Origin of the sequence: Bernardetia sp. MNP-M8, from assembly GCF_037126285.1 — a bacterium.
GTDB lineage: Bacteria > Bacteroidota > Bacteroidia > Cytophagales > Bernardetiaceae > Bernardetia.
Map to the genome: position 1 here is coordinate 461,370 of NZ_CP147012.1, position 57,671 is coordinate 519,040.

49 protein-coding genes (1 of these 49 only partly in view) are annotated in these 57,671 nt (G+C 31.4%); 23 read left to right on the plus strand and 26 right to left on the minus strand.

The window, feature by feature from the left end; genetic code table 11:
* Positions 1 to 15: 15 nt before the first annotated feature.
* Entirely contained in the window at positions 16 to 978 is a 963-nt protein-coding gene (locus V9L04_RS02015; protein ID WP_338792390.1) for a hypothetical protein, read from the minus strand.
* Positions 979 to 1,141: 163 nt separating this feature from the next.
* A complete protein-coding gene (gene aroA, locus V9L04_RS02020) occupies positions 1,142 to 2,467 on the minus strand; it encodes a 3-phosphoshikimate 1-carboxyvinyltransferase (RefSeq protein WP_338792391.1) in 1,326 nt (441 codons plus the stop codon).
* 450 nt (positions 2,468 to 2,917) lie between these two features.
* On the opposite strand from aroA, the gene V9L04_RS02025 reads away from it, so the two are divergent.
* The 3 genes from V9L04_RS02025 (at position 2,918) to V9L04_RS02035 (ending at position 7,186) form a co-directional block, all read left to right on the plus strand.
* Positions 2,918 to 3,607: an OmpA family protein gene (locus tag V9L04_RS02025; RefSeq protein ID WP_338792392.1), complete on the plus strand. Its 690-nt coding sequence runs from the start codon at positions 2,918 to 2,920 to the stop codon at positions 3,605 to 3,607.
* A 259-nt stretch (positions 3,608 to 3,866) separates the two neighbouring features.
* On the plus strand, positions 3,867 to 4,415 hold the full coding sequence (locus V9L04_RS02030) for a hypothetical protein (protein ID WP_338792393.1): 549 nt from the start codon (positions 3,867 to 3,869) through the stop codon (positions 4,413 to 4,415).
* 344 nt (positions 4,416 to 4,759) lie between these two features.
* On the plus strand, positions 4,760 to 7,186 hold the full coding sequence (locus V9L04_RS02035) for a TonB-dependent receptor (protein WP_338792394.1): 2,427 nt from the start codon (positions 4,760 to 4,762) through the stop codon (positions 7,184 to 7,186).
* Between the two features lie 45 nt (positions 7,187 to 7,231).
* Here the strand turns inward: V9L04_RS02035 and V9L04_RS02040 are convergent, their stop codons facing one another.
* On the minus strand, positions 7,232 to 7,678 hold the full coding sequence (locus V9L04_RS02040; RefSeq protein ID WP_338792395.1) for a hypothetical protein: 447 nt from the start codon (positions 7,676 to 7,678) through the stop codon (positions 7,232 to 7,234).
* Positions 7,679 to 7,779: 101 nt separating this feature from the next.
* Here V9L04_RS02040 and V9L04_RS02045 point away from each other — a divergent pair, with 101 nt between their 5' ends.
* A complete protein-coding gene (locus V9L04_RS02045; RefSeq protein WP_338792396.1) occupies positions 7,780 to 8,559 on the plus strand; it encodes a thymidylate synthase in 780 nt (259 codons plus the stop codon).
* Positions 8,560 to 8,772: 213 nt separating this feature from the next.
* On the opposite strand, the gene V9L04_RS02050 is transcribed toward V9L04_RS02045, so the two are convergent.
* The 3 genes from V9L04_RS02050 to V9L04_RS02060 form a co-directional block, all read right to left on the minus strand.
* On the minus strand, positions 8,773 to 9,675 hold the full coding sequence (locus V9L04_RS02050; protein WP_338792397.1) for a hypothetical protein: 903 nt from the start codon (positions 9,673 to 9,675) through the stop codon (positions 8,773 to 8,775).
* 74 nt (positions 9,676 to 9,749) lie between these two features.
* Entirely contained in the window at positions 9,750 to 10,289 is a 540-nt protein-coding gene (locus tag V9L04_RS02055; RefSeq protein ID WP_338792398.1) for a hypothetical protein, read from the minus strand.
* A gap of 102 nt (positions 10,290 to 10,391) precedes the next feature.
* The gene (locus V9L04_RS02060) at positions 10,392 to 11,786 is read right to left on the minus strand and encodes a saccharopine dehydrogenase C-terminal domain-containing protein (protein WP_338792399.1); all 1,395 of its coding nucleotides are present in this window, start codon (positions 11,784 to 11,786) and stop codon (positions 10,392 to 10,394) included.
* A 223-nt stretch (positions 11,787 to 12,009) separates the two neighbouring features.
* Between V9L04_RS02060 and gldG the strand changes: the two genes are divergently transcribed.
* Complete coding sequence (gene gldG / locus V9L04_RS02065) at positions 12,010 to 13,773, plus strand: gliding motility-associated ABC transporter substrate-binding protein GldG (RefSeq protein ID WP_338792400.1); 1,764 nt, start codon at positions 12,010 to 12,012, stop codon at positions 13,771 to 13,773.
* Positions 13,774 to 13,796: 23 nt separating this feature from the next.
* Here the strand turns inward: gldG and V9L04_RS02070 are convergent, their stop codons facing one another.
* From V9L04_RS02070 to V9L04_RS02095, 6 genes are all read right to left on the minus strand, one after another.
* Positions 13,797 to 14,240: a hypothetical protein gene (locus tag V9L04_RS02070; RefSeq protein WP_338792401.1), complete on the minus strand. Its 444-nt coding sequence runs from the start codon at positions 14,238 to 14,240 to the stop codon at positions 13,797 to 13,799.
* Between the two features lie 7 nt (positions 14,241 to 14,247).
* A complete protein-coding gene (locus V9L04_RS02075) occupies positions 14,248 to 14,685 on the minus strand; it encodes a hypothetical protein (RefSeq protein ID WP_338792402.1) in 438 nt (145 codons plus the stop codon).
* A gap of 7 nt (positions 14,686 to 14,692) precedes the next feature.
* Complete coding sequence (locus V9L04_RS02080; protein ID WP_338792403.1) at positions 14,693 to 15,580, minus strand: HNH endonuclease; 888 nt, start codon at positions 15,578 to 15,580, stop codon at positions 14,693 to 14,695.
* Between the two features lie 8 nt (positions 15,581 to 15,588).
* The gene (locus tag V9L04_RS02085) at positions 15,589 to 17,166 is read right to left on the minus strand and encodes an AAA family ATPase (protein ID WP_338792404.1); all 1,578 of its coding nucleotides are present in this window, start codon (positions 17,164 to 17,166) and stop codon (positions 15,589 to 15,591) included.
* Positions 17,167 to 17,343: 177 nt separating this feature from the next.
* Positions 17,344 to 18,651, minus strand: a complete 1,308-nt coding sequence (locus V9L04_RS02090) for a glycerol acyltransferase (protein WP_338792405.1) — start codon at positions 18,649 to 18,651, stop codon at positions 17,344 to 17,346.
* A gap of 126 nt (positions 18,652 to 18,777) precedes the next feature.
* Positions 18,778 to 19,491, minus strand: a complete 714-nt coding sequence (locus tag V9L04_RS02095; RefSeq protein WP_338792406.1) for a hypothetical protein — start codon at positions 19,489 to 19,491, stop codon at positions 18,778 to 18,780.
* A 394-nt stretch (positions 19,492 to 19,885) separates the two neighbouring features.
* Here V9L04_RS02095 and V9L04_RS02100 point away from each other — a divergent pair, with 394 nt between their 5' ends.
* The 6 genes from V9L04_RS02100 (at position 19,886) to V9L04_RS02125 (ending at position 26,494) form a co-directional block, all read left to right on the plus strand.
* Positions 19,886 to 20,227 (plus strand): hypothetical protein, encoded by a 342-nt coding sequence (locus tag V9L04_RS02100; protein WP_338792407.1) that lies wholly within the window; start codon positions 19,886 to 19,888, stop codon positions 20,225 to 20,227.
* A gap of 68 nt (positions 20,228 to 20,295) precedes the next feature.
* Entirely contained in the window at positions 20,296 to 20,769 is a 474-nt protein-coding gene (locus tag V9L04_RS02105) for a hypothetical protein (RefSeq protein ID WP_338792408.1), read from the plus strand.
* 154 nt (positions 20,770 to 20,923) lie between these two features.
* Positions 20,924 to 22,198, plus strand: coding sequence for a serine--tRNA ligase (gene serS / locus V9L04_RS02110; protein WP_338792409.1), 1,275 nt, complete (start codon positions 20,924 to 20,926; stop codon positions 22,196 to 22,198).
* A 350-nt stretch (positions 22,199 to 22,548) separates the two neighbouring features.
* Positions 22,549 to 23,328, plus strand: coding sequence for a DUF4292 domain-containing protein (locus V9L04_RS02115; RefSeq protein ID WP_338792410.1), 780 nt, complete (start codon positions 22,549 to 22,551; stop codon positions 23,326 to 23,328).
* Positions 23,329 to 23,479: 151 nt separating this feature from the next.
* Complete coding sequence (gene ribH, locus V9L04_RS02120) at positions 23,480 to 23,998, plus strand: 6,7-dimethyl-8-ribityllumazine synthase (protein WP_338792411.1); 519 nt, start codon at positions 23,480 to 23,482, stop codon at positions 23,996 to 23,998.
* Between the two features lie 189 nt (positions 23,999 to 24,187).
* Complete coding sequence (locus V9L04_RS02125) at positions 24,188 to 26,494, plus strand: MMPL family transporter (protein ID WP_338792412.1); 2,307 nt, start codon at positions 24,188 to 24,190, stop codon at positions 26,492 to 26,494.
* A gap of 118 nt (positions 26,495 to 26,612) precedes the next feature.
* On the opposite strand, the gene V9L04_RS02130 is transcribed toward V9L04_RS02125, so the two are convergent.
* Both V9L04_RS02130 and V9L04_RS02135 read right to left on the minus strand, forming a co-directional pair.
* Positions 26,613 to 26,993 carry a hypothetical protein gene (locus V9L04_RS02130; RefSeq protein ID WP_338792413.1) on the minus strand — a complete coding sequence of 127 codons (381 nt, stop codon included), beginning with the start codon at positions 26,991 to 26,993 and terminating at the stop codon, positions 26,613 to 26,615.
* Between the two features lie 20 nt (positions 26,994 to 27,013).
* Positions 27,014 to 27,361, minus strand: a complete 348-nt coding sequence (locus V9L04_RS02135) for a YIP1 family protein (RefSeq protein ID WP_338792414.1) — start codon at positions 27,359 to 27,361, stop codon at positions 27,014 to 27,016.
* A gap of 540 nt (positions 27,362 to 27,901) precedes the next feature.
* Between V9L04_RS02135 and V9L04_RS02140 the strand changes: the two genes are divergently transcribed.
* Positions 27,902 to 33,247 (plus strand): AAA family ATPase, encoded by a 5,346-nt coding sequence (locus V9L04_RS02140; RefSeq protein ID WP_338792415.1) that lies wholly within the window; start codon positions 27,902 to 27,904, stop codon positions 33,245 to 33,247.
* 235 nt (positions 33,248 to 33,482) lie between these two features.
* Complete coding sequence (locus V9L04_RS02145) at positions 33,483 to 35,321, plus strand: sodium:proton antiporter (protein WP_338792416.1); 1,839 nt, start codon at positions 33,483 to 33,485, stop codon at positions 35,319 to 35,321.
* A gap of 373 nt (positions 35,322 to 35,694) precedes the next feature.
* Here the strand turns inward: V9L04_RS02145 and V9L04_RS02150 are convergent, their stop codons facing one another.
* The 3 genes from V9L04_RS02150 to rpiB all read right to left on the minus strand — a co-directional run bounded on the left by V9L04_RS02150 (position 35,695) and on the right by rpiB (position 38,178).
* On the minus strand, positions 35,695 to 36,171 hold the full coding sequence (locus tag V9L04_RS02150) for a hypothetical protein (RefSeq protein WP_338792417.1): 477 nt from the start codon (positions 36,169 to 36,171) through the stop codon (positions 35,695 to 35,697).
* A gap of 9 nt (positions 36,172 to 36,180) precedes the next feature.
* On the minus strand, positions 36,181 to 37,638 hold the full coding sequence (locus V9L04_RS02155) for a leucyl aminopeptidase family protein (RefSeq protein ID WP_338792418.1): 1,458 nt from the start codon (positions 37,636 to 37,638) through the stop codon (positions 36,181 to 36,183).
* 111 nt (positions 37,639 to 37,749) lie between these two features.
* The gene (rpiB, locus tag V9L04_RS02160) at positions 37,750 to 38,178 is read right to left on the minus strand and encodes a ribose 5-phosphate isomerase B (RefSeq protein WP_338792419.1); all 429 of its coding nucleotides are present in this window, start codon (positions 38,176 to 38,178) and stop codon (positions 37,750 to 37,752) included.
* Between the two features lie 220 nt (positions 38,179 to 38,398).
* On the opposite strand from rpiB, the gene V9L04_RS02165 reads away from it, so the two are divergent.
* The 3 genes from V9L04_RS02165 to V9L04_RS02175 all read left to right on the plus strand — a co-directional run bounded on the left by V9L04_RS02165 (position 38,399) and on the right by V9L04_RS02175 (position 41,480).
* The gene (locus V9L04_RS02165) at positions 38,399 to 39,631 is read left to right on the plus strand and encodes a M48 family metallopeptidase (RefSeq protein WP_338792420.1); all 1,233 of its coding nucleotides are present in this window, start codon (positions 38,399 to 38,401) and stop codon (positions 39,629 to 39,631) included.
* A gap of 364 nt (positions 39,632 to 39,995) precedes the next feature.
* Positions 39,996 to 40,541, plus strand: a complete 546-nt coding sequence (locus V9L04_RS02170; RefSeq protein WP_338792422.1) for a hypothetical protein — start codon at positions 39,996 to 39,998, stop codon at positions 40,539 to 40,541.
* A gap of 162 nt (positions 40,542 to 40,703) precedes the next feature.
* On the plus strand, positions 40,704 to 41,480 hold the full coding sequence (locus V9L04_RS02175; protein ID WP_338792423.1) for an enoyl-CoA hydratase-related protein: 777 nt from the start codon (positions 40,704 to 40,706) through the stop codon (positions 41,478 to 41,480).
* An 85-nt stretch (positions 41,481 to 41,565) separates the two neighbouring features.
* Here the strand turns inward: V9L04_RS02175 and V9L04_RS02180 are convergent, their stop codons facing one another.
* Positions 41,566 to 42,198, minus strand: a complete 633-nt coding sequence (locus tag V9L04_RS02180; protein ID WP_338792424.1) for a thioredoxin family protein — start codon at positions 42,196 to 42,198, stop codon at positions 41,566 to 41,568.
* 171 nt (positions 42,199 to 42,369) lie between these two features.
* Here V9L04_RS02180 and V9L04_RS02185 point away from each other — a divergent pair, with 171 nt between their 5' ends.
* The 5 genes from V9L04_RS02185 (at position 42,370) to V9L04_RS02205 (ending at position 48,604) form a co-directional block, all read left to right on the plus strand.
* Positions 42,370 to 42,843 (plus strand): winged helix-turn-helix domain-containing protein, encoded by a 474-nt coding sequence (locus V9L04_RS02185; protein ID WP_338792425.1) that lies wholly within the window; start codon positions 42,370 to 42,372, stop codon positions 42,841 to 42,843.
* Between the two features lie 57 nt (positions 42,844 to 42,900).
* Positions 42,901 to 43,254 (plus strand): WG repeat-containing protein, encoded by a 354-nt coding sequence (locus V9L04_RS02190; RefSeq protein ID WP_338792426.1) that lies wholly within the window; start codon positions 42,901 to 42,903, stop codon positions 43,252 to 43,254.
* Positions 43,255 to 43,644: 390 nt separating this feature from the next.
* Entirely contained in the window at positions 43,645 to 47,070 is a 3,426-nt protein-coding gene (gene porU / locus V9L04_RS02195) for a type IX secretion system sortase PorU (RefSeq protein ID WP_338792427.1), read from the plus strand.
* Between the two features lie 79 nt (positions 47,071 to 47,149).
* Positions 47,150 to 47,602 (plus strand): hypothetical protein, encoded by a 453-nt coding sequence (locus V9L04_RS02200; protein ID WP_338792428.1) that lies wholly within the window; start codon positions 47,150 to 47,152, stop codon positions 47,600 to 47,602.
* Positions 47,603 to 47,857: 255 nt separating this feature from the next.
* The gene (locus V9L04_RS02205) at positions 47,858 to 48,604 is read left to right on the plus strand and encodes a hypothetical protein (RefSeq protein ID WP_338792429.1); all 747 of its coding nucleotides are present in this window, start codon (positions 47,858 to 47,860) and stop codon (positions 48,602 to 48,604) included.
* A gap of 110 nt (positions 48,605 to 48,714) precedes the next feature.
* Here the strand turns inward: V9L04_RS02205 and V9L04_RS02210 are convergent, their stop codons facing one another.
* The 5 genes from V9L04_RS02210 to ruvB are packed head-to-tail and all read right to left on the minus strand — an operon-like array spanning position 48,715 to position 52,877.
* Positions 48,715 to 50,037, minus strand: coding sequence for a replication-associated recombination protein A (locus V9L04_RS02210; RefSeq protein WP_338792430.1), 1,323 nt, complete (start codon positions 50,035 to 50,037; stop codon positions 48,715 to 48,717).
* Positions 50,038 to 50,092: 55 nt separating this feature from the next.
* Positions 50,093 to 50,545 (minus strand): hypothetical protein, encoded by a 453-nt coding sequence (locus tag V9L04_RS02215; protein WP_338792432.1) that lies wholly within the window; start codon positions 50,543 to 50,545, stop codon positions 50,093 to 50,095.
* Positions 50,546 to 50,578: 33 nt separating this feature from the next.
* Positions 50,579 to 50,914, minus strand: coding sequence for a n-acetylglutamate synthase (locus V9L04_RS02220; protein WP_338792433.1), 336 nt, complete (start codon positions 50,912 to 50,914; stop codon positions 50,579 to 50,581).
* A 4-nt stretch (positions 50,915 to 50,918) separates the two neighbouring features.
* A complete protein-coding gene (locus tag V9L04_RS02225) occupies positions 50,919 to 51,827 on the minus strand; it encodes an Rpn family recombination-promoting nuclease/putative transposase (RefSeq protein ID WP_338792434.1) in 909 nt (302 codons plus the stop codon).
* A 21-nt stretch (positions 51,828 to 51,848) separates the two neighbouring features.
* The gene (gene ruvB, locus V9L04_RS02230) at positions 51,849 to 52,877 is read right to left on the minus strand and encodes a Holliday junction branch migration DNA helicase RuvB (protein ID WP_338792435.1); all 1,029 of its coding nucleotides are present in this window, start codon (positions 52,875 to 52,877) and stop codon (positions 51,849 to 51,851) included.
* A 356-nt stretch (positions 52,878 to 53,233) separates the two neighbouring features.
* Here ruvB and V9L04_RS02235 point away from each other — a divergent pair, with 356 nt between their 5' ends.
* Complete coding sequence (locus V9L04_RS02235; RefSeq protein ID WP_338792436.1) at positions 53,234 to 54,148, plus strand: universal stress protein; 915 nt, start codon at positions 53,234 to 53,236, stop codon at positions 54,146 to 54,148.
* Positions 54,149 to 54,159: 11 nt separating this feature from the next.
* Here V9L04_RS02235 and V9L04_RS02240 read toward each other — a convergent pair whose 3' ends face one another.
* The 3 genes from V9L04_RS02240 to V9L04_RS02250 form a co-directional block, all read right to left on the minus strand.
* Positions 54,160 to 54,996, minus strand: a complete 837-nt coding sequence (locus V9L04_RS02240) for an energy transducer TonB (protein WP_338792437.1) — start codon at positions 54,994 to 54,996, stop codon at positions 54,160 to 54,162.
* Between the two features lie 104 nt (positions 54,997 to 55,100).
* On the minus strand, positions 55,101 to 55,751 hold the full coding sequence (locus V9L04_RS02245; protein WP_338792438.1) for an energy transducer TonB: 651 nt from the start codon (positions 55,749 to 55,751) through the stop codon (positions 55,101 to 55,103).
* A 303-nt stretch (positions 55,752 to 56,054) separates the two neighbouring features.
* Positions 56,055 to 56,873 (minus strand): TonB family protein, encoded by an 819-nt coding sequence (locus V9L04_RS02250; protein WP_338792439.1) that lies wholly within the window; start codon positions 56,871 to 56,873, stop codon positions 56,055 to 56,057.
* Positions 56,874 to 57,210: 337 nt separating this feature from the next.
* Between V9L04_RS02250 and tgt the strand changes: the two genes are divergently transcribed.
* A protein-coding gene (gene tgt / locus V9L04_RS02255) for a tRNA guanosine(34) transglycosylase Tgt (protein ID WP_338792440.1) crosses the window boundary here: on the plus strand, positions 57,211 to 57,671 show its 5' end (the start). The gene runs 670 nt beyond the window's last position; only the first 461 of its 1,131 coding nucleotides appear in the window; it begins with the start codon at positions 57,211 to 57,213; the stop codon falls past the right edge of the window.

Genomic DNA, 57,671 nt, shown 5'->3' on the forward strand with positions numbered 1-57,671 from the left:
TTTTTGAAGATAATATTATTTGAGTTTAACTTCCAGTCCTCTAAGTCCCATATCAATAACTTGTTCAGTGACTTGACTCCCTACATTAATATCCCATTTGCCATTTGAGTTGGTATCTTTCCATTCAAAACTATCTTGGATAGAAAAAGAAAGTACAACTGTAATATCGTTTGTTTCTTTTCCAGTAATAGTCAAAGGAGTTGAAAAAGAACCTGTGATTACACACGAGCCAGCAGGAACAGGGGAAGTAGCAGCTAAAGGATTGACAACAGTAGTGCCAGCAGACTGTCCAGTAGTTACTTCATTTGCTGTATAATTATATTGAGGAATAGAAATGGTAGTTTCAAAAGCCCAAAACCCTTGTTTTTTGTCATCATTAACAGAGATAGTTTTGTTTTTGACTGTAAAATCTTCAATTCTTGTATTGTAGCCAATAAAACCTGCAATTGTTCCTTCTTGATTTGGTAAATTTATATTTTCACTTCCAACTTGAATATTATTCAAATCATACTTGATAGATAAATTTTGATACGCCACCGAAGCACGTATCCATTCATATTTTCCTACTGCAATGTCTTTTATTGGCACTTCTAAAAATACTGTACCTTTTGGACTTACAATAGCCTTCGAAAAATCAATAGCTGTATTGAATCCATTTTTGCTTGAATTTACTTCTTCATTCTTATATAAAATTTCTCCTTCTCCAAGCTGTGTAAATGCAGAAGGAGCAAACTCAATATAATGAACACTCATAGAGTTAAAAGTAGGTGTTTGGGCTGCATTTCCTGCTGCTATTCCTATAGGTTGAGCTAAATTATTAAGTCGTTGCTGATTGGGGTCAAAATCAAACTCAAAGCGAATTTTTGCTCTACTTTCAGATGGATTTGTCTCTTCTACTTTTGTTTGACAAGAGGAAAAAACACCTATTTTTACTAAAAATAAGAGAATAATTAATTTATTTTGTGATAGATAATTCATAGGAAAAAATTTGATTTGTATGTAGTTGGTGAAAAAACAACAAGATTTAAACAAAGTAGTTAATCACATTATCTAATACAAATTTCTAACCTAAGTTAATCTGGCTTATCAAATCACAACTTGAAAATTAATTAGCTTTAAAAATCTAATTTGCAATATTTTTTTATTTTACTCTAAACCCCATCTTTTGCATATCTTCCCAAAAGCTAGGATATGATTTTTGTACGACTTCTGGACTTTCAATCGTAATGGGAAAAAGTAACGCCAAAGGAGCAAATGCCATCGCCATACGGTGGTCATGGTAAGTTTTTAGAGACTCAGTAGGAGCATGAAGTTCACAAACAGGAATATGAAGTTCATTATCATTGATAATTTCTATTTCTGCACCAAATTTAGCAAGTTCTATCTTGAGAGCTGTAAGTCTGTCAGTTTCTTTTATTTTTAAGCTATGTAATCCTGTCATGTGTGCTTCTACTCCTAAAGCTGCACACAAAACAGCCATTGTTTGCGCCAAATCTGGACAAGGTGTAAAATCATATTTGAAAGGAGAACGCCTAGACGAAGTTTTTTGCAAACGAACACCATCTTTTTCGTAATGTGTTCTGATTCCTAAACCTTTCATCATCTTTACAATTCGGTTATCTCCCTGCCACGATTTTTCTCTAAGTCCTTTCAAAAACAATTCAGATTTAGAGCAAATAGCAGCCATACTGTACCAATAACTTGCAGCTGACCAATCTGATTCGATTTTATATTGGTTTGCGCTATATTGTTGATGAGGAATAATAATTCGGTTTTCTGTCCAAGAATGTAAAATACCAAAATGCTGCATCAACTCTAAAGTCATTTTGATATAGGGTTCAGAGGAAACAGGAGGAATAATTTCTAATAAAATTCCTTTAGGTAGAAGAGGGGCAATCATCAAGATAGCCGAAATATACTGACTACTTATATTTCCTTGAATAGAAATAGTTTGTTTTTGTGATTCAGGACTAAAACCGTGTATAAAAAGTGGCGGAAATCCATCTTCTTTTTCATAAGTGATTTGTGCGCCTAGTTCACGAAGTGCCAACACTAATTCTTTTATTGGACGCTGGTGCATTCTATCTGTTCCCTTCAAAAGTGTGGGATGATTTTTTATTGTACAAAAAGCTGTCAGAAATCGCATTGTTGTTCCTGCATCTTGAACATCTAACACCAAATCTAAAGAAACATCATCAGCACTTCTTCCCTTTGCACGGCTTCGAATATCTTCTTCTTGTTCTTCGATATCTCTAAATTGAGCTAATAAGCCTTGTAAAATTTTGGTATCTCTAGCTGCTGAAAGATTGACTAAATTACATTTTTTTTCACAAAGAGCCTCTATAATTAAGGCACGATTACTTTCACTTTTAGAAGAAGGCAAAAATATGTCTCCTTCAAGATTAATTTTGGGAGAAGAAATATGTAAAGAAGGCAAAACAAGAAAAGGAGAGGGAGAAACAGACATAGAAGTAATGATTGTTTTTGTATAAGCAAGTCAATTTATTTTGATGATAGTATAATTGTATTTTGGAGGAATGTGTTGCAAGAATTTGCTACAATAATTCATTCTCTTTTATACGAATATCAATTATAAAATCGTTTTTAGTGGTTTGGACTAGGATGTTTTTGTATTACTATACAAATAAAGTTCCTAAATTTTAGAGAAACAAGAACTCTTATTTTTTTACTTGATTTTAATGTAAAAATTAAACTAAGATTTGCCTTATGTTTTTTATTTTTAACAAAATTTTCATTCCCATTTCAATCTATTTTCAAACAACTTGGCTCGTTTTGTGTTTTGTAAGAATATGATTTTAATCAAAAAACGAATGACTATTTTTTAGTGTCATTGTTTTAGAACTTAGAAGTCATCACTTTTTTAAACTATTTTTTTCTAAACCTCATTTTTATTATTATGAAAAATATTCAAACAAAATTTCAAACTCTTTTAGTTTATACTCTCGTTTTAGCTATTGCTTCATTTGTACTTCCTTCTTGTGCTTCTTGGAGTAATGCAGGTAAAGGTGCAGCTATTGGTGGTGCAGCTGGTGGTACAATTGGTGGCGTAGCTTCTAAAAAGAATCCTGTAGCAGGTGGTATTATTGGCGCAGTAGTAGGTGGTGCAGCTGGTGCAGCTATTGGAGCATATATGGACAAGCAAGCAAAAGACATTGAAGAAGAAGTAGAAGACGCAAAAGTAGTACGTGTAGAAGAGGGCATTAATCTTACTTTTGATTCAGGTATTTTATTTGGTTTTGATAAATCGGATTTAAACAGCAGTTCAAGAGAAAGTATCGCTAAATTAGGCAGAATTTTAAATGAATATCCTGATACTCGCCTTACCATTCAAGGACATACAGACGATAAAGGTGATGATAACTATAACAGACAACTTTCTGCTAAAAGAGCTGATGCAGTACGTGATTACTTAATTGCTAATGGCGTAAAAGGTGGTAGATTAAACACAGTTGCTTATGGAGAAACTGCTCCTGTGGCAAGTAATAGTACTGAAGCGGGAAGAGCGCAGAACCGTCGTGTTGAAGTGATAATTGTAGCTAATGACGAGTTGAAACGCAAAGCAGAAAAAGGAGAATTGAAAAACTAATTTTAAAATCTTTTTTAAGATACAAAGACCATTCTATCAAAATAATATTGAATAGAATGGTTTTTTTATGATTTTTGATTTAATTTATGAGTATGGAATTTCATTGAAATAGAAGATGACTAATTTTTGAAATTTAAGATACAGATAGTTTGAATATCTTTTTTCACGTTAAAATCCATAAAAAGATTTCTAAATCCTGTTTTTTATAACGAAATTTGTGTTAAAATCAGTTCAAATCAAAAATCAGCACCACTAGCCTTTGAAAAAACTTCTACCTTTTTTTATTCTTGTCATGGTATCGCTTATATTTTTCAATCAATTAGGATATTGGTTGGCTTTTGAAGCTATGCACACACAAATAAAAAGAGAAGTCAGGCAACACTTAAAAGACAAAAGTAAATTAGAGGTTATAATTGTTCCTACAGAGTGGGTTTCGCCCAACAATAACACTGAAAATTTCATTTGGGTAAAACCTCAGAAAGAATTCAAATACAAAGGAAGTTTGTATGATGTTTCTTCTTCCTATCAAAAAGCTGATAGTACATATTTTAGGGTTTATAATGATAAAGATGAAAAACAGCTTTATCAAACTTTTGCCTTTCAACTCAAGGAAAATCAAAATCCGTTTCATCAGAGTAAAGCTTCTTATCCTCTCAAGAATTTTATAAAAGAAGCCCTTATCTTATCAGAGAATAAATTTTCTAGTAATTCTATAAGTAATTTTATTTCTATTTCTCCAAAAAGCAAATGGCATTTTTCTATTAAAGAATTTATTTTTGCACCAAACTCTCCTCCTCCAATAATTTAGTTTTCAATTAGTATAAAATCTATCACACATTTTTGGTCTTACCTATGGTACTGACCTTTCTTTAAGTGCATTGATAGTAAAATCAAAATATTCTTTCGCCGTTGTCGGTATGCCTACCATAGCCGTAAGGTTAAAAATTTATTTGTCTTTCTGTTCCGTTAGGAACTATATATTGGTAGTTTCTTAATACAAAATGCGACCAATATACAACTCCTATGGAGTAAATGAATTTTAATTTTTCTGTTTTTATCTACCAATAGGAAACTCCTAATGGAGTAAAAGGCAAAATTTCTCAATAGCCTTACGGACATGGTGTCCCTATCGACGACATTACTACATAAAAAATGAAAACAAATTATTTCAAAATCATATTTGTGCTATTTTTAGGTGCTTTTTATTTTACTCAAAATCACGCTTATTCTCAATTTATAGAAGTTTTAGATGCTTCTAATCTTCAACCTTTAGAAGGAGTTTCTATTTATAATAAAAAAGAACAATCTGTTATTACCAATTCTCGTGGTAAGGCAAATTTGGATATTTTTGCAGACAATGATACCCTTTATTTTCGTTATTATGGGTATGACAATAAAAAAATAGCCAAAGCTGAAGCTGCTGAAATGATTCTTTTATCTGAAAAGGTTTTCGAAACTGAGCAAGTTGTTGTTTCGGCAAATAAATGGGAACAAGATAAAAAAGAAATTCCTAACGAGATTGTCAAAATTTCTCAAAAGGAAATTGCTTTTAATAATCCTCAAAATTCAGCTGATTTGTTAGGACAAACAGGACAAGTTTATATACAAAAAAGCCAAATGGGTGGAGGAAGCCCCATGTTTAGAGGTTTTAATGCAAATTCGGTTTTAATTGTTGTTGATGGTGTTCGTATGAATAATGCCATTTATCGCTCTGGAAACCTTCAAAATGTAATCAATCTTGATGCAAGTGCAATGGAAGAAGTTGAAGTCATTTTTGGACCTGGTTCGGTGATGTATGGAAGTGATGCACTTGGTGGCGTAATGGATTTTCACACCAAAAAAGCACGTTTTGCAACTGAAGAAAATTTGCTTGTTGGTGGAAGTGGTTTTGTCCGTTACGGTTCTGCCAATCAAGAGAAAACAGCAAATTTAACACTAAATATTGCAGGAAAACGACTAGCAAGTTTGACTACTTTTACGTATTCAGACTTTGATGATTTGCGTGTTGGGGGAGTTCGCCCAAGTGGAGAAGCCTATCAAGATTGGGGCAAACGCAATGAATATGTAGAAAGAGTAAATAGAAAAGATAGTATTCTGACAAATTCAAATCCACTTATTCAGAAACAATCAGGCTATTCTCAATGGAACTTAATGCAAAAACTAACCTATCAAATTTCGGATAATCTACAGGCAGAATATGCACTTCATTATACTTCTTCGTCTGATATTCCTCGTTACGATCGTTTGATACAAAAACGTGATGGCAAATTACGCTATGCAGAGTGGTATTATGGTCGTCAGCTTTGGGCAATGAATTATGGAAAACTGACTTGGTATGCTAAAAACAAAGTATTTGATGCTATGCGTGTTATTGTCTCAAATCAGAAAGTAGAAGAATCTCGTCATAACAGAACAAGAGGCAAAGATTGGCGTGGTGACCGAACTGAAAATGTCAGTATGTCTTCTTTTAGTATTGATTTCGATAAAGATTTGAAAGATGACAAAAAACATCAAATTTTTTATGGTCTTGATTTTAATTATAATGTGGTACAATCAAGAGCTGTAGAAACAAATATAATTAATGATTTAGAGCGTCCTTTAGATACTCGCTATCCAGATGGAGGAAGTACGATGGCAATGGCAGCAGCATATTTCAATTATAAATGGAATATTTCTGAGAAAATGACGGCTACAGCAGGCGCACGTTATACACAAATTTGGACAGAAGCAAAATTTGATAGTAAAGAGTTTTTTGATTTTCCTTTTGATGAAGCTAAAGTCAATACAGGTGCATTTAATGGAAGTTTAGGGCTTACTTTCCGTCCTGCTGATTCTTGGCAGCTCAACGCAAATCTTTCATCAGGTTTCCGTGCGCCAAACGTAGATGATTTGGGAAAAGTATTTGATTCTCAACCAGGGAGTGTGGTTGTTCCTAACCCAAATCTTGCACCAGCTTATACATATAATGCCGAAATTGGAATCTCAAAAACATTTATAGATCGTGTTCGTGTTTCTGCTACAGGCTATTACACTATTTTGAATGATGCTATGGTATTGCGTAACTCTACATTTAACGGTCAAGATTCGATTGTTTATGATGGTGTTCTTAGTCAGGTTGTTTCATATCAAAATACAGATATTGGCTATATTTACGGAGTGAGTTCACAAATTGAAGCAGCCATTACAGACAAATTCAAATTTAAAACGACTTTTAATTATGTCTATGGATTTGATGATGTAGCAGAAATAAGACTTCCTGATACGCCTCCAGCTTTTGGTTTGGTTTCACTAAAATATCATAACAAACGTTTTAGAGTAGAAGGTTTTGTAAACTATCAGTTCAAAAGTGTTGATTTTGATAAAATGTCACCAGAAGACCAAGGAGATACTATTTTTTATCCTGAAAATTTTATTCCTTCTTGGTGGACTTTGAACCTTCGTTCTAGTTATCAAATCAATAAAACATTTAGTGCCAATCTAAGTGCAGAAAATATTTTAGACCATTATTATCAATCGTACGGTTCTGGAATTGGTGGAGCAGGACGTAATTTTATTTTAGCTTTGAGAGCTAATTTTTAATTGATTTTATATCTGTTACAAGCGTCGACGCTTGTAACAGATATTTCAATATCCACGAAAATAATTTTTGAAAAAATAGAAAATCTTATAAAGCACATTTTCATTAATTCGTTTTTGTTCTAGTTCTAATTTTCTATAAGACTCTTTTGCTTCTTCTCGTCTCTTTTCTTTTCTCTCTTTTTCGTTTGGAATAGAAATTCCGTATTTTAAATCCATATATCTATCTACTGTATTAATTCCTATAATAATATCTTCTACAGAAAGCGAAACTTCAACTAAACTACTATCATATTTATTAACTACTAAATTTCCTCCTCCTAAGAGTATATTTAATGACTCTTTATTAAGAAAAGATTCTTCTGTATTGTAGCCATATATCCAACCAAATTCTTTTTCCTCTATCAGTTTAGCTATTACTTTGGTTTTATGACTTTTACTTAACCTTTTCATGCGTTCTTCTATAATTTTGTTCGCTTCGTCAATATCAATCATTATATTTGCATATTTATTTCGTAAAAACTATTTAATCTAAAGATTGCTAAATTTGCTGAATAAGCTGAAATATAAAATAATTTTAATAAAAAATAGATATAATGCAAAATTACCATACACTCTTAAATACAATTTTAGAAGAAGGAGCAGACAAATCTGACCGAACAGGAACAGGAACACGTTCTATTTTTGGCTATCAAATGCGCTTTAATCTTCAAAAAGGATTTCCATTACTGACAACAAAAAAAGTACACTTCAAAAGTATTGTTCACGAACTAATTTGGTTTTTGAAAGGCGATACAAATATTAAATATTTGAAGGATAATGGCGTTTCGATTTGGGACGAATGGGCAGATGAAAATGGAAATTTAGGAAGAGTTTATGGCGCACAATGGAGAAATTTTGGTGGCATAGACCAAATAAATGACCTTCTAAATTCTCTAAAAAATAATCCAGATTCTCGTCGCATGATTGTTTCGGCTTGGAATCCTGTCGATGTGCCTTCTATGGCTTTACCTCCTTGTCATACACTTTGGCAATGTTATGTAGCTGATGGAAAACTGTCTTTACAACTCTATCAACGCAGCGCAGATGTATTTTTGGGTTTGCCGTTTAATATTGCTTCTTATGCACTTCTGACGCACATGTTGGCACAAGTAAGTGGTTTGGAAGTAGGCGATTTGATTATGACTTTGGGAGATGCACATTTGTATAAAAACCATTTCGAACAAGCAAATCTACAACTGACAAGAGAAGAACGAGAACTTCCAACTTTAGAACTAAATAAAGAAATCAACTCTATTTTTGATTTTAAATATGAAGATATTGTAGTCAAAAATTACAACCCTCATGCTGCTATAAAAGCTCCTGTGGCTGTTTAGAGTTCAGAACTAGCAATTTGACATTTAATCTGCTCTCAAAATTACCTTTGTAGTTTTTAGGGTGGATTTTTTATCAAAATTCATATTCAAAAGAAAATAAAAAGAAGTACTTTATTTAAAAAAAGTTTTTTTCTGAATTGCTTGATATGCAATTATCAGAAGTTCATTTGTGGGAAAATGAGAATAGATTTGAGTTTGTGCAAAAAATAAAATCTATCTACCTGAAATAAGAAAATTAGAATTTCCTTCTGCAATCATTTTATTTACATAATAAAGAGTATTTTCTTCACCACTTTCTATACGTATAGGTACATTATGAGAGATAGATAAAGTATTAAGAGCAGAAATAAGAGTGCTAGAATTATTAAAAAGGTTACTGTTTATCTTGAATTTTATTTTTTTTGGTCTTCCTTGCTCTTTATAATATACTTGACAATAACTATTTGATACAAGATTATCTCTTTCATGAAATATAATTTCTTCTATCTCTTTTGCTGATAGTACAAACTCTCTGATTCCATATTTACTAGCAAAACCAATCCCTTTTTTAGTGATGTAAAATGTATTGTTTTTGAAATGTTGATAGGTAGATTCTACTTTATTTCCATAGTACCAGTCATGTAACCAAATGATTCCTTCTAATATAAAAGGAATAGAAATTAATGGAAAAAAAGAATTATTTGATTCTATAACAACAAATATATAAAACGGTATAAAAGCTATAATTTTACCAAATCTCATAAAAGAATTGTGCAAGAAGTTTTGATAAGGAGATATATTCTGAGATTTCTTGAGCCAAGGTACTTTTTTTACTTGTCTTGGGATATTTCTTTGAGATCTTCCTTTTTTAGGTAGAGAAGTATAAAATAATATCTCATCTTCTAATTTTAAAAACATTGCTTTCTCAATAGGAAAATCTATCAACGTTTCAGATTGTTCACAATGTCTATTTCCTAGATACTCCCATGTATCACTTAAAAAAACCGATTTACAACCTGCACAGAAAACCACTTCATCACCTTCTGAAATAGAATCACCTGTAATGGGATCTTTTCGGTTTTGAGCTAGGAAGTTATGGTGTTTTTTTGAAGTGGAATCTATTCTATGAATGTGCATCTAATGATATAATTGCGTCGCTATTTTTAATAATTTATTATTTTTATTTGTGCAAAAAATAAAGTTTTAATTTTCTAATCAAAATTCCACTCTGAATCTAAGTTATTTGCACATACTTGACATTCAAAAATATCTTCTTTAATCAGATTGATAGCTTGACAGTTTGTGCAAAGTCTAAAATCAAAAGCTAACGTAAAATCATTTGGATATTCTATTCCTATTTTACTCAAAACTTTTTCTACATATTTCCAAGATTCAGGTTTTGGACAGTAACCTGTTGATTGATTACTTATTTCGTTTATTGAAATTTTATCTTTTTTCTCAATTAGAAATGAAATTTCGCCTGCTGAAATAACATTTTTTCCACCTGCACATTGGACATGTTCAGAATGTCTATCATTAATTACAAGCTGATGGTTTTCATTAATGATAAATGTTGCAATTACACTATCATTGATTAATTCTTGACTTGTTTTCTCAATCCAGCTTACTATATCATTAATTTTTAAGATTTTATAGCCAGTAAACTTTAAATCGATAGCATCAAATATTTCTTGAGAGCCTACGTAAGAATAAAGTTGAATATTTTCTTTTTGGTTTTCTAAATTAGTCATTTACCCTTTATTTTAACTCCATTTTCGCAAGGACAAGAGAAATCTTGCCCCTACAAATAAAACGGCAATTGCAATTAACTGGTTACTACTTACTGGTAACTGCTAACTATAAAGCTCACTTTTATCAATTTCAGTAGTTTCTTCTTTAAAGATAATTCCGTGGTTTTCTAGTTCTGCCAAAACAGGCTCATAAATTTCTCTATGAATTGGAATCTGAACGCCTTTTAAATGTAAATTTCCTGTCAAATATAATTTTGCTGCAATGGCTAAAGGAAGTCCTACAGTTTTCGCCATCGCTGTGTGCTGACTATCATCTCCAAAAACAACAAGCGAAGAAGTAAGTTCTTTTGCTTTTCCTTGATAGGTATATTTAATTCTGTGCTGCATCAAAATCATATCTTTATCCTGTGGATCTAATGTCCATTTTTCCTCTAAAAGATGTTGCAAGATTTGAGCAGGAGAAGCATTTTGAAGTGTTATTTTTTTGTCTTCAAAGAATCCTAAATATTCCCATTGTTTGAGCTTTGCATCAGAAAAATTATAGATTGTTTTTAGTTTTTCTTCCAAAGATAAAAAAGGGTCGTATTTGAAAAACATATTTGCAAACTGTCTGTAAGTCAGTTTGTCCGAATTTTCAATTTTATAAGAATCATCTGTCATTCCTAACTGTATAAATGTATCCCACGAGTTACAAAAACCATTTCTTCGGATTGTTCCTCTCAGCATTGTCGGAATGGTATCCAAACCATAAACAGAACGATATTGCAATGAATCTCTATTTGGATAACCTTCAAATCTATAGTCATCATCATACTCATTTATTTGAGCAAATTCTTTTGATTCAATCGGCTCACAATACGAAAATAAGCGATGATAAGGTGCATATTTATATTGATGATTCTGAATAAACTTTGCTGTTCCTTGTCCTGCCAAAACTACATTTCTAGGATTCCATGTAAATTTATAATTCCAAGGATTATTGTCAGATTCGGGAGCTAAAAGACCTCCAGTAAACGAACGAAAAGCTGTAATTTCTGCTTTTTCATTATCTGAACTATTATGCTCACGTATTTTGTCCAACACTTGCATTGCTGAAAGATGGTCAATTCCAGGGTCAAGACCAATTTCATTGAGTAGTAAAAGTCCTTTTTGTTTTGCTTCTTTGTCTAGCTTTTCCATTTGAGGAGAAACATAGGACGCTGTAAAAATAGAGGTAGATTCTTGAACACAAATTTCTGCCACAGGAGCGTGTAAAAATGCAGGTAAAAGCGAAATTACTAAATCAGCACGTTGTGCAATCTTTCTGCAATCTTCCAAATTGGAAACATCAAATTGAAAAGCTTTAGCTCTTTCGTGGTGTTTTGTTTTATTTTGAGCCAGCGAAATATCCAAATCTCCTACTTCAATTTGCCAGTCGTTTTCTTTGCTATGTTCTAATAAATAATCGATAAGTGCATAGGAAGAGCGTCCTGCACCAAGTACCACCACGTTTTTCATTATTTTTTTGTTTATTGTGTGTTATTGATTTTTGAAACGAATTTCAGAAAGACAAAGTAAACATAGTTTGAATTCTCTTGCAAAAAAAGTCTGAAAATGTTTTGATAGTTTTTGTATAAAAAAGCAAGCCACCAAACCAAAGAAATAACTAAATTTGTAATTCGTTAGATAAAATATACTTTAGCCTATTCAAAAAAGCATACAGAAATTTTTATTATAAAAAATGCCTAATACAAATAATTCAACGTCTTCTTCAAAATTTCAAATCAACACTAGAAAGTGGGAAAATATTATGCAATTAGTTGTCCTTTTTTTGGGACTAATCTTGATTAATATTTTGGCTCAAAACTATTTTTTTCGTCTTGATTTGACTGCTGAAAAGCGTTATACCATTACAGAATCTTCAAAAACCATTTTGAAAAACTTAGAAGAGCCTGTTTATATAGAAATTTATTTGGAAGGCGAACTCAATTCTTCTTTCAAAAGATTGCAAAAATCAGTCAAAGAAACACTAGAAGAATTTTCGATGTATGCAGGAAAAAATATTCAGTTTACGTTTATTAATCCAGAACAAGTTTCAAGCAATCCAGAAGAACAAAATCGTTATTACAAGCAGCTTTCTGACCGTGGAGTTCAGCCTACAACTGTTTTTGAAACTGTACAAGGTAAAAAAGTACAGAAATTAATTTTTCCTTCGGCGATTGTTTCCTATAAAAATAAAGAAAAACCAGTTTTACTTTTGAAAGGAAACCGTACAGCTTCGCCACAAGAACAGCTCAATCAATCTATTGAAAATATTGAATACGAGCTAATTTCTGCCATTCAAAAACTGAGTAAAAAACAAAAAAGTAGTGTTGCTTTCATTGAAGGACATGGCGAGCTTTCTAATGATAGACTTATTTCTCTGACACAGACTTTAAGTGAAAATTATATTGTAGAAAGATTAAATCTAAATGAAAATCTGAGTAACTCTTTTAAATCAGATAATAAAGGAAATAAAAATCCTATTCAGAATTTGCTGCAATATGATGCCATTGTGATTGCAAAACCAACACTTTCTTATACCGATAATGACCGTTATCAGCTTGACCAATATTTGATGAATGGAGGAAAATTATTATTTTTTATTGACCAAGTTCAGATGAATTTGGATAGTATTGCACAAGGTGGAACGTATGCTTTTGCCTATAATTTGGGTTTGAATGAAATGATTTTTCGTTATGGTGTTCGTGTCAATCAAGATCTTTTACAAGACACACAATCAGGACAAATTTTGGTAAATGTGGGTCAGATGGGAGATAAAGCCAATGTTCAGCCGATTCCATTTCCGTATTATGCCACAACAGCCAGTTTTTCGACACATCCAATCACTAAAAATATGGATGCTCTGATGTTTAAATTTGTCAGTACATTGGATTCTGTGAAAGCTGATGGAATTATTCAAACGCCTTTAGTTTTTTCTTCTCAATATTCACGTGTCAAGAAAGTGCCTACACTTATTTCACTAGATGAGTTAAAATTAGACCTAAATCCAAAACTTTATCAGACTTCAAATCTTCCTGTTGCTTATCTTTTGGAAGGAGAATTTAGTTCTGCTTTTAAAGGGCGTTTTCCTCCGAGTGGTTTTTCGGAAAATGATTTTATCCAAAAAGGAAAAGATTCGAAAGTTTTAGTGGTGGGAGATGGCGATTTGCTTTCCAATGATTTTGACAGACGAACTCGCCAGCCTTTGCCGATTGGTTATGATGAAATAAGTAAAAATACCTATTCCAATCAAGAATTTCTCCTCAATACACTTTCTTATATGCTTGATGAAGGTGGAATTATTACTTCCAGAACAAAAGAATTTGAAATCCGTCCATTAGATACTTTCAAGATACAAGAAGAAAAAAGCTATTGGCAGTTTCTAAATTTAGTTGTTCCGAATGTTATTATTTTGGTTTTTGGCTTGGGTTGGTATTTTTGGAGGAAGAAGAAGTATTCTTAAAATCAAATCTTAGTAGTTAGATTTTATAATGGTAAAACTCTAATTGTTTGTTTCAAAACAGATGATACTTCAATCCTTACTCTCTGCCCTCTTTTATATTTTTCATAATTTTCTTTTGATACTGTAAATTTTTCCTCTTTCATGAAAAAGTGGTAGCTTGTTGCATTATCCTGACTTTCTACTACTTTTTTAGATGTGATATGACCTACAAAAACCAATTTATATCCTGAGTAAAATTCAGTTTTTGAAGAAATGAACATTCCAGCACCTACAATTCCTACAAGAACCAACACAGATAAATCAATAAGATAAGACCTTCCATAATTATCAAAGTGACTTTCTCTAAAATAATAAATATAATAACCCAAAAGTTGTAAGCCAACCAAAAAGATGAGAAAGTGAGAGGAATTAATGCCTTTTTGCTTCAAAATAATTTTATCCTCTTTAGTTAGTGCTTCTTTTTTCATTTTTAGGCTATTTTGAGTTCTTTATTTCTGTAATTCTAATTGTACTTTTAGTAATTGCAGTTTGTTCTACTTTTACTTTCTGACCTACTTTATATGTATCAAAATCTTCTTTAGAAACTATAATAGCTCTTTCATTTACTTTGAAATACAAATATTTATTCTCCATATCTTTATATTCATCTTTTTCCTGTATTATGCCTTCCATAACCCATTTATAGTGTTGCCATTCTTCCAAAGAATGAATTACCCAAGCTACAAACATAATTAAACTAGAAATTACTAGATAAAAAATACTACCAGTCGTATATTTTTCATCAGCATAATATTGGTAAATTCCCCAACCAATAAAACCTAATATAAAAACAGTCAAGTACATAGCACCCATATCTTTACTCTTCGCTCTCATTTCCTTTCTATCTTGAAGAGTTAGGTATTCTTTTTTCATTTTTTTCTTAGGAATTATTTTTACTAATTTCTTCTAAAAACAGACTATAAGCATACTTTATCAAATCTTGTACACTAGATTCATATTCATCTAAAAAGAAGTCTTCAAAATTTTCATTCATATAATAACCAACTAGAGAAAATTCTTGTTCTTTATCTCCTAAAGTAAAAAGCATTTTAAAAAAAGAGAAGAAGGAAAGTTTTATTTGTGTATTGTCTTGGCTATTTGAACTATACTCTATAAAATTTCTTATCTCTCTCTCTAATTGTTCTTTTGCTTTATCAATTACTTTTTTTCTTGCATGTTCTAATCTTTCTGTTTCTAAAAGTTTATCTAACATATGTTTACCTCTACGTTGTTCAAATTTATCCAAGTCATTTTTTAGGTAGAGAATACCATCTTTATTAACCTCAAAAAAATGTAAAGGCTCATCTATTTCTGGATGTAGATATAAAGGTTTTTCACTCAAAAGCTCATCACTATCTACTAAACACTTCGAAAAAATAAGACTTCCGTTTGAGTCAAATGGAGCATACTCTTTCTTTATTCTACTATACTCAAGCTGTAAAGAAAACTCATCACCTTTATTATTATTACACTTACTACAGACTGGAAATAAATTTGTCCATTCTGCTCCTAGCCAATAATAATGTTTCTTTGGTCTAAAATGTTCAATAGTGAACTCTTCATCGCACTTGTATTCTACTAATTTTATCTCACAGTAGCCACATTTTTTATAATAAATTTTATCTCTTAGTTCTTCTTTTATAGGAGTATTATAATGTTCATCTCTCCAATCGAATTTATCTTTTTTGACATACAATTCTTCAGCTATCAAATTATGAACTTTTAAAAGTTTGGTGGGTATTTCACTGGGTTTATTTACTTTTCTCATAGCAACTTTTAAGATTTAGGAGGAGTAAAAACAAACTTTTTACTTAGCTCTTTTAATCGTTTTTTATTCTCTTCCTTCTTAATTATTTCTTCAAAATCATCTTCTACATTCAATTCTTCAATTCCCTTATTTTCTGTAGAACGTATGCTTTCCATATCAAACAAAGGCGATGTATAAATGGCATTTGGCAATAAATTTTTGACATCAATATCAATTCTTTCAATATAAGTTCCTTTTTCTTCGCTTCTCTGAACTCTAAAAAACACCGTATTTTCTGGCATTCCTAACAAAGAAATTGCGCTATGTGTTGTAACAATAAACTGAACTTTAGGAAAAGTCGTAGAAAGAATATGAGGAAATTCTTTTTGCCATTTTGGGTGTAAATGTGCTTCTATTTCATCAATCAAAACAATTCCTGTAAAATCACTTGGATTTTTTTCTTTAGGTTGCGCTTCCGAAAGTCGCATAATCATGTCGCCTATCATCAAAACAATGCTTTTATGTCCTGCTGATAAATGCTTAAATTCTACTTCAATTCCTTTTTCAATAAACAAGAAATCACTAATTACTTTTGTTTCATCTTTCTTTTTAATTTCTGATACATTTGGAAGAATCTCAAGAATAATTGATTTGATTTTTTCAAAAAGCTCCTTATCATTTACAGAAACATCACGCAACCACGAATCAAAAATATTAGTCAGTTTTGCTCGCTCTGGGTCAAGATTTAATAACGGATTTTGCATTTCCTTTTTATCCGAAACACGCAAACGAGAAGTTCCATACGCTGCAAAACTTTTAAGTTCTTTCATGTGGTGGCGTACTGCATACATGGTAGGATAGTCAGGATTATTATATATTTCATTTGTATAGTATTTATCTCCTTCTTGATATTGAACAGATATACAAACTTTTTCACTTCCTCTATCTTCATCAGACAAATCGTCAGAGTTATAAAGTCCTAGTCCAATGGCTTGTAAAATAGAAGTTTTACCATCTCCATTTTCTCCTGTAAATGCTATAAATTGTGCATCTATTGGAACTGAAAAAAGGATTTTTTTTATAGCTTGAAAAATGCGTATATCTACACTTTTCAAAGATTCGCTTAATAACTGATAATTATCAAAAACTTTAAACGGAATATTCTTTCTGCTCCAAATTTTACCCAAATCTACAACATCATCAATAGATTGTTTTATATCAGTTGTTATATCTAATAAAAGACTATAACTTATTGGTGTAATTTTATTTTTCTCTATTTTTGTTATAGTTTTATCTAGCTCACGTCCCTCATAACTATTAAATTCTTGAAACCACCTTACAAAATACAACTTTTCTCTATTATAAAAATGGTTGTATGGATTCTTACTCATAAGCTCTGCGAAAGCCACAATTTCTACATTCATATACAGAAGCAACTCGTAATCAAATTGGCTTTCATTTAGTTTATTGTGAATAAAAACTACTTCTTCATATATATCATTAAATGATAAATTCTTAGTTTCTTCTAAAATTTGTTCACATTTTTCCACAATCAATCTATAATCATTTAGCTTCTCTTCTAAAATTTTAGGCAATTCACTTTCCATATTTGTCTATTTTTTTTGGGTGTTTTAATGATTTCAAATATACTATTTTTTTGAAGGATTTGTTTAATAATACAGTATTTTAATCCTCAACGACGCTTTTAAGCTCGTTGACGGTTGGAAAGTGCATAAACCGTCGTTGAGGCTCAAATGAAGCCGTCAAACGAGGATTTTGAAAATCTAATCTCTAAATTTATTAATTTCCCTCCAAATCGTAGGCAACCAACCCACCACAGGCACATACATCAATAAAACTTCTGGATTATCTACAACTAATTCTACAGTTTCTTTTACCATATCCATTATATCTTTGTCTTCTTCTAGCTGCTCTTCTACTTCATTTGTTCGTGCAATTTGTTGGGCTTGAATTACTTTTTGTTCTAAAGAAGGAGCAATATTTGAAAAATTATTAAGCTCAAATAATCGATTTTGAAACTGTTTTTCGTGGTCGATAAAACGAAATGCCCACGTAAAAGGAAGGTATTCAGGTAATTTTTTCCACTTCCAAAGTGCTGTCAATAAAAACTCTTGCCAGTTGTACGGACTTTCGCCATATTTTTCTACAGCTTCATTGAGTTCTCGCTGCATAATGGCGTGAATAGCATCACGAAGTGCAAAAATTTCTTCTTCAGTAGCTTCTTCCACTGGTTTTCCTAAAATTTTGTAGGGTTTTATGCGTCTTCCACGCACAAAAATCAATTTTGCAGGAAGCGCAAAATAAAATAACCAAGGTTGCAAAGGAATCAAAACAGTCATAAATCCCACAGGCAAAAATGGAATACCTAACTTCTGAACCAAATTATCCAAAATTTCTATGCTATAACTAAACGGATTTATATATTCTGCATTAACAGTTGCAAAAGGAATAATATCAGCTTTGTGTTTCAAACTCATTCGCAGAGTTGAAGTAGAAAGACGTTGCAATTCATATTTTTTATCAAACCCTTTTCCAATTCCTCCCACGCCTTCAGGATAAATCAAAACATTGAATTTTCCTTGTTCCATCATCGTTTCAAAATTGAGGGAAGTGGCATCTACTCCACCTGCACGTTTCCAAAAATTCTCTATCGCAAACGGACTCATCAAATTACTCTGTGAAAGCATTGGCGCAGTCAGTGGACGAGCAACTTTTGTCATGTCGTAATTATGCAACTTTAAAAGCATCGAAGAGAAAATAATTGCATCCCACGGAAAAGCCATTCCAGAGTGATTACTTGCAAAAATTAAAGGTGCATTAGTTTTACGTTCAGGATAATCTTCTCCCTCAAAACCTATAAATTCGGTTCTGAAATAATACAAACTAAGTGGCTCTAAAATCTTTTTAATCAAACTTGCTGCATAACGTGGGTCAAAAGGTGCATTAATTTTTATTCCGTTGGCTTCAATTATTTTTTTATACGTTTCTAATTTTTGTGCTAGAGTTTGATTTTTAGTAGGTATGTTATTAGTTGGGACACCAACAACAGCAGAAGAATTGTGATTTTCCATAATTGCAGTATATTTTTTTAGTTTTGATTCTTTATAGAATGGAGAAACTATATTTGACTACAAAATACGTAAAAATTCAGATTCTTTTAAATTATTTGATTTGGTTTTTGCCATTTATCAAAAATGCTAATGTATCTTATCAAATAGGTTTCTCCAAAATCCTTTTTTCTTAAACTCTCCTTCGTAAAATTGATTTCTCAAATAATGATTTTTATATTTTGTTTTTACCAACTCAGCAATAAGAGACTTTGCAGGCTCATAAGTATGAAAAACACCTACTAACCAAGCTGCTTGGTCAGCAATATTATAATTCTTATCCTTCAAAAAATCTAGTAGTGTTTCTAATTTTGAAGGAGGAGTTAAATACAATATAGTTTGAAAAATAAGTTCTCTATGTGATTCTGATATAAATTTATTTTGATGAATCAATTGCCACAACTCAGACAAGATAATTTCCTCTATGTGAGATTCATTTTTAATAGGATAATCAAAAGCATAATCAGGCAAATTATGCCAATCTCCATTTACTGAATTAATTTTTGATATAAAGGATTTTAGGTTTTTAAATCTTGGCATAAAATAGCCTTCGCCATGATTGAGAATAAAAACTTTACCTTTCAAAACTCCGTCAGCAAAAACACAAATAGCATCACTTTCATTGTTTGTAAAGACAGGAATAATAGTAAAACCTAAAGAATAATTTTGTAGCCATTCTTTAATTCCTCTATATTCTTCTTCAGATAATATCTCCACTTCTCTTCCTTCCTTGGGCTTAAATTGAGATAAAACAGAATAATCTAATTTATTTTGCTTGAATATTTCTTTTAAATACATTTTCATTGAATATATTGATAGAGTTAATCACATAAATATAACTTTCATAAATTACTTTTTAATAAAAATATGACAAATTCAATTACAATTCTTTCAAATAGCCCTATTTTACAAGAAAACCGTCTAGACCCAATTACTGGAGATTTGATAAAAGAAAGAGACCAATATTTGTGCAAGTTGTAAGTCTGCTTTTTTAGAAGGAAGTTGGAAGTATTTAGGAGAAAAACACTGTAATCAAACTGAAACATTAAGTCAAATTCCTGCTAAACAGGATTTTAAGTTTATCAAAAGATTAAAGAAACTAGAACAAGTTATTTTTTCAGTTGAAAGTTATGGAGGAAATACAGCTTTAATTGTAGCCGTTCCGACAGGAATTATCAGTTTTATTATTTCTATTTTATTGATTCTTAATGTTACAGATTTAGTATGGTTTTGGGGAGTTGTGGCAGGACTTACTAGTATTCCTTTTATTTTTAATGCTTTCCAAACAAAGGGAATTGAAGTAAAAGAAACAGCTATTTATATCAAAAAGGGGGTTAAGAAAAAATTTTTAAAGAAAAAAATGAGCAAAACAAGTATTTTGGTTCAGATATTTGTTTTTGTTCTAGCTATTTTAATTTTTGTTGTTTTATCTTTTCTAAACTTAGAGGAAGAAACAATGGATAAATGGATGACTTATTCACTTATAGGTTTGACTGCAATAGAAGCAGGTATATTTTTTTATGAAAGGAATCATAGATAATTGTCTTTAAAGTCGATATTCTAAAATCAAATTTCAGGTTTAATAAACCTTCCTAAAATAATAACTAAATGTTAAAAACAATTTTCAACAACCGAAAAAATCAAAAGTGGATATTTGCTTCCTTACTTTTAATTTCAATCGGATTTTATTTTTTTGGTGTTTTAGATCATAATCAAATTGTTTTATTTATTGCATCCGAAAACACTCCTCCTACAAGGTTTGATATTGCTTTTTGTGAAACTTTCAAAGTCAATCGGAAAATGCCCGATTCATTAAAATCTATTGATTATAATGATCGTTGTGTAGATGCAATCAATGAAGGTGATTTTTTTGAGGGAGGTGATTTTGCTTCTGATAATATTTATATTGTTACTTTTGATGTTATAGGGCTTAAAAAAGCTGGAAATTTTTATTATCCTCTTCTAAAAGTAAAAAACCATAGAAAAATAAACATATTTCTTGTACAGCTTTATTTCATTCTGCTTCTTATTATTATTGGAAATACGGTTTATAATGCTATAAATTGCTTGAAGGAAGAGTAATGAATTCTTTTAAAAATCAAATCTCAATTTGAACTTGATTTTTAACTGAATTTATCGGACTTTTGTGAGTATTTTATTTTTCAAAAAGAAATTCAAAACTGATTACTGGTAACTGATTACTGGTAACTGAAAAAAACTGATAACTGATTAATTAATGTTACAAATTGCACACATACAGGCGCACAAAGAAGAAGTCATTGCAGCACTTCAAAAACGCCATTTTAGCAGAGCTACTGAGCTTGTCGAAAAAGCTATTTCTATCGATAATGAAAGAAGAACGACACAGTCCTCACTCAACGAATTACAAGCTGGTGCAAATGAAGTAGCAAAATCTATCGGTGCTTTGATGCAACAAGGCAAAAAAGAAGAAGCTAATCAAGCAAAAGAAAAAGCTGCTCAAAACAAACAATCTATAAAAGATTTAGAAGACAAATTAAAGGAATTGGAAAATGATTTGACAAACTGTTTGTATGAAATTCCGAATACACCTTATAAAGATGTTGTTGCAGGAAAGTCTTCTGAAGACAATCAAACTATCGAAGAATGGGGAACTATTCCAACACTTGCAGATGATGCCGTTCCACATTGGGAGCTTATCAAAAAATATGATATTATTGATTTTGAATTGGGAAATAAAATCACAGGTGCAGGTTTTCCAGTTTATAAAGGCAAAGGTGCAAGATTGCAACGTGCTTTAATCAATTATTTTTTAGATGAAGCCATTGCAGCAGGTTACAAAGAAGTTCAGCCTCCAATTTTGATAAATGAAGCATCAGGATATGGCACAGGACAACTTCCAGACAAAGAGGGACAAATGTATGAAGCAACTGCTGACAATCTTTTCTTGATTCCGACAGCAGAAGTTCCGATTACCAATTTATACCGAGATGAAATTGTAAAAGAAAGCGATTTTCCTATCAAAATGACAGGTCATACGCCTTGTTTTCGTCGTGAAGCAGGTTCTTGGGGCGCAGATGTGCGTGGTCTGAATCGTTTGCATCAATTTGATAAAGTAGAGTTGGTAGTGATAGAACACCCAGAAAAATCATATCAACGACTTGAAAATATGCTTTCTCATGTAAAAGGACTTTTGGAAGCATTAGAATTGCCGTACAGAGTTTTACGTTTGTGTGGTGGCGATATGGGTTTCACTTCTGCTATGACATATGATTTAGAAGTTTATTCGGCTGCACAAGGTCGTTGGTTGGAAGTAAGCTCAGTTAGTAACTTTGAAACTTTCCAGTCTAATCGTTTAAAACTTAGGTTTGAAGATAAAGATAAAAAGAAACATTTAGCTCACACATTAAATGGTAGCGCACTTGCTTTGCCACGTATTGTAGCTACTCTTTTAGAAAACAATCAGACAGCAGAGGGAATCAAAATCCCTAAAGTATTGCAAGATTATTGTAGGTTTGAAAAGATTGATTAGTTGTTTTTGTAGCTTATCTTTTAAAGCAATACACTATTCAGCTAAAAAATTCTGTTCTGTAGGAACTCTATATTGATAGAAAAAATCAAATAAAAAGTCGTTTGTTCCGTTAGGAACTTCATATTGGTAGCATTTTGAGCGTAAATCATAGAAAAATCTACCAATATGCAATTCCTATGGAGTAGAATTACAAATCCTTAGCTTAACAGCATTGACCTAAAGGGTATGCTACAATTTAAAATTAAACAATCATTTAAAAATAGAGTTTATCAACTGTATTTTATTATTTCATTACTGATTAAACTACTAATTGTTCTTTGGTCATTAATCACATTTTTTTCAACTTTTTTATGAAAGAAACTTCATTTTTTCGCCTTTCTTTAGTATTTATTTGTTCTATTTTTCTTCTTTCAGCTTGTAAAAAAGGAGTTTCTACTCCTGCTGAACTTACCAAAAAATATGGTGTTGAGGCTTTTGATTTTACTTTTTTAAGTACAAAATCTCATCTTTCTTTTCAAAATCAAAAACAAGAATTAGGTAGTGCTGTTGATATTCGTATTGCAAAAGATAGTCTGATTTGGCTTTCTGCTCGTCCTGTTTTCGGAATTGAAGCTGCTCGTATGCTTATCCGTACTGATTCAGCTTTTTTGGTCAATCGCTTAGAAAAAAGTTATTCGGCTGTAGATATTCGTTCGCTTAGTAAGCAAGTAAACTTTGATGGAGATTTCAAAACTCTTCAAGCTCTATTTTTAGGAAATGTTCCTCCATTAGACCAAAGTATTACGCCAGAAAAAAAAGATAACTATTTTGTTTTAGAGCAAATCTATGAACTTTTCAAAACATCTATGTATGTAAGTAGAGAAAATAAAAAACTTTCTAAAGTTGCTGTTCAAGAGAATGATGGAATGAATAGTCTTTTTATAGATTATAGTAACTTCCAAAATTTAGACGGACAAAAAATCCCTTTTAAAGTAAATGCTGTAGCCAACTTTTTTAATAAAAAAGAAAATAAAACGGATCAAACCAAAATTGAAATCGAACATAAAAGAGTCAATTTTGAAAAATCAGATCTTTCTTTTCCTTTTTCTATTCCCGATAGCTATGATAAAAAGGAATTAGGAAAAAAATAAATTTATGTCGTTGGTGGGGACACCAACAACGGCGAGGAAAAAATAATCAATTCAATTACGAATTACGAATTATGAATTACGGTTGAAATGAAGAAATACATCGTAACTAAATTTTCGTAATTCGTAATTTTTAATTCGTAATTTAAAAATTATGTCATCAAAAGATAAAAATCTAAGCTTACATTCTGAAAAATCTATTCAAGAAATAGGAAAAAAACGATTTGCTATTGTGGTAGCAGAGTGGAATGAAGAAGTAACAGAAGCATTGTATAAAGGTGCTTATGAAAAATTAATGGAATATGGTGCAAAGGAAGAAAATATCTATCGCTATGATGTCCCAGGGAGTTTTGAGCTTACTTTAGCAGCACAATGGGCAGCTCAAAAACCAGAAATTGATGCAATTATTTGTTTAGGCTGTGTAATTCAAGGCGAAACTCGTCATTTTGACTTTATTTGTGATGCTGTAGCACACGGAATTACGAACGTAAACTTAAGACATAACAAACCTGTCATTTTTGGAGTTCTGACACCTGAAAATCAACAACAAGCTCTTGACCGTGCAGGAGGAAAACACGGAAATAAAGGCGATGAAGCAGCTATTACAGCAATAAAAATGCTTGGTGTTCATACGGCTATAATGAAAAAATCAAAAAGTGGTATAGGTTTTTAAAACCAATTTAGATTTTAGAAGGTAGAAGGTAGAATTCAATATAAATTATAATATTTTTATTTTACCATTTACCATTCATAATTCACAATTCATAATTCTAAATTCGTATTTATGTGGCTAAACATAGCTAATTTTATTTTAAAAAACAGACTGTGGCTTTTGCTTGTTGTTTTTGCTTTGACAATTTTCATGGCTTTTCAAGGTCAGAAAGCAGAACTTTCTTATACTTTTTCTAAAGTTGTTCCTGACTCTGATGAAGATATTATCTTTTTCAATAAGTTTAAAGAACTTTTTGGGCAAGATGATAATGTAGTCGTTTTGGGAGTTGAAGATGAGAAACTATTTGAGTTAGAAAATTTCCAGAAGTGGCAAAAACTATTATACGATTTAGAAAAAATAAAATTCGAAAATAAGGAAAATTTAAAAGGATTAGGAGATAGTGTAAATGCTGTTAGTGGCGTAGTAGGGCTTGGAAAACTACCTTATATTTATAAAAACGAAGAAATTAAAAAATTTGAGCCAAAATCAATTTTCCCAAAACAAGTACAGACACAACTAGAGTTAGACAGTCTTTTAGATTTTACCTACAAAATAAAATTCTACGAAAATCAACTCATTAATCCAAAAAACAAGGCTTCTTTAGTTCTTGTTACGCTTCCTCCAAAAATTACTAGTACAATTTATAACCACGAAACGGTTATGCGAATTAGTGAACTGGGTAACAAATTTTCAGAAGAAACAGGCATCGAAATCCATTATGTAGGTCTTCCATTTCTACGTGTAGCTATTTCGAACAAGGTCAAAAGTGAAATGATTATTTTTCTATCCTTGTCCATTGCTATTACAGCCATTTTTATATTTTTATTTTTCCGTTCTTTCACCCCTGTTTTCGTTTCGCTAAGTCTGATTACGATTGTTATTATTTGGACTATCGGAATTTTAGGAACTTTAGGCTACAAAATAACTATTCTTACAGCTCTTCTTCCTCCTATTTTAGTAGTTATTGGTATTCCAAACTGTGTTTATTTTATTACAAAATACCATCAAGAATGCAATAACAAAAAGAATAAATTGGATGCCATAATATATGTAGTCAAAAAAATTGGTATTGTTACCCTTATTACAAATACTACTACTGCTATTGGTTTTTTAGTTTTGGTAAGCACAGGAATAGGCATTTTGAGTGAATTTGGACTGGCAGCAGGTATTACTATTTTTGCAACTTTCTTTATTTCGCTACTCCTTTTACCAATTGTTTTTTCTTATCTACCAATGCCCGAAGGAAGACGAACTAAACATTTGAATAGAGGATTGATAAATAAAATATTAGTTAGATTTGACTTTCTAATAGAAAATTATAGACCCATAATCTATTTATTTACCGTTTTGATTGTAGTTTGCTCTGCAGTTGGACTTAGTAAGATAAAAGCAAATTCCTATATGGTAGACGATTTGCCAAATGATACGAAAGAGAAAAAAGATATTGCTTTTATCGAAGCTAACTTTAAAGGAACAATGCCTTTAGAAATAGTAATTGATACAGGAAAACCAAAGTCTTATCGTAGACCTCAAACATTGGAAAGAATAGAGCAAATTGAAAACTATGTAGATAGTTCTGCACATCTTTCTACTCCTATTTCTCTAGTTACTTTTATAAAAGCTGCAAATCAAGCCTATTTTAATCAAAGCGAACAATCTTATAACTTGCCTGATAAGCGTACAGGAGCATACGTATTACGTTATTTGAAAGGACAAAACGATCCCACAGCTATTTCTGCATCTTTCGTAGATAGCACCGAACAGATTTTGAGAGTATCTTTGAAAGTAGCTGATATTGGTTCTTTACGTTTGGACTCTTTAGTCAGAATGAGCTTACAACCCAAACTAGATAGTATTTTTGCTGACTCAGTTGGTTCTACCAAAATGAGCGCACGAGTAACAGGAACAACCCCTATTTTCTTGAAGGGAAATAGTTATTTAATAAATAACCTCAAATGGAGTTTGCTTTTAGCTTGTATTTTGGTAGCTATAATAATTGGTGCGCTCTTCCAAAATGTCAGAGTAATGCTTATTGCCATTATTCCAAACCTTATTCCTCTTTTAGTTACAGCAGGAATTATGGGATTTTTTAATATTGCTCTCAAACCAAGTACAGCTCTTGTCTTCAGTATCGCTTTCGGTATTGCTGTTGATGACTCACTTCACTTTTTGGCTCGTTTCCGTCAAGAACTTTTAGCTTTTGATTTTGATAGACACAAAGCCATTGATATTTCGCTTCGTGAAACAGGAAAAAGTATGATTTATACTTCTATTATTCTATTTGCAGGATTTATCATTTTTGCTTTTTCTTCTTTCGGAGGAACAGTTGCTTTAGGACTTTTGACTTCAATTACGCTGTTAGTTGCAATGTTTACAAATTTGATTTTGCTTCCTTCTTTGCTTCTTACATTTAATGCAAATATTCGTCGTTCAAATCATCCTCCTATTGAGGAATAAAAACGAATATAATAAATCATACTATTCAATTAAAAACTGCTAAGATATATTTTTATCTTAGCTTTTTTCTTTTAATTGCATAGCTCGCTTTTAAGTAATTGAGCAAAATAAAACATATCTAAGAAAAAAATAGAAAGTAGACGTTTAAACGATCAAGATTATAGATTGAGTATAGAGCAATACTAATTCCATACAAAACTAAACCTATTAATACCATTACAAGCCATTTTTTCCAGTAGGTGGTTGATAAAAACAACGAGATAAACAATAAAACGAGATTGCAAATCAACATCAAAGAAGAAAGACAATCAATAAAAAAACTAATTTTCATCAAAAAATTAAAATCAGTTAATATTAATGAAGAGGAAGAAAAAAAGGAATAAACTCTTTGAATGCTCATCAATACAAGAATTCCATTAGCAGCCAAAACGATACGCCAAGAGTTTTTCCAAACATTTGTTTGTTTTTTCTTTTCTTCTCGGTCTAATATTTTATCCATGCTTAATTTTATAATTTTGTCTAGTTTATTATTTTATCAAAATCAAGTATAAATTGTATAATCAATGCACAAATAAATAAAATCAGACAATAAGCTACCATTATCAACCATTTTTTCCAATAGGTTTTAGATATAAATAAAGAAACGAGTATACATAAAATATTTATGCCTGCTGTAAAAATGGAAACTATACTAAATGTACTAACAATGATATTTTCTACTGGAAAAGTAGCATCTTCCATTTCTATAAAAAACATATAATAACTCCATAAAAGAAGAAGAAATACACTTATTCCATTTGTAATTAAAACAGGTTTCCAAGAATTCTTTGCTTGAGGGTTGTTTTGTCTATCTAATATGCGTTCCATCGAATTTGCAAGGTGTAAAATTGAATAAATGAATAATAAAGCAATTTTTTAAATTATTCTACCGTTGTAGTATAAAATTGCGAAATATTTTGTATCTTATTATACGTATAATATAGAATAATTCTTTTTAGGTAAATCCATATTAATGTAATAATGTAATTTTTTCTTTGAATTTTAACAAAAAAATCTTTCTTAGCCTAAAAGAAAATTAAGATTTGTTTTTTCAGAGTTTGCACACTGTTTAATACTTATTTAGTCAGAATAAATTGATATATTGCTTATCACTCACAATAAGTAACTAAAAACACTTACAACTTATATTTTTATTGGTCTTTTACTGTAAAAGAATACCTCTCAAGAATTCAAATATATCAACATATTGTTTGGAATTGTTAGCAACAATTCCTTAATTTAGAAAAAATTAGAATTAATTACACGAGTATAAAAACTTGTAAAAACTAAAATAAAGACAAAAGTCAGAAAAAGCTAAAAAATACTATCCAAAACACGCATCAACTCACACAAATACACTAAAAATCTATGTCTGTGGCTACGTCGCTTCCAAAAATTTTGTTTGAGGGAGTAAATTCAATCATTTATTACCGAGATACTAGCGAGTGGAATACACCCGTCATTATCAAGGTTATCAAAAATGATTTCCCGACTCCTACGCAGCTTATTCAGTTTAATAATGAGTATGAATTTACGAAAGACCTCAAAATTGAGGGAATCAGAAAAGCATACAAAAAAGATAAACTAGAGGGTAAGCCTGCACTTGTATTGGAATATTTTCCTGGAATTACATTCAAAAAAAGCTTTTTTGAAAATTCTTGGACGTACAAAGATTTTTTGAAAGTAGCTATAAATGTTGCTGAAGCACTCGGACAGATTCATCAAAATCATATTATCCATAAAGATATTAATAGTAATAACGTTTTGGTCGATTTGGCAACACATCGCATCAAAATTATTGATTTTGGTATTTCTTCACGTATAGATACTCGTGTGCAAGACCTTCGTAATCCTGATGCATTGGAAGGTACACTCGCTTATATTTCGCCTGAACAGACAGGTAGAATGAATCGTGCTGTTGATTATCGTTCCGATTTGTATTCCTTAGGTGTTGCTTTTTATGAAATTCTGACTAATAAACTACCTTTTACGGCTGCTGATTCTATTGAGCTAGTTCATTGTCATTTAGCACAAAAACCTCAACCTCCTCACCAAGTAAATCCAACTGTTCCTCGTGTTTTGTCCGAAATTGTGATGAAACTTTTGGAAAAAAATGCAGAAGATCGTTATCAATCAGCCTTTGGTCTCAAGAATGATTTAGAACTTTGTTTGAAGGGATTTATTGCAAATGGAAATGGTAAAATTGATTACTTTAATCTAGGACAAGAAGATTATTCAGACCGTTTTTCTATTCCTCAAAAACTCTATGGAAGAGAAGATGAAGTAAAATTATTACTCAATTCTTTTGAAAGAGTTTCGAATGGTGCAACCGAACTTGTTTTGGTAGAAGGGTATTCTGGAGTTGGAAAAACATCATTAGTAAGTGAAACTCATCGTTCCATTACTGAAAAACGAGGTTATTTTATAAAAGGAAAATTTGATCAATATCAAAAAAATGTTCCTTATTCTGCTATCATTCAAGCTCTTAATGAATTTATAGAGTATTTACTTACTGAAAATAAAGATTCTTTAGCAGACTGGAAACGAAAAATAAATAAAGTATTAGGTGAAAATGGTCAAATATTATTAGATGTTTTACCAAACCTAGAAATGATTATTGGAGAGCAAGAGCATGTCCAAGATCTTCCTCCTAACGAAGCCAAAAATCGCTTCAATTATGTATTTAAGTCTTTTATTCGTGTAATTAGTCAGAAAAAACATCCTATTGTTCTCTTTATCGATGATATGCAATGGGCAGATGGAGCTTCTTTAAATTTACTTAAAGTTTTAATGACAGATAGCGAAAACCGTTATTTACTTGTCATTGGGGCGTATCGTGATAATGAAGTTACCTCAGCACATCCTCTGATGATAATGGTAAAGAGCTTACAGGAACAAAATGCACCAATCAGTTCGATAGTATTAGACAATTTGGGCTATGAAGATATTGAAAAACTAATTACAGAATCTCTCAAAGCTCAGATACTTCAGGTAAAACAGCTTTCTTATCTAATTTATAGAAAAACACATGGTAACGCTTTCTTTGCAACTCAATTTTTAGAATCGCTATACGAAGAAGGTTTATTACATTTTGATTTACAGTCTAAACAATGGCAATGGGATATTGTCAAGATTGAAGAGAAGAAAACTACAGATAATGTAGTAGAACTCATGACTGCTAAAATCGAAAAATTGCCAGTAGAAACACAAGAAATACTAAAGTTTGCTGCCTGTGTTGGTGATAAGTTTGATTTGCAGATGCTTCGTAGTGTTAGTGATTTTTCATTAAAAGATATTTTTGATAGAGTATGGGTCGCAATTGAAGAAGGAATGATACTTCCTTTAGATGATAATTACAAACGTATTGCAATCCTTAGTGAAGACCCTGCCTTGGAGCAGCGATTAAATGCTCGTTTTAAGTTCTTACATGATAGAGTTCAGCAAGCTGTTTATTCTCTTATTCCTGATAGTCGTCGTTTTGAAATGCACTATAAGGTTGGCAAAATAATCAAAGAAAACACACCTGATGGACAGTTAGAAAGCAAAATATTTGATATTGTCAATCAACTCAATGTTGGAGTGGCTCTTTTAGAAGACCAACAAGAACGTTATGAATTGGCTCGTCTGAACCTGATTGCAGGAAGAAAAGCAAAAGCCTCAGCAGCTTACGAACCTGCTTATGATTATTTTTATGCTGGAGTTGCTCTTTTAGATATTATTGGTTGGAAAGATGAATACATCCTTGCTTTACGTCTTCACAATGAGGCTGCTGAAGCTGCATATTTAAGTGGAAACGGAAGTGGAATGGAACAGTTTGTAAATGGTGTACTTACCAATGCAAATGGTTTTTTAGATAAAGTAGCTGTTTTTGATACCAAAATTCAATTTCTTATTTCTAAAGGAAAAATGAATGAGGCAATCAGCCTAGCTGTTAGTACACTTAAAAAGTTAAAAGTAGGTTTTCCAAGAAATGTAACTAAACTTCATTTACTTCGTGAAATATTCCGTATTAAAGGAATGATGACAGGGAAAAAAGTATTTGACTTGGCAAATCTTCCACAGATGGAAAACAAGAAAAAACTAGCTGCCATGAAAATTTTATCAGGCATTAGTTTGGCTGCTTATGTAAGTGGTTCGCCATTGTATCCAATGATTATTTTCAGACAAGTTCAGTTATCTATCAAATATGGGAATGCCCTTGTTTCTACATACGCTTATTCTTCCTACGGAATCATTTTGTGTGGAGTGCTTGGAAACTTAAATTCTGGATATCGTTTTGGAGAATTGGCTATCAAACTTTTAGACAAACATGACTCTGAACGTTTTAAGGCAAGAACCTATATGGTTGCAAATGTCATGATTCGTCATTGGAAAGAACCTTTAGAAAATTCCTTAAAACCACTTGTAAAATCATATAGAAAAGGAATTGATACTGGATTTTTTGAGTATGCAGCTTTTTCCATTTTTATGTATATCTATTACCGTTTTGCTACAGGTAAAGAACTCAATGAAGTAGAAAAAGAAGCCAATATGTATATTGGTGCAGTCTATGATTTAAAACAAATCAATCCATATCATAATCTTAAATTGCTTCGTCAGACTTTGCTTAATTATTTGGGGAAAGCTGATAATCCTGCTGTTTTGGAGGGTGAAGAATATAATTTGGATTTGCAAAAAGAAATTATAGAAGGAGGAAACAAGGCTTCTATATGCTTACATTTCTTTATGAAAGCCTGTTTGAGTTACGATTTTGGAGAAATAGAAAAAGCATATAGTTATATTATTCTTACAGAAAAATATTTAAAAGGAATTACAGCAACAGCAGGCGTACCTGTTTATCACATGTATGATTCACTTATTCATATTGCTATTTATCCAAGTTCATCATTATGGGATAGACAACGAATTTTAAGACGTATTGCAAAAAATCAAGCTAAGCTTTATAAATTTGCTAAATTTTCACCTTCTACTAATCTACACAAATATTATTTGGTAGAGGCAGAACTTGCACGAGCAAAAAATGACTATATAGAAACAGAAAAGAACTTTAGATTAGCTTTAGAAGCTGTTTCAAAGACTAATTTTATTCAAGAAGAGGCACTAATTAAGGAACGTTTTGGATACTATTGGTTACAAAGAAAACAAGAAGATATTGCTATGATGTTTTTGCGTAAAGCCTATTATGATTATCGTATTTGGGGTGCAAAAGGCAAATTAGAACAAATGCATGAAGTATATTCGCATTATGTTAAGCAAGATGCCATAACTGAAATAGGGCAAACGACAACTTCGCCTTCTCATACGTTGCATACACACAATACAAATGAAAATGCAGCTTCAACAACTATGATGACTACTAGCAAAATATCTTCTAGTGGCTCAAAAAGTGGTACAAGTTTCTTGGATTTCGAAACGCTCATTAAGTCTACCCAAACACTTTCACAAGAAGTCAATTTTGAGGAACTAATGCCTAAGATGATGCGTGTAGTAATGGAAAATGCAGGTGCAGAAAAAGCATTTTTGATTCAAAATTATGATGGAGAATTTTTTATAGAAGCAAAAGGAGATTTGACACAAACACAATCGACACAGTTTTTGCATCAATCTGTTGAAGAAGATAGTGATTTAGTTCCTAGAACAATTATTAATTATGTAGTCCGAACGATGCAACCTCTTGTTTTGGATAATGCTTCAGAAGATGAAAAATATGCCAATGACACATACATGAAAGCATACAAGCCGAAATCGGTACTTTGTTTTCCTGTGATGCGTAAAAATGAATTGTTGTGTATATTTTACTTAGAAAATAATCTAACAACAGGAGCATTTACACCAGATAGATTACAAACTCTACAAATGCTTTCTACACAAGTGAGTATTTCTTTAGAAAATGCTCAACTTTACCAAAACTTGGAAGGAAAAGTAGAAGAACGAACAATAGAGCTGCATGAAAAAAACAAACGTATAACAGATTCAATTCGTTATGCTCAAACTATTCAGGATGCTATTCTACCAGCCAAAAAGACTTTAAGAGAATTATTTACAGAGCATTTTGTTATTTATCGTCCTAAAGATATTGTTTCAGGAGATTTTTATTGGGTAACTCATGTAGAAAATTACACATTTGCTGCTGCTGTAGATTGCACAGGTCATGGTGTTCCAGGGGCATTTATGTCAATGGTAGGAAATACCCTTCTAACAGATATTGTAGGCGTAAAACGAGTTTTTGACCCTGCAAAAATATTGGAAATGCTCCATGAAGGAGTTCGGGCAGCTTTACATCAAAAAGATTCTGATAATACAGATGGAATGGATGTAGCACTTTGTAGGATAGAAAGACAAGAAAACTGGGTTGAAGTCACTTATGCAGGAGCAAAACGTCCTCTTTACTATACTTCGAATGGAGAAATAGAAAAATTAAAAGGAGATAATCTAAGTATTGGTGGAGTAGTGAAGAAAAAAGAGTATGTGTTTACAAATCAAAAAGCTGTTTTATTGGCTGAAGATGTTATTTACTTGACTTCTGATGGTCTTATAGACCAAGCAAATCCAGATAAGAAAAAATTTGGCTCTACAAAATTTGAATCTTTGCTCAAGCAATTTCATGAAAGACCTTTTAAAGAACAAAAAGAAATTTTATCTAACCAATTAGATCAACACCAACTTGATGCAGAGCAAAGAGATGATATTACAGTTTTGGCGTTGCGATTATAGAATAATTCGAAATTATATTCCTACAAAAAACTATTAAATCTTAGGGTTTAACAGTTTTTTTTTGTCCTAATTTTTTAAAGTTTTTTTTGTATTGTTTTTAGTTTAGGCTAACAAAATTCAACTAAAAATAGAATTTTTAATAAAAAAAAAGTATCAATAGATAATTTCTCTTTATCCTTCATATATTTTTAGTATTTTTATTCTTTATTCGAATCTAACACTATTAAAATAATATATGCTTGAACTTGCAGGGCTTCTCGTGCTTGGTTTTTTTGCTCAATGGTTGTCATGGCGTATCAAAGTACCAGCTATTCTTCCACTTATTATTATCGGACTTTTAGTAGGTCCTGTTTCTACACTTTTTACAGGTGATGAAGGATATTTAGTTTCAAAAGGTCCTAAACTTATTGATGGAGATTCTATTTTTCAAGGACAAGTTCTCTTTGATGTAGTTTCTTTAGCTGTTGGACTCATTCTTTTTGAAGGAGGATTAACACTTAAGCTATCTGAAGTAAAAGTATTAGGAAAGGCTGTTCGCAATATAATTGTCATTGGCTCAGTCATTACGATGGCTGGTGGAACAGTTGCTGCAATGCTAATTATGGACTTTTCTGTTCAAACGGCACTGCTTTTTGGCTCTCTTATTATCGTTACTGGTCCTACTGTTATTGGACCTATTCTTAGAAATGTCAAACCCAACTTTAATATTACTACCATTTTGAAGTGGGAAGGTATCTTGATTGACCCTGTGGGAGCATTAATAGCTATCTTAACCTATGAATTTATCATTTCAGGAACAGCAGGCTCACAAATTGGCTTTATTGCCCTTAAAACATTTGCCATTACTATTGCTGTCGGAATTGCGATAGGTTGGGTCTCAGCTTGGTTAGGTAATATATTAATTAGTAAAGAATTAGTCCCTAAATACCTTCAGAATATTGTTATGTTGGGCTTAGTTATTTCTTCTTTTGCCTTGTCTAACTCTATTCAGCACGAATCAGGCTTACTTGCAGTTACAATTATGGGAATGGCTTTAGTTAATATGAAAACTTCAAACTTAAAAGAAATAATCTCTTTTAATGAAGATTTAGTGATTATTCTAATTTCATTTTTGTTTGTTTTACTTTCTTCAAGAATTGATATTGTAGATATAGAATTAGTCTTGACAACCAACAGCTTTATTCTATTTGCTGTTGTCGTCTTTATTTTACGTCCATTATCTGTATTTTTAAGCACTTGGGGAACAAACTTAACTTTAAACGAAAAAATATTTCTATCCTATATTTGTCCTCGTGGAATTGTTACGGCTGCTGTGGCTTCTATTTTTTCTATTTCCCTATTTCAAAGCAAAGACTACATTATTCCTTTAGATGAAGCGGCAATGCTTTTACCGTTGGTATTTTTAGTTATTGTAGGAACAGTTGTTTTGCAAGGTCTTACTGCCAAACCAATAGCCAAGCTACTAGGAGTTACACGTAAAGAACCAAATGGAGTAGCCTTTTTGAGTGCTGATGAATCTGCTCGTTTTATTGCCAAAATTCTTCAAAAATACAATATTCCTGTCTTGCTTGCAGATACTTCTAAAGCAAATACAAGAGAGGCATCTATGCAACAAATTCCTATTTATGAAGGAAGTATTTTGAATGAAGAAGCATGGGAAGAATTAGATTTTGCTCAGTATGGACAGCTTTGGGCAATGACTCCTAATGCAGAAATAAATGCTTTAGCCTGTAGAATTTTAGGTGAAGAATTGGTCAAAGACAAAGTATTTCGTTTTATATCAAATCGTGAACAAGAAACTCTCAATAAAGAAGACTATCCAAAAAATATACTTTTTGATGGAAGAGCAGATTTTATTTCTTTTTCTCATTTTATTCGTAAAGACCCAGAAATAAAAGAAATAAAAGTAAATAGTCGTGAAGATGTATTGAATACATTAGAGACAAAAGAAAATAAAGGAAAAGTAATTCCTCTATTTGTAATCAACGATAAAAATTTTGTAGAACCTGCTTTAGCTCTTACACCCTTAGAAATAGGAAAAGAAACTAAATTTATATATCTAAAAATCAAATAAGTTTAGATAAATATAACAACAAAAAATCTTTTTACTCATTAAAGCTACTATTTTTTATTTTTTCAGTAAAAAATAAAAATAGTTTATCAGCTCAAAAAAAAATAAAAAACACTTGTTAAACTATTTTTTTTTTGCACCTTTGTAGTAGTTATGAAAAACAAATTAAATTTGTTTTTCTGCTTTGCTTAGAATCAAATGGAAAGCAAAAGATATTTAATTAGAAGATTCGGTTTAATCACTCAATTTACAATTTTTCTTTGTTAATTGTTTTATCAATTTTAGCGCACGCCAATCATTTAATTTTTATCTAAGCCTCCAAAGCTGATAAAACAGAAAAGGCTATCTTCTTACGAAGAATAGCCTTTTTTTATGCTTATAATTGTTTTATATCTTCTAAATATGACTTTATTTGGTAATCTTCATTTATGACATATCTTTTTTGAAAATCTTTAAATTCTAATTCATTACAAATACATAAACCTATAGGAATGCCAATAGGACGATAGTTAATTTCTGTAAGATAGATTCCATTACTTAATTTTAAAACTAATGATTTATCATCATCTATCTCATCCATATAGTAACAAAGATAAATATCTTCTATCTTTTGTCTTAGTAATTTTTTCTTCTCCTGCTCTTCTATTTCTTTTCCTTTATCAAATTGTTCATTGCAATATGCTATGTTAGATTCATTTAAGTAGTAAAAAATCTCATCACAATTAGATAAAGAAAATATTGTATTATCTTCTAGTTTAACATAAGAATGAAACGTTTGTAATTCATTTTTATGAGAATAGTTATAACATATTTGGAATATAGTTTTACCAATAAGAGTCGAAAGCGATAACATATAAAAGATTTAAGAAAATTGCTCTATTAAGAAATGATACAGGAGGCGTACACCTGTTCCTGTTCCATTTTTACCTCTATAACTAGACGATTTCATAAGATAAGCTGGCGCAGCTATATCCATGTGAATCCAATCGTAATCTACAAAGTGTTCTAAAAACTTTCCTGCAACGATTGCTCCTGCAAAACTTCCTCCCACATTTTTAATATCAGCTACATCAGATTTTAAATAATCTTTGTACTCGTTCCATAAAGGAAATTCTACCAAACGCTCATAAGTTTCTCTTCCACTTTTTTCTAAAGCTCTTTTCAATACTTCATCTGTATTACCCATAAAAACAGTACCTTCTTCACCTATAGCACGCACTGCACTTCCTGTAAGAGTTGCTAAATCAATAACTAACTCTGGAGCTAATTCTTTTGCATAATCTAAAGCGTCAGCCATAATGAGTCTTCCTTCTCCGTCTGTGTTGGTGATTTCTACAGTTGCGCCACTTCGCATCGTAATTACATCTCCTGGAACTAATCCTTGATTACTAATTGAATTATCTGTAATAGGCAAAAGTCCGACAACATATAATGGAATATTATTTTTAGCAAGTGCATAAATAAGTCCTACCACACTGGCAGAACCTCCCATGTCTGACTTCATAATTTCTAAGGCAGCCGTTGAAGTTTTAATATTTGCACCTCCAATATCAAAAGTTACTCCTTTTCCCACCAAAACAATAGGCGTATCATTAGTAGCATCTTTTGGAGAATAAATGAGTTTGGCAAAAATGGCATCTTCATGACTAGCTTGTGAAACACCCAAAATACCTCCCATTTTTTCAGCTTCTATACGCTCTTTATTCCAAATTTCGGTTTCAAAACCTGCTTCTTTTCCTAATTCTTCTATTTTTTGTCCGTATATAGATGGTTTCTTAAAATTTGGAGGGTCGTTTACCAAATCTCTTGTTAGCCAAACAGCGTCACAAAGTGTGGTCATTTTTTCTAACTCTTCTTGTTCGATAGTTTCTGTTTCACTTGAGAAAACTACTTCTACCTGCAAAGTATCTCTAAAATAGTCCTCTGAATTTCCTTTTTTCTCATAATTATAACTTCCTAAATTCAAACCTTCTAAAAAGCAGAGAATACTTTCTTTACTCAAAATAGCATCAGCCAAAACTTGTAACTTATTAATAGAATGAGTTTTGATAAGCTGTGCCACTAAATGCCCTTGATTACGCATTTTTTCTTTATGAACATAATTTTCCTGTATTGGGGCAAGATAAGGAACTGCAAAAACTACTTGATTATCTAAGAAAACAGTAGTGGGGATTTGCTCCTTTTCAAAATAATTTACTAATGAAGAAATAGGAAAATTATCTGAAAATGTAGAAGGAAGATTGTCAAAATTTTCTCCTAGCAAATAAATACAAGGAGTAGATTCTGAAAGATGCTCACGAACAGTAAAAAAAATTTGCATAAAATAAAGTAATGAAAAAATGTGTGTTGCTTAAGACAAATGAAAACAACTTACAATTAAAAGTTTTTTTAAGTTGCACAGACTTTGTAGCCTATATGATTATACTAGAAATTAACAAGAAATTTTTTCTACTCTTGTTTGATGTCTTCCTCCTTCAAATTCTGTTTTTAAGAAGATTTCAACCATTTTTTGAGCTAACTCTTGTGTTACAAAACGAGCAGGAATACAAATTACATTTGCATTATTATGCTGACGAGCAAGAGCTGCTAATTCTTCATTCCAACAAATGGCAGCACGAATATCAGCATGTTTATTGGCACTCATAGCAATTCCGTTTCCACTTCCACAAATCAAAATCCCCAATTCAGTTTCGTTACTAGTTACAGAATTTGCTAATGGATGTGCAAAATCGGGATAATCTACTGAATCTGAACTATCTGTTCCAAAATTTTTAACCTCGTGACCTAAATTAGTCAGATAGTTTTGTAAGAATTTTTTGTATTCAGTTCCTGCGTGGTCGTTGGCAATTGAAATTTTCATTGAAAAAGGGTAATCTTTTATAAGAGTTTTTAGTATAAAGCACAAATAAATATATAATTCTCAAAAATACGGATTTTTAAATAAGTAGAAACTATCCAAAATTATATTTTTCTATAAAAAGATAAAAAATTATTTATTTTAAACCATAAAATCGTTTTGAAGTTATAATAAATAGAATGAATCAGTAAAACATTTTAAGAATAATAAAAACGATAATTTAATGAACGCATCTCAAATCTTAATTCTTATCATTGCTATTTTAGTAGGCGATTTTTTATTAGAAAATTTTTTAGAATGGCTTAATTCTCAAAAACAACCTGCTCATTTGCCCAATCAGTTTGCAGATATTTACACGGAAGATGAATATCAAAAATCAAAAGCCTATAAGAAAGCAAATACAGCCTTTTCTTTGATTAGTAACTCTGTGAGCTTTATTCTTACACTTATATTTTTAATTACTGGTTCTTTTGGGTGGTTGAGCGAACTTTTAGAAGTTTATTTTCAAAATCCTATTTGGCACGCTCTTGCTTTTTTTGCAGTGGTTACGATAGCTTCTTCTCTTTTAGGATTGCCTTTTTCATTGTATCAAACTTTTGTTATTGAGGAGAAATTTGGATTTAACAAAACGACCAAAAAATTATTTATTACAGATAAATTAAAAGGACTTTTGCTTGGTGCAATAGTAGGAGGAATTATAGGTTATGTTCTTTTATATCTTGTTTTAGAAATTGGCAAAAACTTTTGGATTTACTTTTGGGTAATAATTACCGTTTTTTCTATTGGAATGCAGTTTTTTTATGCTTCCTTAATAATGCCACTCTTCAACAAACTAACCCCTTTAGAAGATGGACAACTTAGAGAATCTATTGAAGAATATGCAGGGAGTGTTTATTTTCCTCTTCAAAATATTTTCGTAATTGATGGCTCAAAACGCTCTACAAAAGCAAATGCCTTTTTTATGGGATTTGGAAAGCAGAAAAAAGTTGTTTTTTATGATACCATTTTAGAAAAACACAGTACAGAAGAACTAGTAGCTATTTTTGCTCACGAAGTAGGACATTATAAAAAGAATCATATTCCTCAAACTATGGCAATATCTATTGCACAAACAGGACTTACGCTTTTTATCTTGGCACAAATTATTTTTAGTAAGGAAATTTCTCTTGCCTTAGGTGCAAACGAATGGCAAATTCACTTAAATATGATTGCATTTGGTTTTCTTTATTCGCCTATTTCTACGATTACAAGTGTTTTATTTAATATTTTCTCTCGTAAAAACGAATATGAAGCTGATAATTATGCCAAAGAAACGTATGGTAGCAAACCTCTTGCAACAGCACTCAAAAAACTTTCTGCTGACTCACTTTCCAATCTTACGCCACACCCTTGGTACGTATTTTTTAAATATTCACATCCACCACTTAGTGAGCGTTTGAAGGCAATGGGAGAGTAAAGTAAAGTCAGAAATCAGATTCAGATTCAGATTTTAGAAGGAGGTATGAGTTCAGTTCCCCAAAACTGAATAGGCGTATTTGATAGCACTAAATATACTGTTTCAAAAATTTTACAATGTTTTTTGTGTATTCAACTCCCCAGAGTTGAACGAAACGCTTCCTCAGAAGCGTGATTCAAGCAAATAAATCACGCTTCTGAGGAAGCTAAACATTCAGTTCTGAGGAACTGAATGCACAACAAAATGCAATAAAACTTTTGAAACAGTGTACTAAATCAACACAAAATTATAATTGGTCTAAAAATCAGTTTGCAAAAGCCCTAACACTCTAAAATCATAATAAATTTATTTTAAAAATTCTATAATGAAAAAATACGTTTTACTTTTTCTCTTTTTGATATTTAGCTATTCACTTCTAAAAGCACAAGTTCCACAAAACAATACTTTCAAAACAAAGGAAGATTATTATGAGCATCAACTTCAAGTAAAAAAAGGATTACAAGATTGGTTTAATTACAATCCTTTGGAAGAAGATAATACCACTTTACAACTAAAACTTTTGTTAGAATCCTATTTAATGGCGTGGATAAATGGCGCACCTCATATTAATTTAGTTATAGATGGTAAAATAGAAGGAGAAATGCTCTCAGATAAAAAATTTGAATATTCAAAAGAATTATTATTGTCTATGATGTTTTCAAAAGTTACTTATTTATTGGAAAATAAAGAAGCAGAAAGTACAGATTTTGAGACAAATTTAGCTGGTGTAAAAGCAATGATTTTGACTTATAAAAAAATAAAATCTCAAACAAAAAACAAGAAAAAATACAGAACTGATTCTATGGAAGAGTATTTAGACTGGGAAAAAGACGGAAAACTAGAAGAAGAAATAGAAAAAATTCTAAATTAAATAATTGATAAACTATAAATATAAAGTCAAAAAACAAAATCGATTAAACTAATTAATTGTGAATCCGTGTCAAACTTCTTACCTTTGACCCTAACTAATCTCACTAGAAATCACAATAAAATTGAATAGTTGAATTTATAAAACTATTTGAAAAATAATTATATGGAATACAAAAACTTACTTTTGACGCTCTCTGATGGAATTTTGAAAATTACTATAAATAGAGAAAGTAAATTAAATGCTCTCAACATCGAAACGATGGAGGAAATTGATAAAGCATTTACTCGTGCCTACGATGACAAAGAAGTAAAATCAGTTTTGATAACAGGAGCAGGCAATAAAGCATTTGTAGCAGGAGCTGATATTTCAGAAATTGCTGAAATCAATGAAATGAATGCTCGTAAATTTGCTGAGCGTGGACAAGAAATATTCTTAAAAATAGAAAACTGTCCTAAGCCTGTTGTAGCAGCCGTTAATGGTTTTGCTCTTGGTGGAGGTTGTGAACTTGCTATGGCTTGTCATATCCGTATCGCTTCAGAAAATGCTAAGTTTGGACAACCTGAAATCAACTTAGGAATTATCCCTGGTTATGGAGGAACGCAGCGTTTGCCTATCTACATTGGTCGTTCTAAAGCAATGGAACTTCTCATGACAGGTGATATGATTGATGCAAAAATGTCTCTTTCTCTCGGACTTGTAAATCATGTAGTTGCTTCTCACGAAGTAGTAGAAAAAGCTGAAGAGCTACTTCAAAAATTAAATAAAAAAGCTCCTATTGCTTTAGGACAAATTATTGAGAGCGTAAATTCGGTGTATCGTCCAGAAGATGGTTACCAAACAGAAGCAAATGCCTTTGCTAATTGTTGTCGTTCAGAAGATTTTAAAGAAGGAACAAGTGCATTTTTAGAGAAAAGAAAAGCGAACTTTGAAGGAAAATAATCTTTATTGATTCCTCAAACTATAAAAATTTTCTTCGGTCTATGTTTTTCATCTGACCGAAGAAAATTAATTAAACCTACATTTTTTATTTTTTGTTTAATAGCTCTGCTAGTTCATTTTGTGTATGCTGTGTTTTGTCTTTTGCATACCAACCGTGAAGAGATTCTGCAAAACCCTTAAAATCCTCTAGTTTTGGATTTTGTCTTACTCTTTCTTTATATTCTACGACTAACTTTTGAGCTTCGGCTGGTCTTGCTCCCCACGAATTGAGAATTTTCAATTGTTTGTTTTTTTCTTCTTTGACAAAAATAAGTTTTGGAATTGCTCTTCCACCACCTGTCAGAAACTCATCTATCAAATCAGGGTTTTCATCTCTTAAAAGAAAACGAATTTCTAGTTTTTCGCCTGCTTCTTCTGCAATTTTATTCATAACAGGTACAATTTGAGCAGCATCTCCACACCAACTCTCTGTCAAAACGATCCAATAATATTTTTCATTTGATGAAATAGTAGCTAAAGCATTTTTGACATTCTCGTTTACTTTTGTTGTCTTGTCAAGCCTGTTCATACGATACATATTTGTATTTGTATATTCCAAAATTTCTGGACGATTATCTCCATTTGTGGTGGTTGCTTTTTCTAAAAGTTCTTGTCCAAGTGTTCTATACTCTTGGTAGGAAAGAGATTTTTCTAAATAGTCTTTATCTAAATAGTCCATAATGAGTAACGAATTTTTATTTTATATGAATAAATGTTGATATGTTTGTATATGAAGTAATACGGAAAAACAGTGTATTTTGTTTTGATAAATTTTACTGTCTTTTTTTCAGCAAAAGGGAATTATTTTGTACCTTATACCAAAATAATTACTATATTTCACTAAAAATATATGCCGAAAATTTTAGATTATAGCAGTTTGATTATAGAAAGCCTTCCTTATCTTTTGGCTTTAGAAAAATCTCAGCAAAAAAGTTATCTACGAGATAGAGTTCGTTTTTTGCGTGTACTCAAAGCAGGTAATGTAAAGAGCCAAGCTGCTGCTGGTAATATTATTGGTTTGAGTTCTCGTCAGAGTAAAAATTTGTGGTTAAAGTATCAACAAGAAGGTATTGATTATTTTATCAAAGCTCGTATCAATCAAAACTGGGGTAAGCTCTCTTCTCTTCAGATAAGTGAACTACTTCAAGAGTTAGATCAAGACAACACCCTAACTCAAAAGGAAGTACAACAGTATGTAAAAGATACCTTTGGAGAAGATTTTAGCCAACCTGGTATTCATTATTTGTTCAAACGCTTGAAAGTAAAGCTAAAAACAGGTCGCCCTAGTAACATACGCAAAGATGAATTGGCAGGGGAAGAATAGAAGTTATTTTGGTATAAGTAACTCCATCAAAGCGTAAATAGTAGAAATCCTCTCTCAATGCCAGTCATATCAAAAGTATTGTTTACTATATATGCTTTCTTATGTCTTATAGCTATTCAGTTGATATACAATTATTTAAATATACAAGAACAGAAAAAAGTATCTGTTAATGAAAAGGCAATTATGGATTCATTACAAAAAGCTCAAAACATTGACGCCCTATATAAATTCGAAAAAAATGGCAAATATGGTTTAATTAATCAGAATAACAAGGTAAAGTTAGAACCGATATACGATGAAATAAATGATTTCAAAGAAGGCATAGCATGGTTAAGAATAGATAAAAAATATGGTTATGTTGATAGAGTAGGAAATATAGTTATTCCATATAATAATACAACCAAAGTATGAAGATGCTTGGGCTTTTGAGAATGGAATCTCAAAAGTAAAAGAAAATGGCAAGTGGTATTATATAAATAAGAACGGAAAGTGTATAAAAGATTGTCAGTAAGTAATCAAAAATCCTCAACGACGGCAACGCCTCATTGACGGTTGCTCTAAAAAGTAAAATAGTCCCTTTTCAACCCTCGTTGAGGTTCAAATGAAACCCTCAACGAGGATAAAAAAAAGACACTCCGAAAAAATTGAAGTGTCTTTTTGTTTTTCCAAATTTTTAAGAAAAGAAGTATTCCAAAAAATCGTAACTTTACAAACCATTTTATCAATCAAAAACTTGATAATCAGTATCATATAGCTCAAAATACTTCCAGCTCTACTAATTTATATAAAAAAATAAGTTCTATGAATCTTCATACATCAAAATATATTCAGTATTCCTTTTTTCTTCTTCTTACTTTTTTCTTTGCTTTTAGTGGTTTCGCTCAAAATTCAGTTCTTTCAGAGGGACAAATTTTGAAGTTGAAAGTAGAAAAAGATGGAGTACATAAAGTTACTTTTCAAGACCTTCAAACAGCAGGTCTGAATCCTTCTACTATCAATCCAAACAATATTCAAGTTTTTGGAAATGGTGGTGGAATGCTCCCACAAGCCAATTCAGTTTCACGTATTTCAGATTTGAAGGAAAATGCCATTTTTATAGAACTAGGAAGTGATAATGTTTTTAATGCAGGAGATTATATTTTGTTTTATGCACAAGCAGCCGATATTCATACTTACGATGCACAAGCAAATGATGCTTTGAAATTTAGTTTTGAGAAAAACCTGTATGATGATTTTAATTATTATTACCTGAAAGTTGGAAATCAAACAGGAAAAAGAATCCAAATAGCCGAAAACCTAAGTGGTGGAACAAGAATCACAACCTACAATGAAATAGCACATCACGAATTAGACGAGGTAAACATAATTGGTGATTTAGCAAACTCTGGTGGTGGAGGTTCTGGCAGAATGTGGTTTGGAGAACGTTTTGACTTTATTACAGAAGTAACTATCAATTTTGAATCTGAAGGGTTGGTTACTTCTAATCCTGTTTTGTTGCGTGTTTCAGCAACGGCATATTCGTCTCGTGCTAGTGATTATACTTTTTCTGTTGCAGGTCAGGATTTTGGAAAACTTCCTATTGCAGCATCTCAAATCTCTACCTATTCTAAAAAAGGAGATATAAATACAGCTACTTTTTCATCAAACCTTAGCTCTTCGCCTGCTTCTCTTCCTGTAAAGGTTACCTACAACAAAACAGATAATACAGCTTTCGGAAATTTAGATTTTCTTACCATAGGATTTACTCGTACTCTATCATTTTACAAACAAAATACACATTTTCGTTCGGTAGCTTCTTCTCAAAGTGAGATTGCTAATTTCGAATTTTCTCAAAAACCTGCTTCTATGCGTGTTTGGAATGTGAGTAATTTGTTTGATATTCAAGAAATCCCTGTCAATTCTTCAAACCCAAATGCTTTCGTCGTGCGAACAAATAGAAGTTTACAAGAATTAGTTGCCTTTGATGTAAATGCAGAATTGCCAGCACCAGTAGAAATAACAACTTTAAACAATCAAAATTTACACGCTCTTTCTACGCCTGATTTTTTGATTGTTACACACGAAGACTTTTTAGAAGCAGCTCAAAAACTAGCTGCTTTTCATAGTGAAAAAGATGATATGGAAGTTTTGGTAGTAACAGTTAGTCAAATTTGGAATGAGTTTTCATCTGGAAGACAAGATGTTTCTGCTATTCGTGATTTTGTTCGTTTTTTATATAAAAAACAAAATGATAAGTTGCGTTATTTACTTCTTTTTGGAGATACAAGTTATGATTATAAAGATAGAGTACAGGCAAATAATAATTTTGTTCCTGTTTATCAGTCTAGGCAATCACTAGAACCCGTCGAAACATTTTCATCAGAAGATTTTTACGGACTTTTAGAAGATGATGAAGGAGAATGGTCTGAAAGTTTTCAAGTAGAACAAGAAGATTTAGATATCGGAATTGGAAGGATTCCTGTCAGAAACGCAAATCAAGCAAGTTTAGTGGTTGATAAAATTATTGGTTACTCTCTTCCTCAAACACTAGGAAAATGGAGAAATAAAGTCGTTTTTGTAGCTGATGATGGTGATGGAAATATTCATTTAAGAGATTCTGAACAGCTTATTGATATTGTTGAAAGTTATAAGGGTTATCAGGCTGAAAAATTATATGTTGATGCTTTTCCTCAAATTTCGACTTCAAATGGAAAATTTTCTTTTAAAGTACGTGAGAAACTAAATGATGATGTTAATGATGGTTCTTTGCTTGTCAATTATATGGGACACGGCTCAGAATCTAGTTTGGCTACAGAAGCTGTTGTAGATTTAGCTTCGGTTTCAAATTGGAAAAACCTCAATAATCTGCCTATGTTTGTTACGGCTACTTGTGAGTTTGGTCGTTATGACAATCCACAAGTTTTTTCGGTAGGAGAAAGACTCATGACAAATGAAGATGGTGGAGGAATTGCACTTGTAACCACAACACGCCCAGTAACAGCTTCAACAAATTTTATTTTGGCAAAGGCATTTTATAATAATGTTTTCAAACGTTTGCCAAACGGAGAAATGCCAAGACTAGGAGATATTATCAGAAAAACAAAGAATGAAAGTCTTTCAAGACAAAACAGAAACTTTACACTTTTGGGTGACCCTGCACTTCGTCTCAATTATCCCAAAGAAGAAGCTATTATTACAGAAGTAAAAGCAAATGGCGTAATTTCAGAATCTGTAAAAGCATTAGATAAGGTTACTTTATTTGGACAAATTGCAAATAATGATATTTTAAGTTCAGATTTTACTGGCACTTTGGATATTACTATCTATGACAAACCTGCTGAACTTAGAACATTAGGAGACGAGTCTCAACCTACCTATTATACAAATTGGCAAAACATTTTATACAAAGGAAAAGCAAAAATTAATCAAGGTAAATTTGAAGTTACTTTTATAGTTTCGAAAGATATAAATTACAATTTGGCTAGTGGGCGAGTAGCTATGTATGCTCAACACGAAACTCAAAACCGAGATGCAAATGGCTTTTATGGCATTCAGGTTGGAGCAAGCAATAATAATGCACCAAACGACAATACAGCACCAACAGCACAAATTTGGATAGAAGATAAGACCTTTATTTCGGGGGCAAAAGTTCCTTCAAACACAACTCTTTTAGCAGAAATTAGTGATGAAAACGGAATTAATTTAACAGGTTATGGAGTAGGAAGGGAAATAATGGCAGTTTTGGATGGAGAAGCAACTCAAACTTTTATTCTGAACGATTATTTTGAGTATGAAGAAGGAAGCTATCAGAACGGAACAATTGCTTTTCCTTTGCAAGATTTAAAGGTAGGAAAACATACTCTTACTTTTACTGTTTGGGATAATTATTCCAATCCTACCACAATTGAAGTAGAGTTTTATGTGGAAAACAAGCCTATCGAAATTACAGAAATTACTCCATTTCCAAATCCTTTTTGGAATAGTGTAGATTTTAATATTACTCATAGCCGTACAGGTGATGACATTGAGGTAGCTATAGTTGTTTATGATGTTTTGGGAAGAGCTGTCAGGACAATTCGTCAGAATTATCTGAATAATAACGGTAATTTTACAAATATCTCATGGAATGGAAGAGACAACACAGGCTCACTTGTAAAAAATGGAATGTATATCTGTAAAATCTATATTCATTCGCTTCAAGACGATGCTGTGGGAACTAATACAGTAAAAGTTATTTTGAATAGGTAATTTTTTATAAAGGAGTTTGCTACAAAAAAAAACGAACTAATTATACATTCTTAAAAGACATTATTGTAAATTTTATTAAATGAAAAAAACACTCTTTTTATTATTGTTTTTTCTCTGCTTTTCTAGCTTTACAAAAGCAGATTCTTTAGACTATTGGCAGGTTTACTATTATTCTATTCTCAATAAAATCGAAGTTGAAACATTTGATATTTCGGATAGTGAAAGAGAGATTGCTATAAAAATAACTAATTTTGATAATCTAAATATTGCATTCGATTATTTAACTGTAGATTATCACAGTAACTCTCCTTGTGTGGAATGTGAAAGGTATATTTTTGTTGAAAATGTTAGAGAACAAGTCATAACAAAAGGAGAAGCGATAGGAAAATCAACACCAATTAAAATTCGTATGGCAGATATAGTAAAATACTATCGTTCAACAAAAAACAAATATTATGATTTTTTCTATATTAAAAAAAATCCTTATGGAAAGGTTGTAAAACTTCTATTATTCAGACTCAAAGTGGAATAGATAAATCCTGTTTAGAAAAAATATCATTTGAAATAATTCCTACTCACTCTTATTGAGGTTTTGACACAATAGCATTAATAAAAATATCTAAACACATAACTATTACAACTGCACAAATTATATCTACTACAATTAGAGTCATATTTCGTAGATTTGGAGTGGTTTGTTGTTGGTGTTTGTTACGTTAAAACAATGGCAATGTCTATTCTCAAAATTTTGATTTACAACCTTTCATTTTTTTAAAAATAATTAAAAATGAATTATTCCGATTCAATAGATTTAATAGAAAGACTAGCCTCTTTAGATTCTGACAATCAAACAGATTCAGAGGAGGCTATTTTGTGGGATTCTGATCCTAAAAAAGGGATCCTTTATGGCACAAATAAAGAAGGAGAGAAGATTCTTGATTTTCGTGTTCCGATTACTTTCCCAACACTTCCAACAAGAGAAGATGAGCAAAGAACACTTTGTCTTTCAGATTATTCTGAACAACTTCCTTTTTTACCAAAACCGTATTTACTTATTCTGATTCAAGCAGGAGCAGCTTCTTTGGGTTATTTTGAAGAGGGAGAACTTATTTATCACAAAGTAATTACAGCTTATATGGTCAGAAAAAAACAAGGAAAAGCACAAATAAAACACCTCAACTCAAAAGGAAAATCTCGCTTGGGTTCTCGTATTCGCTTACAAAATACAGTTTGGTTTTTCGAACAAATCAACTTGAAATTAAAAGAGTGGCACAAAAAATCAGCTATTTTTGATAAGGTAGAACGTATCGGACAAAGTGGTTCGCCTGACTTATGGCACTTACTTTACACCTCAAAAGAAGAAGCTCCATTTCAAAAAAACGATTCTCGTCTTCGCAAAATTCCTCTAACAGTCCATACTCCAAACTTTGAAGAATTACAAAGAATAAATAGTTGGGTCAATCATGGAAAAATAACAACTTACAAAGACAATTTGCCATTTTTGAATAATTTGGGAGATGTTATAGAATGGTAGTTTTTTAGTGATTAGTGAGAAATTGCCTTACTACATAATTATTTTGAATTTCTTATCATCTAATAAAAATAAATTCGTAATTCGTAATTCGTAATTCGTAATTCGTAATTCTAATAATTATACTTGTCTTTCCAACGTTCTTTCAAAAACTGTCGTATTCCATTCTCTCGTGCATTATTTGCAGGTTCGTAGAGCTTCATATTGGCTAATTCTTTTGGGAAATACTCTTGTTCTGCAAAATTATTAGCATTATTGTGGGAATAGTTATAATTCTTTCCATAGCCTTGTTGCTTCATCAGTTTTGTTGGTGCATTTCTAAGATGCAACGGAACAGGCAAATCTCCTTGCTCTTGAACTATTTTTCTAGCTGTTTTAATTGCCATATAGGAAGCATTGCTTTTTGGAGAAGTAGCCAAATAAGTAACACATTGAGCCAAAACAATTTGTGCTTCTGGAAAACCTATTTGAATAGCAGCTTGAAAGGTTGTTGTTGCCAAAACTAAAGCTGTCGGATTTGCATTTCCAATGTCTTCAGAAGCTGAAATAACCAAACGACGAGCAATAAACTTAACATCTTCGCCTCCTTCAATCATTCTAGCTAACCAATAAATGGCAGCGTTTGGGTCACTTCCACGAATAGATTTTATCAAAGCCGAAACAATATCATAATGATTTTCGCCACTTTTATCATAAGAAGAAATGCGCTGTTGTGCTGACTGCATTACTTTTTCATCTGTAACTTCAATCTTATTTTTGATTGTATTTCCTTCTTCGTCTTCCTTGTTTGGAAGATTAAAATTAGGTTCAGATTCTACAACCAATTCAAAAAGATTTAATAGTTTTCGTGCATCTCCTCCCGAAATTCTAAAAAGTGCTTCATACGATTTTATCTCAATGTTTTTCTTTTTTAATTTAAAATCTTTATCCATTGCTTGCTGCAAAAGTTGTTTCAATTCTTCTTCTGATAAAGGATTGAGAATATAAACTTGACAACGAGAAAGCAAAGCCGAATTTATCTCAAAAGAAGGATTTTCAGTTGTTGCTCCAATAAGCGTAATCGTTCCACGCTCAACAGCTCCCAAAAGTGCATCTTGTTGAGATTTACTAAAACGATGAATTTCATCGATAAAAAGAATAGCTCTAGTTTGTCTTTTTGCTGTTTCAATCACTTCTCTAACATCTTTTACCCCTGCTGAAATAGCACTCAACGTATGAAAAGGACGTTTCAGAGCTTTAGCAATAAGTAAAGCAAGCGTAGTTTTGCCAATACCAGGTGCGCCCCAAAGAATCATGGAAGGCACAGCACCTGAAGAAATAACACGAGCAATGACACCATTTTGTCCAATTAAATGTTTTTGTCCGATGACTTCCTCTAAAGAAGTTGGACGCATTCGTTCTGCTAAAGGTGGGTTTTGAGAAGTTTGAGAGAGCATTTTTTTTAATTTCAATATTATTATGTCGTTGGTGAGACACCAACAACGGCAAAATTTAATTTTTGAGTGTATGAATCCAATTTATGTCAAAATCATTCCACCATAATGTTTCCAAATCTATTTTATCGTTACTACCAAAAGAAACATTTTCGATTTTCATCTTATCATTTTCTAATACAAAATCGCAATAAAAAACGTCTTTCAAGCCATCTGTAAAATAATTAGAAGGTGTTTCTAACCAATGAATCAAACCCAAAAACTGTATTTTATTTTTTTCATTACTTAAAACCATTTTTCTAGGCAAAATTGAATCTGCATAAAAACCTGTTGGTTTTTGCTGATAAAGCATCAAATTATTCAAAGTACGAGCAAGTGTATCAGGAAACAAAGTTTGTTCTGATAGTTCCTCTATATGTTTTTCTGAATAAAAATAAGGATATAAGACTTCAAAAAGTCTAATTGTTAAACCTACAATATGACTTTCAATTTCTTGAAAAGTAGTTTTCATGATTTTACTTTATTTTCAAAAAATATTAATGATTTAAATTTCTTCTAAAATAGAATTTCCTTCCGAATTATCGCCTGCTGTCCATTGCCATTTTTCGTAAAGACGAATTTTCCCATTTTCTAGTAGTTTAGGTATAGATTTACAAATTCCTGTCATGAGTTCGCCTTTTTCATTGACTTGATGATAACGCATATCTATATTTCCATTTTCATCAACAAGACCAATCAAATGACCTTGAATTATTTTTCCTCCACTATATGTTGAAGTCAAGATATTGCCTTCTTGTTTGTATTCAAAAATAGTTTCGCTAGATGTTTCTCCATTTTCTGTATTGGAAACTGGACGAAATTTTTTGTTATTGTAATTCATGTTTTTACTCCTTTTTCAATGAATTAATTATTTCTTGAATTTCTTGTGTTGAAGAATTGGTAATATCTGCAATCATTTCTAATGAATACCCTTTAGAAATACCATTCTTTACAATTTCTATTGTTCTTTCTTTTCTACCCTCTATTTTCCCCTCTTCTTTCCCTCTTTCTTCTGCTGTATTTTCTACATTTCTAATGTCTCTATAGTATTTCAAACTATCTTCATACGCCATTCTTTGTTTTTTATCAAATTTTGCTAGTTCAGCTGTTTTGAAAAGTTTGTCAAAAATACGCTCTTGTAAGGCTTCAGGTCTATTTTGAAAACGTTGTAAATTTTGAATGACATAAAACCATTTGTCTTCAAAAGTTTCTAACTCACTTTCCTTTTTATCAAAAAGAGGAATATGAATTTGTACATAAGTAAGTTTATCATAAAAAATTTCTTTTGTATCAATATTCATTAGTTTAGCTATTGTCTTGACAGATGCTTTTTCTTTTTTCTTTTTCTGCTTTGTTGCGTAAGAATTATCATCTATCAGAAAATTAAGAATCGAAACAGAATAAACAGCATTCAATCCAAAATCCCAATCTCCTTGTTTTGATTGTTCTTGAATAGGAAAAGTAGAATAAAAAATAGTGCGTTCTTTAAAATATTTCTGTCTAGCTTTTTGTAATTCGACAATAAACTTTTCTCCTTTTTCATTTTCACAATACAAATCATAAATTACTTTTCTATCCATTGCCGAATGACCGACATGTTCGTTTTTGAGATACGTCAGAGTAGAAATTTTCACATTATCTGGTAAAACAGAATTGAGAAAATGAATCAATAAATCTTTATTGACTTCTGTACCAAAAAGTTTTTTGAAACCAAAATCAGTAAACGGATTTAAGTATTTTTCTTGTGTGGACATACTATTAAAATTATAATTTCTTTAAAATAATCTAGCCTGTTCGTGTGGAGGCAACATATCAAAATGACGATACGCAAGTGAAGTAACTTCTCGCCCTCGTGGTGTACGCTTCAAAAACCCTTCTTTTATCAAAAAAGGCTCATATACTTCTTCTATGGTTTCGGCTTCTTCGGCACATGCTGTCGCAATAGTTGTCAGACCAACAGGTCCTCCTCCAAATTTATCAATAATCGTTAATAAAATTCTGTTATCCATTTCATCCAATCCATTTTCATCTACTTCTAAGGCTTTAAGGGAAATTTGAGCAATTTTGAAATCAATCGTTCCGTCGCCTTTTACTTGTGCAAAATCTCGTGTTCTACGCAAAAGATTATTCGAAATACGAGGTGTTCCTCTACTTCTTCTTGCAATCTCAAAAGCTGCTTCTTTTTCAATTGGAGTATTCAAAATAGCTGCCGAACGCTGAATAATAGTTGTCAAAAGCTCGGCATCATAATATTCTAAACGCAGATTAATTCCAAATCTAGCACGTAATGGCGAGGTAAGAAGTCCAGAGCGAGTAGTCGCCCCAATGAGCGTAAAAGGCTTTAATTTTATCTGAACCGAACGAGCATTAGGTCCTGTATCCAACATAATATCGATACGATAATCTTCCATAGCCGAATACAAATATTCCTCAACCACAGGATTAAGACGATGAATTTCATCAATAAAAAGAACATCACCAGCTTTTAGATTGGTCAAAAGTCCTGCTAAATCACTTGGTTTGTCTAAAACAGGTCCCGAAGTTGTTTTTATATTTGCATTTAGTTCGTTCGAAATGATATGCGAAAGCGTAGTTTTTCCCAAACCAGGAGGACCATGTAAAAGTACATGGTCTAATGGTTCACCTCTATTAGTGGCAGCTTTTACAAAAACTTGTAAATTTTCTAATATTTTCTCCTGTCCTGTAAAATCTTGAAACGACAAAGGACGCAAAGCACGTTCGATGTCAGCTTCCGTTGTAGTATTTTCAGGCTTTATGTTTGGGTCTATGTAATCTTGACGCATAGTTTTTTATAGTATTACAGTCTTCTATTTCATTTATTCAACGACAGACTAGGAAGTCTGTTTTACTTTTGTTATCCAAATTTACCAAAAAAATTAGCAATTTCCATTTATTTTTCAGTTCTAAAAACTTTACTAATTATTTTTCATTTCCAATAAATAGTAGATGCTGGTTTTATTATTATACAGCAATTTGATTTTTTTAGAAAAAAATTGTATTTTTCATTAAAAAACTTATTCTGTTCTGAAATTTGTTAGTATCCCCCTCACCAATTTTATTTTTTGATATTGACAAATAAAATAAGAATTTTTCTATTTCATTTTGAGAAAAACAAAGAAATTATTATTTTGAAAAAAGTATGGTTTTATCCGAATCTCTTCAAAAAGAACAACACACACAAAACACTATCCTAATTCCTAAAAAAAATATGGAGCATATCCTCGTTCCCATTAATTTTACGCCAGCTACCGATATTTCATTAGCACATGCTGTTGGAATTGCACAAGCCTCTCATAAGGTAGTTATTATGTGTCATTTTGTTACTTCTACTGTCCCAGCAGGAGCAAATATGACTTTACACAAAAGAGAAGTTAAAGAAAAACATGATAAAGCACACATGGAAATGCGAGTTTTACTTACTCAATATGCAAATCATACCTACAATGGAACAGGACAGCCTGTTATGATAGAGCCTTTAGTCATGGAGGGACACCCAGATGATGCAACAGAAAGAATTATGCAAGATAATGCTATTGCCATGATAGTTTTGTCGCATAAAGATAGTAATGAAATTAAGGATTTATTTTTAAATAATAAAGTAGTCAGGGAAGCAAATTGTCCTATCTTGACTATTCCAGAAGATGCTATTTATCAGCCACTACAATATGTTGTGTATGCTGCCAACTTTGACGGAAATGATGCAAAAAGAATTCGTGATTTGATAGAACTAACCAGTAATTTTGATGCAAAACTAGATTGTTTGCATGTCTGTACAGATGGAAAAAAATTACGAGAAGAGAACGAAAAAATGCAAGAACTACAAGCTGAGTTTGATGTTGTTTTGTTTAGCAAACTCAGCTTTAAAGTAATTCGTGATTCGAAGAGTGTAACCAATGGACTTGAAAGCTATCTATCTAATCATCAGCCTGATATGCTTGTGATGCTAAAAGCTGAAAAAACATTTTTTAAGAAACTATTTGGTAGTAAAGAAAGTATTCGGAAAATGGCTCTTGATAATGGAATGCCAATAATGATTTATAGACAACCTAAATAAATTTGTTTTGATTAATCCAATTTAAACATAATTGGAATAGACATACGTACTTTTACAATTTTGCCACGCTGACGAGCAGGTTTCCAGTTGGGACATTCACTCAAAACTCGTTTTGCTTCTTCATCTAGTCCAAAACCTAAGCCTTTAGCTACTTTTATATCAGTTATGCTTCCATCTTTATCTATAACAAACTGAAGAAATATCTTGCCTTCTATTCCTTGTCTTCTTGCTTGTTTGGGATAATTTAGACTTTTGGCAACATATTTATAAAAAGCATCCATTCCTCCCTCAAAAATAGCAGGGTCTTCTACGATGTAAAATATTTCATCTACCTTTTCAGTCTGAAAGTTATTTTGGTCAATATTTGATACATCCGTTACTATTTCACTAATATCAATTTGAGGATCTTCAATATTAATTTCAATAGGATTTTGATCAAAATCAACTTTATCTACTTCTACTATTTCAGTTGGATTGATAGGTTGAATCTTTGGAGGTGGAGGTGGTAGAACATCTGTAATAGGAGGTAAATCAAATATCTCATCTTCCATAATTGGTTTTTCATAACTTATCAGATTTTGCTGCTCTTCGCTCTGCCAAGTAAAAGCAAACAAAACCAAAGCAGAACTAACCATCAGACCAAACCCAAAAAGCATTTTTGAATAATTATGAATAGAAGTTGCATAAAAACTTTTGGGAATTTTATCTATATTGTTTTTTTCATTTTTGTAAGCTGAATCGTATTTCAAAACATTGCTTTGTTGATAATTTAGCCACAATCGAAGAAAAGACACACCAGCCAAAACAGAAAAACATAAAATAGCACTAAGAGAAATAAGTAGTTGCATAATTGTATATATTTAAATAAAAAAAATAATTTTAGTTATTATAATTTCTTACTTTATACAATCAATTAATTTTAAAAAAGTAACATTAAAAATTCATTATTTTACTATTTTTCCAGTTTAAAAACAATTGGAATTGTTAATCTTGTTTTTACGCTTTTCCCACGCTGCTTGGCAGGATTCCATTTAGAAGAATTTCTGATTATTCGCTCAGCTTCTTCTTTACAACCTCCACCAATATCATTCTTTGCTTTTACATCTGTAATTTCTCCATTTTTATCAACTACAAAACTTACCATCACCTTTCCTTCTATATTTTTTTCTCTTGCTCTTATAGGATATTTTATATTTTTACTTATATAGTCATAAAAAGATTGTATTCCTTTTTCTGGTTCAGCTTCCTTCATATAAAAAATTATACAACCAATCCCCTCTTCCTCTTGACAAGGATCAGAAATAGCTGTAACATCTGTAACAATATTGTCTATAAAAATTTCCTCTATATAATTTATCAAAACAGGCTCTAACTTTTTTGTTTTTTCATTTTCTATAACAACTTGTAAACAAGGTGCTTTTTTACTTTGATTTTCAGAATCATTTTTAATATATAAATCTAATTTCGCATTTAGATTTTTTAATTCAGAGTTTTGTTTATTCTGATTTTGCTCTTGTTTAAAGATATAGAAAAGTAAAATAGAATTTGAAAAAAGTAAAATTGCTAAAGCAGGTTTGAGAAAATTAATTGAATTGGTGGTCATTGTGATATAATTTTGAATATAGTTATACTATTTGAACATTAGATTTAGAAAATATATTTGTCAGAATACCTTCAGGTTGTCAGACAATTTACTTTTTAACTGTACTGACACTTTAAAGTGTCTGACAGTTGTATCTATAAAACTACTTTTTATATATTCTATTACAATTCAAAAAACATCAAAAAGTAACAATTTTTATTTATTAAACACAAAAAAACCTATTCAAATGAATGAATAGGTTTTAATTTATTTTTGTATCTGTTTTCACTTTCTAAGTAAATTTTATTTTACCTAGTTTTATTTTTAATTATCCAATTTGAAAACGATAGGAATATTCATACGAACTTTTACAGTTTTACCACGCTGTTTGGCTGGAGCCCATCTAACAGATTCTCTAAGTACACGTTCGGCTTCTTCATCACAGCCTCCACCGATACCTTTTACAGTTTTTACATCTGTAAGTTTACCCGTTTTATCTACAACGAACTGAACAAATACTCTCCCTTGAATACCCATACGTTTTGCTTGTTTTGGGTAGTTCAATTCTTTTGATACATATTTGTAAAAAGCATCCATTCCACCTGGATAGACAGCACTTTGCTCAACAATAGTAAATACTTGTTCTACTTCTTCTTCTTGACGAGGAGCTTCAATAGCTGTTACATCAGTTACGATATTATCAATTTCAATTTCTACATCTTCGATTTTGATTTCGATGTTTTCATCAAGTTCAATATCGTTTTCTACTTCCACAATCTCCTCTGGAGTTACTACCTGTACTTTTGGTGGTGGTGGTGGTGGAATGTTTGTAAGAGGAACATCAATGATTTCTTCTGTTTCAGCAACAGGAGCAACATATTCAGCTAAATCTTCTGTGTCTTCAAATTTCCAAGTGAAAGCCACAAGCATCATTCCTACACTTATTACAAGACCGATACTAAAGAAAAGTCCTGAATAATAATTAGCATCTACATCGTAAAATTTACGAAGGATACCTACTTCAGGCTGCTTTATTTCGCCTGCTAATATTTTTTTGCCGTTACTATCTAAAACGCCTTTAAAAAGAAAGATTAAACCAATTGAGATGGCAAGTAATCCTCCTATAAGTATTAAACCTAACATATATTTTTTTAGTTTTGAAGTGAAAAACAGTAAATCAAAAGTAAAAAGACTATTATAAAGTTCCTAATTTGAAAAGAGTTTTTTTATAAAAAAGTCAATATTTTTTTCAAATTTTCTAAAGGAAATCTATTTTTAAGTGCCTTTCTACCTTTACAATCCAAAAGAAACAGAAAAGTAACAGACTTTTTGAAAAAAATTTGAGAAATTTATTTCTAACTCAAAAAAGTAGTTTTATCATTTAGATAAAATAGAATTTGATACAAACTTGATTTTTACCGAACTTGCACGACTAAAAAACAAAAAGACTTTTCTATCAGACTTATATAAGCTAGATTCAATGAAATTCGAACTCCATACTACCGACGCAGCTACATCTGCACGAGCAGGAACAATCACAACAGCACACGGACAAATCCAAACACCTATTTTTATGCCTGTTGGCACATTAGGAACTGTAAAAGGTGTTCCACCAGAAGCATTAAAAGACCAAGTAAAGGCTCAAATTATTTTAGGAAATACCTATCATTTATATCTGAGACCAAATACAGAAGTTTTGGAAGCAGCAGGTGGTTTGCATAAATTTATGAACTGGGACAGACCTATTTTGACAGATAGTGGTGGTTATCAGGTTTATTCATTAGGACAGATTCGTAAAATAAAAGAAGAAGGCGTAGTTTTTAGTTCGCATATAGATGGCTCAAAACTCAACTTTACACCAGAATATGTAATGGATATTCAGCGCAGCATTGGTGCAGATATTATTATGGCTTTTGATGAGTGTCCTCCTTATCCTTCCGA

Coding starts and splice junctions, on each gene's coding strand:
- V9L04_RS02015 (WP_338792390.1), bottom strand. CDS start 978: ATGAATTATCTATCACAAAATAAATTAATTATTCTCTTATTTTTAGTA.
- aroA (WP_338792391.1), bottom strand. CDS start 2,467: ATGTCTGTTTCTCCCTCTCCTTTTCTTGTTTTGCCTTCTTTACATATT.
- V9L04_RS02025 (WP_338792392.1), top strand. CDS start 2,918: ATGAAAAATATTCAAACAAAATTTCAAACTCTTTTAGTTTATACTCTC.
- V9L04_RS02035 (WP_338792394.1), top strand. CDS start 4,760: ATGAAAACAAATTATTTCAAAATCATATTTGTGCTATTTTTAGGTGCT.
- V9L04_RS02040 (WP_338792395.1), bottom strand. CDS start 7,678: ATGATTGATATTGACGAAGCGAACAAAATTATAGAAGAACGCATGAAA.
- V9L04_RS02045 (WP_338792396.1), top strand. CDS start 7,780: ATGCAAAATTACCATACACTCTTAAATACAATTTTAGAAGAAGGAGCA.
- V9L04_RS02050 (WP_338792397.1), bottom strand. CDS start 9,675: ATGCACATTCATAGAATAGATTCCACTTCAAAAAAACACCATAACTTC.
- V9L04_RS02055 (WP_338792398.1), bottom strand. CDS start 10,289: ATGACTAATTTAGAAAACCAAAAAGAAAATATTCAACTTTATTCTTAC.
- V9L04_RS02060 (WP_338792399.1), bottom strand. CDS start 11,786: ATGAAAAACGTGGTGGTACTTGGTGCAGGACGCTCTTCCTATGCACTT.
- gldG (WP_338792400.1), top strand. CDS start 12,010: ATGCCTAATACAAATAATTCAACGTCTTCTTCAAAATTTCAAATCAAC.
- V9L04_RS02070 (WP_338792401.1), bottom strand. CDS start 14,240: ATGAAAAAAGAAGCACTAACTAAAGAGGATAAAATTATTTTGAAGCAA.
- V9L04_RS02075 (WP_338792402.1), bottom strand. CDS start 14,685: ATGAAAAAAGAATACCTAACTCTTCAAGATAGAAAGGAAATGAGAGCG.
- V9L04_RS02080 (WP_338792403.1), bottom strand. CDS start 15,580: ATGAGAAAAGTAAATAAACCCAGTGAAATACCCACCAAACTTTTAAAA.
- V9L04_RS02085 (WP_338792404.1), bottom strand. CDS start 17,166: ATGGAAAGTGAATTGCCTAAAATTTTAGAAGAGAAGCTAAATGATTAT.
- V9L04_RS02090 (WP_338792405.1), bottom strand. CDS start 18,651: ATGGAAAATCACAATTCTTCTGCTGTTGTTGGTGTCCCAACTAATAAC.
- V9L04_RS02095 (WP_338792406.1), bottom strand. CDS start 19,491: ATGAAAATGTATTTAAAAGAAATATTCAAGCAAAATAAATTAGATTAT.
- V9L04_RS02105 (WP_338792408.1), top strand. CDS start 20,296: ATGTTAAAAACAATTTTCAACAACCGAAAAAATCAAAAGTGGATATTT.
- serS (WP_338792409.1), top strand. CDS start 20,924: ATGTTACAAATTGCACACATACAGGCGCACAAAGAAGAAGTCATTGCA.
- V9L04_RS02115 (WP_338792410.1), top strand. CDS start 22,549: ATGAAAGAAACTTCATTTTTTCGCCTTTCTTTAGTATTTATTTGTTCT.
- ribH (WP_338792411.1), top strand. CDS start 23,480: ATGTCATCAAAAGATAAAAATCTAAGCTTACATTCTGAAAAATCTATT.
- V9L04_RS02125 (WP_338792412.1), top strand. CDS start 24,188: ATGGCTTTTCAAGGTCAGAAAGCAGAACTTTCTTATACTTTTTCTAAA.
- V9L04_RS02130 (WP_338792413.1), bottom strand. CDS start 26,993: ATGGATAAAATATTAGACCGAGAAGAAAAGAAAAAACAAACAAATGTT.
- V9L04_RS02135 (WP_338792414.1), bottom strand. CDS start 27,361: ATGGAACGCATATTAGATAGACAAAACAACCCTCAAGCAAAGAATTCT.
- V9L04_RS02140 (WP_338792415.1), top strand. CDS start 27,902: ATGTCTGTGGCTACGTCGCTTCCAAAAATTTTGTTTGAGGGAGTAAAT.
- V9L04_RS02145 (WP_338792416.1), top strand. CDS start 33,483: ATGCTTGAACTTGCAGGGCTTCTCGTGCTTGGTTTTTTTGCTCAATGG.
- V9L04_RS02150 (WP_338792417.1), bottom strand. CDS start 36,171: ATGTTATCGCTTTCGACTCTTATTGGTAAAACTATATTCCAAATATGT.
- V9L04_RS02155 (WP_338792418.1), bottom strand. CDS start 37,638: ATGCAAATTTTTTTTACTGTTCGTGAGCATCTTTCAGAATCTACTCCT.
- rpiB (WP_338792419.1), bottom strand. CDS start 38,178: ATGAAAATTTCAATTGCCAACGACCACGCAGGAACTGAATACAAAAAA.
- V9L04_RS02165 (WP_338792420.1), top strand. CDS start 38,399: ATGAACGCATCTCAAATCTTAATTCTTATCATTGCTATTTTAGTAGGC.
- V9L04_RS02170 (WP_338792422.1), top strand. CDS start 39,996: ATGAAAAAATACGTTTTACTTTTTCTCTTTTTGATATTTAGCTATTCA.
- V9L04_RS02175 (WP_338792423.1), top strand. CDS start 40,704: ATGGAATACAAAAACTTACTTTTGACGCTCTCTGATGGAATTTTGAAA.
- V9L04_RS02180 (WP_338792424.1), bottom strand. CDS start 42,198: ATGGACTATTTAGATAAAGACTATTTAGAAAAATCTCTTTCCTACCAA.
- V9L04_RS02185 (WP_338792425.1), top strand. CDS start 42,370: ATGCCGAAAATTTTAGATTATAGCAGTTTGATTATAGAAAGCCTTCCT.
- V9L04_RS02190 (WP_338792426.1), top strand. CDS start 42,901: ATGCCAGTCATATCAAAAGTATTGTTTACTATATATGCTTTCTTATGT.
- porU (WP_338792427.1), top strand. CDS start 43,645: ATGAATCTTCATACATCAAAATATATTCAGTATTCCTTTTTTCTTCTT.
- V9L04_RS02200 (WP_338792428.1), top strand. CDS start 47,150: ATGAAAAAAACACTCTTTTTATTATTGTTTTTTCTCTGCTTTTCTAGC.
- V9L04_RS02205 (WP_338792429.1), top strand. CDS start 47,858: ATGAATTATTCCGATTCAATAGATTTAATAGAAAGACTAGCCTCTTTA.
- V9L04_RS02210 (WP_338792430.1), bottom strand. CDS start 50,037: ATGCTCTCTCAAACTTCTCAAAACCCACCTTTAGCAGAACGAATGCGT.
- V9L04_RS02215 (WP_338792432.1), bottom strand. CDS start 50,545: ATGAAAACTACTTTTCAAGAAATTGAAAGTCATATTGTAGGTTTAACA.
- V9L04_RS02220 (WP_338792433.1), bottom strand. CDS start 50,914: ATGAATTACAATAACAAAAAATTTCGTCCAGTTTCCAATACAGAAAAT.
- V9L04_RS02225 (WP_338792434.1), bottom strand. CDS start 51,827: ATGTCCACACAAGAAAAATACTTAAATCCGTTTACTGATTTTGGTTTC.
- ruvB (WP_338792435.1), bottom strand. CDS start 52,877: ATGCGTCAAGATTACATAGACCCAAACATAAAGCCTGAAAATACTACA.
- V9L04_RS02235 (WP_338792436.1), top strand. CDS start 53,234: ATGGTTTTATCCGAATCTCTTCAAAAAGAACAACACACACAAAACACT.
- V9L04_RS02240 (WP_338792437.1), bottom strand. CDS start 54,996: ATGCAACTACTTATTTCTCTTAGTGCTATTTTATGTTTTTCTGTTTTG.
- V9L04_RS02245 (WP_338792438.1), bottom strand. CDS start 55,751: ATGACCACCAATTCAATTAATTTTCTCAAACCTGCTTTAGCAATTTTA.
- V9L04_RS02250 (WP_338792439.1), bottom strand. CDS start 56,873: ATGTTAGGTTTAATACTTATAGGAGGATTACTTGCCATCTCAATTGGT.